The 57,671-nt window shown below is 44.8% G+C and carries 52 protein-coding genes, 1 tRNA gene and 2 pseudogenes (1 of these 55 running past the window's edge); 36 read left to right on the forward strand and 19 right to left on the reverse strand.

Translation table 11 applies throughout. From position 1 onward, the window contains the following. Positions 1-112: 112 nt before the first annotated feature. Entirely contained in the window at positions 113-1,435 is a 1,323-nt protein-coding gene (locus tag QUA56_RS23120; RefSeq protein WP_333362117.1) for an AAA-like domain-containing protein, read from the reverse strand. Between the two features lie 583 nt (positions 1,436-2,018). On the opposite strand from QUA56_RS23120, the gene QUA56_RS23125 reads away from it, so the two are divergent. From QUA56_RS23125 to QUA56_RS23135, 3 genes are all read left to right on the forward strand, one after another. Further along, positions 2,019-3,653 carry an ATP-binding protein gene (locus QUA56_RS23125; protein WP_333362120.1) on the forward strand — a complete coding sequence of 545 codons (1,635 nt, stop codon included), beginning with the start codon at positions 2,019-2,021 and terminating at the stop codon, positions 3,651-3,653. Between the two features lie 93 nt (positions 3,654-3,746). Continuing rightward, on the forward strand, positions 3,747-7,388 hold the full coding sequence (locus QUA56_RS23130) for a GAF domain-containing protein (RefSeq protein WP_333362123.1): 3,642 nt from the start codon (positions 3,747-3,749) through the stop codon (positions 7,386-7,388). A 196-nt stretch (positions 7,389-7,584) separates the two neighbouring features. Then, positions 7,585-8,724 carry an adenylate/guanylate cyclase domain-containing protein gene (locus tag QUA56_RS23135; RefSeq protein WP_333362261.1) on the forward strand — a complete coding sequence of 380 codons (1,140 nt, stop codon included), beginning with the start codon at positions 7,585-7,587 and terminating at the stop codon, positions 8,722-8,724. A 30-nt stretch (positions 8,725-8,754) separates the two neighbouring features. Here the strand turns inward: QUA56_RS23135 and QUA56_RS23140 are convergent, their stop codons facing one another. Together QUA56_RS23140 and QUA56_RS23145 are read right to left on the reverse strand one after the other, a co-directional pair. Continuing rightward, positions 8,755-10,035: a recombinase family protein gene (locus QUA56_RS23140; RefSeq protein WP_333362126.1), complete on the reverse strand. Its 1,281-nt coding sequence runs from the start codon at positions 10,033-10,035 to the stop codon at positions 8,755-8,757. 3 nt (positions 10,036-10,038) lie between these two features. Next, entirely contained in the window at positions 10,039-10,398 is a 360-nt protein-coding gene (locus QUA56_RS23145; RefSeq protein ID WP_333362129.1) for a VOC family protein, read from the reverse strand. A gap of 317 nt (positions 10,399-10,715) precedes the next feature. On the opposite strand from QUA56_RS23145, the gene QUA56_RS36920 reads away from it, so the two are divergent. From QUA56_RS36920 to QUA56_RS23185, 8 genes and pseudogenes are all read left to right on the forward strand, one after another. Then, entirely contained in the window at positions 10,716-10,910 is a 195-nt protein-coding gene (locus QUA56_RS36920) for a hypothetical protein (RefSeq protein ID WP_445242943.1), read from the forward strand. 628 nt (positions 10,911-11,538) lie between these two features. Further along, entirely contained in the window at positions 11,539-12,159 is a 621-nt protein-coding gene (locus QUA56_RS23155) for a GNAT family N-acetyltransferase (protein WP_333362132.1), read from the forward strand. A gap of 236 nt (positions 12,160-12,395) precedes the next feature. Next, complete coding sequence (locus QUA56_RS23160; RefSeq protein ID WP_333362264.1) at positions 12,396-12,533, forward strand: helix-turn-helix domain-containing protein; 138 nt, start codon at positions 12,396-12,398, stop codon at positions 12,531-12,533. A 446-nt stretch (positions 12,534-12,979) separates the two neighbouring features. Beyond that, positions 12,980-13,419, forward strand: a pseudogene (locus QUA56_RS23165) (IS1 family transposase); the annotation flags it as partial. Positions 13,420-13,677: 258 nt separating this feature from the next. Then, positions 13,678-14,010, forward strand: a complete 333-nt coding sequence (locus QUA56_RS23170) for a hypothetical protein (protein ID WP_333362135.1) — start codon at positions 13,678-13,680, stop codon at positions 14,008-14,010. A gap of 385 nt (positions 14,011-14,395) precedes the next feature. Beyond that, positions 14,396-14,761, forward strand: a complete 366-nt coding sequence (locus tag QUA56_RS23175) for a hypothetical protein (RefSeq protein WP_333362138.1) — start codon at positions 14,396-14,398, stop codon at positions 14,759-14,761. A 213-nt stretch (positions 14,762-14,974) separates the two neighbouring features. Continuing rightward, a complete protein-coding gene (gene cax, locus QUA56_RS23180; RefSeq protein ID WP_333362141.1) occupies positions 14,975-16,096 on the forward strand; it encodes a calcium/proton exchanger in 1,122 nt (373 codons plus the stop codon). A 766-nt stretch (positions 16,097-16,862) separates the two neighbouring features. Next, entirely contained in the window at positions 16,863-18,932 is a 2,070-nt protein-coding gene (locus QUA56_RS23185) for a serine/threonine-protein kinase (RefSeq protein ID WP_333362144.1), read from the forward strand. 225 nt (positions 18,933-19,157) lie between these two features. Here QUA56_RS23185 and QUA56_RS23190 read toward each other — a convergent pair whose 3' ends face one another. Beyond that, on the reverse strand, positions 19,158-19,799 hold the full coding sequence (locus QUA56_RS23190) for a transaldolase family protein (RefSeq protein WP_333362147.1): 642 nt from the start codon (positions 19,797-19,799) through the stop codon (positions 19,158-19,160). A gap of 394 nt (positions 19,800-20,193) precedes the next feature. Between QUA56_RS23190 and QUA56_RS23195 the strand changes: the two genes are divergently transcribed. Further along, the gene (locus QUA56_RS23195) at positions 20,194-20,421 is read left to right on the forward strand and encodes a hypothetical protein (RefSeq protein ID WP_333362150.1); all 228 of its coding nucleotides are present in this window, start codon (positions 20,194-20,196) and stop codon (positions 20,419-20,421) included. 292 nt (positions 20,422-20,713) lie between these two features. Here QUA56_RS23195 and QUA56_RS23200 read toward each other — a convergent pair whose 3' ends face one another. Next, positions 20,714-21,205 (reverse strand): ElyC/SanA/YdcF family protein, encoded by a 492-nt coding sequence (locus tag QUA56_RS23200; RefSeq protein ID WP_333362153.1) that lies wholly within the window; start codon positions 21,203-21,205, stop codon positions 20,714-20,716. Between the two features lie 157 nt (positions 21,206-21,362). On the opposite strand from QUA56_RS23200, the gene QUA56_RS23205 reads away from it, so the two are divergent. Beyond that, positions 21,363-22,034 carry an aminotransferase class IV gene (locus tag QUA56_RS23205; protein ID WP_333362156.1) on the forward strand — a complete coding sequence of 224 codons (672 nt, stop codon included), beginning with the start codon at positions 21,363-21,365 and terminating at the stop codon, positions 22,032-22,034. Between the two features lie 117 nt (positions 22,035-22,151). Next, the gene (locus QUA56_RS23210; protein ID WP_333362159.1) at positions 22,152-23,618 is read left to right on the forward strand and encodes an anthranilate synthase component I; all 1,467 of its coding nucleotides are present in this window, start codon (positions 22,152-22,154) and stop codon (positions 23,616-23,618) included. 278 nt (positions 23,619-23,896) lie between these two features. Here the strand turns inward: QUA56_RS23210 and QUA56_RS23215 are convergent, their stop codons facing one another. Continuing rightward, positions 23,897-25,057, reverse strand: a complete 1,161-nt coding sequence (locus QUA56_RS23215) for a quinone-dependent dihydroorotate dehydrogenase (protein WP_333362162.1) — start codon at positions 25,055-25,057, stop codon at positions 23,897-23,899. A 189-nt stretch (positions 25,058-25,246) separates the two neighbouring features. On the opposite strand from QUA56_RS23215, the gene QUA56_RS23220 reads away from it, so the two are divergent. Further along, positions 25,247-28,207, forward strand: coding sequence for a GAF domain-containing protein (locus tag QUA56_RS23220; protein ID WP_333362165.1), 2,961 nt, complete (start codon positions 25,247-25,249; stop codon positions 28,205-28,207). Between the two features lie 239 nt (positions 28,208-28,446). On the opposite strand, the gene QUA56_RS23225 is transcribed toward QUA56_RS23220, so the two are convergent. After that, on the reverse strand, positions 28,447-28,914 hold the full coding sequence (locus QUA56_RS23225; RefSeq protein WP_333362168.1) for an ABA4-like family protein: 468 nt from the start codon (positions 28,912-28,914) through the stop codon (positions 28,447-28,449). A 178-nt stretch (positions 28,915-29,092) separates the two neighbouring features. On the opposite strand from QUA56_RS23225, the gene QUA56_RS23230 reads away from it, so the two are divergent. Next, positions 29,093-30,103, forward strand: a complete 1,011-nt coding sequence (locus tag QUA56_RS23230) for a leucine-rich repeat domain-containing protein (protein ID WP_333362171.1) — start codon at positions 29,093-29,095, stop codon at positions 30,101-30,103. Positions 30,104-30,238: 135 nt separating this feature from the next. Here the strand turns inward: QUA56_RS23230 and QUA56_RS23235 are convergent, their stop codons facing one another. Together QUA56_RS23235 and QUA56_RS23240 are read right to left on the reverse strand one after the other, a co-directional pair. Continuing rightward, on the reverse strand, positions 30,239-30,559 hold the full coding sequence (locus QUA56_RS23235; RefSeq protein WP_333362174.1) for a hypothetical protein: 321 nt from the start codon (positions 30,557-30,559) through the stop codon (positions 30,239-30,241). Further along, positions 30,511-32,010, reverse strand: a complete 1,500-nt coding sequence (locus QUA56_RS23240) for an NAD(P)/FAD-dependent oxidoreductase (protein WP_333362177.1) — start codon at positions 32,008-32,010, stop codon at positions 30,511-30,513. Before QUA56_RS23240 ends, QUA56_RS23235 begins: the two co-directional genes overlap by 49 nt. Before the next feature lie 70 nt (positions 32,011-32,080). On the opposite strand from QUA56_RS23240, the gene QUA56_RS23245 reads away from it, so the two are divergent. The 4 genes from QUA56_RS23245 (at position 32,081) to QUA56_RS23260 (ending at position 36,213) form a co-directional block, all read left to right on the forward strand. Further along, positions 32,081-33,766 (forward strand): hypothetical protein, encoded by a 1,686-nt coding sequence (locus QUA56_RS23245; RefSeq protein WP_333362180.1) that lies wholly within the window; start codon positions 32,081-32,083, stop codon positions 33,764-33,766. 118 nt (positions 33,767-33,884) lie between these two features. After that, positions 33,885-34,877, forward strand: coding sequence for a pentapeptide repeat-containing protein (locus tag QUA56_RS23250; RefSeq protein WP_333362183.1), 993 nt, complete (start codon positions 33,885-33,887; stop codon positions 34,875-34,877). Positions 34,878-35,326: 449 nt separating this feature from the next. Beyond that, positions 35,327-35,752 carry a type II toxin-antitoxin system antitoxin SocA domain-containing protein gene (locus tag QUA56_RS23255; RefSeq protein WP_333204768.1) on the forward strand — a complete coding sequence of 142 codons (426 nt, stop codon included), beginning with the start codon at positions 35,327-35,329 and terminating at the stop codon, positions 35,750-35,752. Between the two features lie 11 nt (positions 35,753-35,763). Then, complete coding sequence (locus QUA56_RS23260) at positions 35,764-36,213, forward strand: hypothetical protein (RefSeq protein ID WP_333362187.1); 450 nt, start codon at positions 35,764-35,766, stop codon at positions 36,211-36,213. A gap of 209 nt (positions 36,214-36,422) precedes the next feature. On the opposite strand, the pseudogene QUA56_RS23265 reads toward QUA56_RS23260, so the two are convergent. The 6 genes and pseudogenes from QUA56_RS23265 to QUA56_RS23290 all read right to left on the reverse strand — a co-directional run. Further along, a pseudogene (locus tag QUA56_RS23265) lies at positions 36,423-36,759 on the reverse strand (CHAT domain-containing protein); the annotation flags it as partial. Between the two features lie 212 nt (positions 36,760-36,971). Then, a complete protein-coding gene (gene ureC / locus QUA56_RS23270; protein ID WP_333362190.1) occupies positions 36,972-38,729 on the reverse strand; it encodes an urease subunit alpha in 1,758 nt (585 codons plus the stop codon). Between the two features lie 5 nt (positions 38,730-38,734). Further along, positions 38,735-39,736, reverse strand: a complete 1,002-nt coding sequence (locus QUA56_RS23275) for a DUF91 domain-containing protein (protein ID WP_333362193.1) — start codon at positions 39,734-39,736, stop codon at positions 38,735-38,737. 67 nt (positions 39,737-39,803) lie between these two features. Next, positions 39,804-40,115 carry an urease subunit beta gene (locus tag QUA56_RS23280; RefSeq protein ID WP_333362196.1) on the reverse strand — a complete coding sequence of 104 codons (312 nt, stop codon included), beginning with the start codon at positions 40,113-40,115 and terminating at the stop codon, positions 39,804-39,806. Between the two features lie 33 nt (positions 40,116-40,148). Further along, positions 40,149-40,451: an urease subunit gamma gene (gene ureA / locus QUA56_RS23285; RefSeq protein WP_015179363.1), complete on the reverse strand. Its 303-nt coding sequence runs from the start codon at positions 40,449-40,451 to the stop codon at positions 40,149-40,151. Between the two features lie 162 nt (positions 40,452-40,613). Then, complete coding sequence (locus QUA56_RS23290) at positions 40,614-41,489, reverse strand: urease accessory protein UreD (protein WP_333362199.1); 876 nt, start codon at positions 41,487-41,489, stop codon at positions 40,614-40,616. Positions 41,490-41,692: 203 nt separating this feature from the next. Between QUA56_RS23290 and fmdA the strand changes: the two genes are divergently transcribed. Then, positions 41,693-42,868, forward strand: coding sequence for a formamidase (gene fmdA / locus QUA56_RS23295; protein WP_333362201.1), 1,176 nt, complete (start codon positions 41,693-41,695; stop codon positions 42,866-42,868). A 63-nt stretch (positions 42,869-42,931) separates the two neighbouring features. After that, positions 42,932-43,195 carry an FmdB family zinc ribbon protein gene (locus tag QUA56_RS23300; protein WP_333362203.1) on the forward strand — a complete coding sequence of 88 codons (264 nt, stop codon included), beginning with the start codon at positions 42,932-42,934 and terminating at the stop codon, positions 43,193-43,195. 147 nt (positions 43,196-43,342) lie between these two features. Here QUA56_RS23300 and QUA56_RS23305 read toward each other — a convergent pair whose 3' ends face one another. Continuing rightward, on the reverse strand, positions 43,343-44,656 hold the full coding sequence (locus QUA56_RS23305; protein WP_333362205.1) for a photosystem II assembly protein: 1,314 nt from the start codon (positions 44,654-44,656) through the stop codon (positions 43,343-43,345). Then, complete coding sequence (locus QUA56_RS23310) at positions 44,649-45,569, reverse strand: radical SAM protein (protein ID WP_333362208.1); 921 nt, start codon at positions 45,567-45,569, stop codon at positions 44,649-44,651. The genes QUA56_RS23305 and QUA56_RS23310 overlap by 8 nt, the downstream gene beginning before the upstream one ends. A gap of 142 nt (positions 45,570-45,711) precedes the next feature. On the opposite strand from QUA56_RS23310, the gene QUA56_RS23315 reads away from it, so the two are divergent. The 10 genes from QUA56_RS23315 (at position 45,712) to QUA56_RS23360 (ending at position 55,449) form a co-directional block, all read left to right on the forward strand. After that, positions 45,712-45,849 (forward strand): hypothetical protein, encoded by a 138-nt coding sequence (locus QUA56_RS23315; protein WP_333362211.1) that lies wholly within the window; start codon positions 45,712-45,714, stop codon positions 45,847-45,849. A 252-nt stretch (positions 45,850-46,101) separates the two neighbouring features. Next, entirely contained in the window at positions 46,102-47,877 is a 1,776-nt protein-coding gene (locus tag QUA56_RS23320; RefSeq protein WP_333362214.1) for an ATP-binding protein, read from the forward strand. Positions 47,878-48,130: 253 nt separating this feature from the next. Beyond that, a complete protein-coding gene (locus tag QUA56_RS23325; protein WP_333362217.1) occupies positions 48,131-49,567 on the forward strand; it encodes a hypothetical protein in 1,437 nt (478 codons plus the stop codon). A 161-nt stretch (positions 49,568-49,728) separates the two neighbouring features. Then, positions 49,729-50,061 (forward strand): hypothetical protein, encoded by a 333-nt coding sequence (locus tag QUA56_RS23330; protein ID WP_333362220.1) that lies wholly within the window; start codon positions 49,729-49,731, stop codon positions 50,059-50,061. Next, a complete protein-coding gene (locus QUA56_RS23335) occupies positions 50,054-50,539 on the forward strand; it encodes a hypothetical protein (protein ID WP_333362223.1) in 486 nt (161 codons plus the stop codon). Before QUA56_RS23330 ends, QUA56_RS23335 begins: the two co-directional genes overlap by 8 nt. Then, positions 50,536-51,048 carry a hypothetical protein gene (locus QUA56_RS23340; protein ID WP_333362226.1) on the forward strand — a complete coding sequence of 171 codons (513 nt, stop codon included), beginning with the start codon at positions 50,536-50,538 and terminating at the stop codon, positions 51,046-51,048. The genes QUA56_RS23335 and QUA56_RS23340 overlap by 4 nt, the downstream gene beginning before the upstream one ends. Continuing rightward, positions 51,048-51,311 carry a hypothetical protein gene (locus tag QUA56_RS23345; protein WP_333362229.1) on the forward strand — a complete coding sequence of 88 codons (264 nt, stop codon included), beginning with the start codon at positions 51,048-51,050 and terminating at the stop codon, positions 51,309-51,311. Before QUA56_RS23340 ends, QUA56_RS23345 begins: the two co-directional genes overlap by 1 nt. Next, positions 51,302-51,847, forward strand: a complete 546-nt coding sequence (locus QUA56_RS23350; protein ID WP_333362232.1) for a hypothetical protein — start codon at positions 51,302-51,304, stop codon at positions 51,845-51,847. Before QUA56_RS23345 ends, QUA56_RS23350 begins: the two co-directional genes overlap by 10 nt. After that, positions 51,840-52,118 carry a hypothetical protein gene (locus tag QUA56_RS23355; protein WP_333362235.1) on the forward strand — a complete coding sequence of 93 codons (279 nt, stop codon included), beginning with the start codon at positions 51,840-51,842 and terminating at the stop codon, positions 52,116-52,118. The genes QUA56_RS23350 and QUA56_RS23355 overlap by 8 nt, the downstream gene beginning before the upstream one ends. A 562-nt stretch (positions 52,119-52,680) precedes the next feature. Beyond that, the gene (locus tag QUA56_RS23360) at positions 52,681-55,449 is read left to right on the forward strand and encodes a DUF3854 domain-containing protein (RefSeq protein ID WP_333362237.1); all 2,769 of its coding nucleotides are present in this window, start codon (positions 52,681-52,683) and stop codon (positions 55,447-55,449) included. Positions 55,450-55,606: 157 nt separating this feature from the next. On the opposite strand, the gene QUA56_RS23365 is transcribed toward QUA56_RS23360, so the two are convergent. Further along, positions 55,607-55,957, reverse strand: coding sequence for a hypothetical protein (locus QUA56_RS23365; RefSeq protein ID WP_333362240.1), 351 nt, complete (start codon positions 55,955-55,957; stop codon positions 55,607-55,609). A gap of 341 nt (positions 55,958-56,298) precedes the next feature. Between QUA56_RS23365 and QUA56_RS23370 the strand changes: the two genes are divergently transcribed. Continuing rightward, a complete protein-coding gene (locus QUA56_RS23370) occupies positions 56,299-56,631 on the forward strand; it encodes a hypothetical protein (protein ID WP_333362243.1) in 333 nt (110 codons plus the stop codon). 32 nt (positions 56,632-56,663) lie between these two features. Beyond that, positions 56,664-56,948 carry a flagellar alpha dynein gene (locus QUA56_RS23375; protein ID WP_333362246.1) on the forward strand — a complete coding sequence of 95 codons (285 nt, stop codon included), beginning with the start codon at positions 56,664-56,666 and terminating at the stop codon, positions 56,946-56,948. A gap of 78 nt (positions 56,949-57,026) precedes the next feature. Here the strand turns inward: QUA56_RS23375 and QUA56_RS23380 are convergent. Continuing rightward, positions 57,027-57,111, reverse strand: a tRNA-Leu gene (locus tag QUA56_RS23380). A 198-nt stretch (positions 57,112-57,309) separates the two neighbouring features. On the opposite strand from QUA56_RS23380, the gene ndhL reads away from it, so the two are divergent. Further along, complete coding sequence (ndhL, locus tag QUA56_RS23385) at positions 57,310-57,525, forward strand: NAD(P)H-quinone oxidoreductase subunit L (protein WP_333362249.1); 216 nt, start codon at positions 57,310-57,312, stop codon at positions 57,523-57,525. Further along, on the forward strand, positions 57,526-57,671 hold the 5' end (the start) of the coding sequence (locus QUA56_RS23390) for a DUF3007 family protein (RefSeq protein ID WP_333362253.1). 160 nt of this gene lie beyond the right edge of the window; 146 of the gene's 306 nt are visible here — the first part of the coding sequence; its start codon is at positions 57,526-57,528; the stop codon falls past the right edge of the window. It abuts the gene before it with no gap.

A 57,671-nucleotide genomic window follows, 5' to 3' on the forward strand; every position in this document is an offset into this window, starting at 1 on the left:
ATCGTATGGTAAGGTGCGTCGCTCGATCGCTTTCTGGGCAGCAAGAATTGTTCGTGGCGACGCACCCTACTTTTACTTAAAGGCAGAACAGATTTTTCAGGTGGGGCAATAACTAAAAAAAGTTCTGCGAATAAAAATACAGGCGGTACAATTCGCAGCTCAATGTACAGCGGTTGTTATCGATATGAATCAGCCCCATACTCATTAATTTAGAAGCTACTATCGGATCTAATTCCACGCCGCCATCTGATTTTACCACTTGTTTAAATGCAACTGCGAGTTGGGGATACTCTTGGAAAGCCACCCAAAAATTCTGCAAGTAATCTTTATAAATTCCAGATATTGTGGAAGCTTCTTGTAGTAGCCGATCTAGCGTTACACTGTTTTGACAGAGGTGGTAAAGAGCTAGCCGCACCAGATAAGGATGTCCCCCCACCATTGCCATCAGTCGATCGGCATCGGGGCTATCTCTCCAATCCAGTCCGTGACGCTGCGCTAAAGCAAGTATCTGCTCTTTTGTAAAATAGGGTAATTGCAGCGGCAAACCGACATTAAAAGGCGATTCAGTCAGCTTTAAAGGAATATAAATTTCTGTGGAGTGAAGAACGATTAACCGCAGTTTTCCCAAAGTTTCTATCCGCTTTGCTTCTTCATGCCAGCTTCGCAGCAGTGGCAAAAATTCTCTGGCAATTTTTGGATACTCTAAAATTCTATTGACTTCATTTAAAGCTAAGACAAGAGGGCTACTTATTTCTGCTAATACATATTGTTGCAAATAGATGGTGCAGCTTACTTTGCTACCCATATCTTCATCCCAATAATCATTTAATAGAGGTGGCAATTTTAGGTGACGGCTGATGTTGGCACAAAACCAGCGTAAAAATTTATCCAAGTTGTTTAAAACAGCTTCGTCGGCTTGCTGAAAATCCAAACTTACGGTTTGGTAGCCAAGAGAATTAGCGCGCTCTAAAATCCGTAGCAGCAGGGAACTTTTTCCCATCTTCCTGGGAGCTTTAATCCGCAGAACACTTCCAGGTTTGTCAATCTGTCGGTACGCGAGTTCTTCAATTAGCGGGTGATGGATATAAAATGGCGAACCGAGGGGTACTGGAGAGCCTGGATAATCTAAAGGTGTTGTTAGGCATTGGCTGCGGGTAAATTCTTCTATTAATTTTCGTTCCTCTGCTGTCAGGAAACGCGATTCTAAAGAGGATCTAAAATTTGATTTACTAATAGGTATCTGCAAGATTTCAGAGAGAGATTGCCACAAGGACGAGGCGATGTTTCTCAGGTAATGCTCTCCGTAATGAGAGGCTGATGCTATACTTGTATAAGTCTTTCCTTCCCAAACTTGGCGGAGTATGATTTCTTGTACGGGATATAAATCTTTTTTAAATCGGGTACGAGTTAGCTGTATTACCTCATCTATTGTCATAATTTGCAATTATTTCGTAAGTCTATCGTTGATGTTATCACTTTTTATTGACTGTAAAGCCCTGAGCGATCGCCTATTGAATTGCGACGGGAGGCGGCAGTAAGATTTCTCTGGGGGTAACAGGTAAAATCCGTTAAATGTCACCGAACCCTTCTTTATTCTACTCCCTACGGCGTACTTCCTACGCTCGTCGGCAAAAATGTCATGCAGGTGTCACAGTGAGTAGTGAAGCCACAATTATAAATGTGACAGTTGACCTTGATAAAGTTTAGTTAATTGATGTAAATTTAATCAGATGTAGTTTCATATACTTTTCGTGACTATCCGGCGATCGATATGGCTTAAATTATTCATGGCAAGGGTTTCAGGGATTTCACTTAGAAAAATTTGTGTTTCTAAATACTGTTTAGCCACAAACTTTACGCTACAAATCCAAGAGAGCCTTTCATATCGCTGTATCTCTTCATCACAATTGTGACAATTGTTAAGTCCAAAAGCCTAATTCTTCTTTTTGTACCCGCAGGTTTTTGAATTTTCCTGTCATACCCTCTAAAAAATAGTAGCAGATAACCGAGTTGATTTGATGCAAATGGTTCATGAAATGTTTTCTAGTTATTTTATTCCTCACGGTCATTGCTATTTGTGGAAGCCTGGATTAGTGGGGCTGCACGTTTTGTCCGACGCTTTGATTGCCGTCGCTTATTTTTTGATACCCATTACGCTGATTTATATAGTTAAGAAGCGGCAAGATGTGCCTTTTGACTGGGTTTTTATGTTGTTTGGCTCTTTTATTGTCTGCTGCGGGATTACCCATATTATGGAAATATGGACGCTGTGGCATCCTAATTATTGGTTCTCTGGTTTTCTTAAAGGGATTACGGCCCTGATTTCGCTATCTACAGCAGCAGTGCTGGTGGAACTGATCCCAAAAATCTTGGCTATCCCCAGTCCCGATCAATTGGCGGTGGCAAATTTGTCTTTACAAAATGAAATTGTCGATCGCAAGCAAGCTCAGGAAGCACTCTCCGAATTAATGCTGGAATTGGAAAAACGGGTGGTGGAGAGGACGATCGCTTTAGAAGTTGCTAATGAACTTTTGCAACAGGAAAATCGCGATCGATCTTTGGCTGAAAATTCACTGCGGCACTCTGAAGCTAAACTGCTCGAACAAACTCAGCAGCTAGAGAACACTCTACAACAACTCAAAGGCGCTCAAACTCAACTCGTGCAAACAGAAAAAATGTCCTCTTTGGGGCAAATGGTAGCTGGCGTTGCTCACGAAATCAACAACCCTGTTAACTTCATTTATGGCAATCTGATTCCGGCTGAGGAATACATTAAAGAGCTTTTGGAATTGATTAAGGTTTATCAAGTTTATTATCCCGCTCCGGCGCCGGAAATTGCAGAGAAGATTCACAGCATAGAGCTCGATTTTATTTTAGAAGATTTGCAAAAAATTTTTGCTTCGATCAAAATAGGAGCAGAGCGAATTAGGGAGATTGTTAAATCTTTACGCACCTTCTCCCGCTTAGACGAAGCCGATATGAAAGAGGTCAACATCCATGAAGGTATAGACAGCACTTTAATGATTTTGCAGCACCGCTTGAAAGAACAACCAAACCGCCAGCCTATCCAAGTGATTAAAGAGTATGGAGATTTGCCACTATTGGAATGCTATGCTGGCAAGCTTAACCAAGTATTTATGAACATTATTTCTAATGCTATTGATGCTTTAGAACAGATGGCGGAGCAGGGACATTCGACCAAAGGCTATTGGGAAAATAATTTCGATGAACACTTACACACCACCCATTGCCAACTGCTAAAAATTCGCATCCGCACGCTCTTAGTTGATGGTAAGTGGGTGCAGATTCGCATTGCTGATAATGGCACTGGCATAAATTCTGACGCGATCGCTAAAATTTACGATCCGTTTTATACGACGAAACCTATCGGTTACGGTACGGGTCTGGGTTTGGCGATTTCTTATCAGATTATTAAAAGCCATGAAGGTTATTTGGGTTGTGTTTCCGAGGTTGAGAGGGGTACTGAGTTTATTATTGAAATTCCTCTGAAATCACAACCTCAACAACAAGCAACTTGCTCTCAAAAAAGTTTTGGTAAACCTGTAAATTTGGGGGAGCATCCCGTTTTTCTCAATCAACTTGTGGGGTGTACCGAAGCACCCCACCAACCCAAAGATAGAGGAGGTTCTTAGACCTACTTCATAATAGAGATAGGGGGGGCTATTCAGCCCACTCTACAAGAACAAGAAGAGTGTTTCATTTGATAGGATATACAAGCAAATATTATGTGGCAAATAGTCAAGAATATCTTTTCTCCAACTCAGTATATGCCGCACGGTCACTGCTATCTGTGGCAAACGCCTTTGGTGTGGCTGCACGTCACCGGCGACTTTTTAATCGCGATCGCCTACTATTCAATTCCGGCGATGCTGATTTATTTTATCCTCAAGCGCCGCGATATCCCTTTTTTAGGAATATTTGCTTTATTTGGTGCATTTATTATTCTCTGCGGCACGGGTCACTTGTTAGACATTTGGACGCTGTGGCATTCCGCTTATTGGCTGTCGGGGATTGAGAAAGGAATTACTGCACTGGTTTCCTGCTTCACGGCCGGACAGATGGTAACACTATTACCACAGTTTTTATCTTTAAAAACCCCCCAAGAATTAGAGGTAATAAATCGCAAGTTGCAGAGCGAGATTGCTGTCCGTGAAGATGCAGAATTAGCGCTGCGACACGCTTATGATGACTTAGAAACTAAAGTCCAAGAGCGCACCGCACAGTTGAGAGAAACCAACGATTATTTAGAAGCAGAAATTAGAGTAAGAATAGCCGCTGAATCGGCTTTGCGCGAACGAGAGCTTAGGTTGACAGAACAACAAATTGCCTTGCTAGAATTAGCACAAAATTCTAGTATCTACGAGGGAAATATCGGCGAGGCGTTGAGAGAGATTACACAAATGGCAACCCGTACTCTGAATGTTGAGCGGGGAAGCGTTTGGTTTTATCGGGAAGATAAATCAGCATTGGGCTGTGCGGATATTTACGAACAGACGCCCAATCAACACAGTGAGGGTGCAGAACTAAAAGTTGCTGACTATCCTAGCTATTTCCAAGCTTTGAAGACTGAACAGACGATCGCAGCGGTTGATGCCAAAACCGATCCGCGCACCCAAGAATTTAGAGAATCTTATTTGATTCCTTTAAACATCTCGTCAATGCTAGATGTTCCTATTACCCATCAAGGACGAATTGCGGGTGTAATTTGTTTGGAACATCAGGGCACGCCGAGGAAGTGGACGCTCGACGAACAAAGCTTCGCTAGCTATTTGGCACAGATGACAGCTTTAGCAATGGAAGCTCGCGATCGCAAGCAAGCCGAGTTAAATTTGCGCTCTGTCACCGAACGCTTGCAATATTTGCTGGCGACTACTCCGGCGGTGATTTTTAGCTGCCAATTAGGAGGAAATTATGACGTAACATTTGTCAGCGAGAACGTTTTTTCAATGATCGGCCACGAAGCGCGAGAATTTGTTGATGGTTCTCTTGATTGGCATAGCATCGTTCACCCAGAAGATCGAGAGGTTGTTAATAGTTCATTCGCTCAGATATTGGAAAAAGGAACGATTTCCTATGAATACCGCGAACTGCACAAAGACGGTAGTTATCGCTGGATATACGATGAGGTTAAGTTGGTCAAAGATGCTGCTGGCATACCTGTGGAGTGCGTTGGTTATGGAGTAGATATTACTGCACGCAAACAGGCGGAAGCGGCTTTGCATCAACAAGTAAAAAGGGAGCGGCTCGTGAATTCCATTCAAGAGCGGATTCGTTCTTCTCTTAACCTAGAAGAAGTGATGACAATGGCTGTTGAAGAAGTCCGCCAGTTTTTGTCAACTGACAGGACACTTATTTACCGTTTTAATCCAGATTACAGTGGATTTATAGCCGTCGAGTCGGTAGCAGCCAATAGGATGTCGATTTTGGGAATTGATATTAACGATCCTTGCTTTCAGGAACACTACGTCTCTGTTTACGAGCAGGGACACCTTCGCGCGATCGACGATATTTACACGGCAGGTATTTCAGAGTGCCATATTAATTTACTGAGCGAGTTTGAAATTAAAGCTAACCTCGTGATTCCCATTTTGCAAGGTAAAAAATTATGGGGGCTACTCATTGCTCATCACTGCCGCAGTCAAAGACATTGGAACTCTTCTGAGATAGAATCTCTCAAGCAAATTTCCGTGCAGCTAGCAATTGCCATCCAGCAATCCACCCTTTTTGAACAAGCAAAAACTGAAATTTCCGAACGCAAATTAGCAGAGACAGCATTACAAAAAGCTGTCGTCGCTGCTGATAAAGCTAACCGCGCCAAGAGCGAATTTCTTTCTTCTATGAGCCACGAACTGCGGACTCCCCTGAATGCCATTCTGGGATTTAGTCAGGTGATGGTGCGCGATTCATCTTTAAACAATCAACACCAGCAGCACCTAGAAATTATTAATCGCGCCGGCGAACACTTGCTTTCGCTAATTAATGACATTTTGGAAATGTCCAAAATTGAAGCGGGCAGAACTCAGCTTAATGAAAGCAGTTTTAATTTAATGCGCCTGCTAGAAACATTAAAAGAAATGTTTCGATTAAAAGCTAAATCTAAAGGGTTGCAGCTCAATTTTGAAGTTGTTGACGGCGTACCGCCATTTCTGAATGGAGATGAAGGTAAATTGCGCCAAATTTTGATTAATCTTGTAGGAAATGCGATCAAGTTTACAGAGACGGGTAGCGTTACGTTGCAAGTGAAAAAGAAGGTAGAAGAAAGTTTTGTGGCTGAAAGCGCAGAGTTTTCGGACACACAAGAAAGCTTGGCGGTTGAAACCGCAGCTATACAAACAAAACCCGCCTGGGTGGGTTCAGAACAGTCCTCGCAGGCGGATTTTGATGGTGTAGACGCGAATGACCTTCACCGGGTATTTTTACGCCTTCAGTTTGAAATTGAAGATACCGGCCCTGGCATTGCCGCAGAAGAGATGAATAAGGTATTTGAACCGTTCGAGCAAACAAAAACAGGTCAAGAATCTCAACAGGGTACTGGATTAGGTTTACCAATTAGCCGCAAATTTGTACAAATGATGGGAGGGGATATTGCTGTCAGCAGTACGCCTGGTGTGGGAAGTAAGTTTGCATTTGATATTGAAATCAAGCTTGCCGAGCCCAGCGAGATTAAAATGCTTAAACCGCAGAAAAAAGTAATTGGTTTAGCACCGAATCAATCAGAATACCGGATTTTGGTAGTTGACGATCGCGCCGATAACTGCCTAGTCATAGACAGATTATTGTCACCGCTAGGCATTCTCGTGCGAGAAGCTAGAGATGGTAAAGAAGCTATTGCTGTATGGGAGGATTGGCAACCGCACCTGATCTGGATGGATATGCAGATGCCTGTCATGAATGGCTATGAAGCCACCAGAAAAATTAAAGCTGATCCTCTCGGAAAACAAACAGTAATTGTTGCTCTCACTGCTAGCGCTTTTGAAGAGGAACGCCAAACTATTTTAGGAGCAGGCTGCGATGATTTCATGCGTAAACCATTTGAGGCAAAGATATTATTTGCAAAAATGGAAGAACTTTTAGGAATGCGCTACATTTACGAGGAATCTGTTGATGCACAACTAGAAAATGAAAGCGGAATTATGGGAGTGACCAGCAGTGAATCTGTAGAATCACAAATCGCTAAAATGCCTGTAGAGTGGGTGGAAAAGATTTATCATGCTGCTCATGAATGTTGCGACAATAAAATTATCAACTTGATTGAGCAAATGCCTAGAGAATTTGCTTTAAGCGCACAAACTTTAACTGTTTTAGTGCAGGATTTCCTGTTTGACGATATTATAGAGCTAGCGAGGTCGGCAGTTACGGCGCGGTGAGGATACCAGTTCCCAACTAATCTCGACTTAGGAGGCTCTCCTATTTGAAAAAATACCTAAGATTAACCCCCGACGACCTCTCCATGCCCTATCCTTTTAGGAGAGATAATCGGAAGTTATACTGTTTCATTCTTTTTTACAGGTAATTATTAAGTGTTAATAAATTGTATCCCAAAAAAATACCGTGAGCGATCGCATGGACAGCAATCAAATTCCGACAATTCAAGCCAACATTTTAGTAGTTGATGATAAGCCCGATAATGTGCGGCTTTTATCTACAATCTTGACAGAACAAGGGTATGAGGTTCGTAAAGCGCTGAACGGACAAAGGGCGATCGCTACAGTGCTGGAGTTTCCGCCGACTCTAATTCTGCTGGACGTGATGATGCCTCAGATGAATGGATATGAGGTGTGTGCACAGTTGAAAGCTTCACCAAAAACCAGCTCCATTCCAGTGATTTTCTTAAGCGCTTTAGATGACGCTGCAGATAAGGTGAAAGCCTTTGATGTGGGAGCAGTTGACTATATTACTAAACCTTTTCAAGCTAAAGAAGTATTGGCACGAGTGGCAAATCAGTTAACAATTCAAAGTCAACAAAAGCTACTTCAAGAGCAAACGAAGCAATTAGAAGAACTTGTCGGACGTTTGCAAAACGAAATTAAAGAGCGGCAGGGGGCTGAGCTAGCTTTACGGCTTGCTAAAAAAAAGTCGGATCATTTATTGCTGAATATCTTACCAGCAGCGATTGTTGAAAATTTGAAAAAGGGCGAGGGTTCTCCAGCCCAGAGGTTTGAGTCAGCAACAGTTCTATTTGCCGATATTGTCGATTTTACGTCTATTGCTGCTAGAATTTTACCTCTAGAATTGGTAAAGGTACTGAACCAGATTTTTTCAAGGTTTGACCAACTAACTGAAAAACACGGTTTGGAGAAAATTAAAACAATTGGAGATGCTTATCTGGTAGTGGGAGGGTTGCCGGTGCCGAGGGCAGATCATGCAGAAGCGATCGCAGATATGGCGTTGGATATGCAGGAAGCGATCGCCCATTTTCAAACTGACACGGGCGAACCCTTCCAAATTCGGATTGGGATGAATACAGGGCCAGTAGTTGCTGGCGTAATTGGCATGAAAAAATTTACATATGACTTGTGGGGAGATACTGTTAATGTTGCTTATCGGATGGAATCTCAAGGATTACCGGGGTATATTCAAGTTACTACTGCTATTTACGAGCTGTTAAAAGATCGGTATGTATTTGAAGAAAGAGGCGCGATCGCGCTTAAAGGTAAAGGAGAGACGATCGCCTATTGGCTAAAGGCAAAAAAGGTTAGTTAAAGCTAATTGGTAAGTTATCGATCGCGATCGTTAAAAAATGAAAATAATTTGCAGTTTCACTTTTGAACTTTCGCGTACAATCTCTATTTGGCTGATGAATTCTCGAAAGTAAAACCTGCGTTCCGATTCTGACAAATCGAGCCAAAATTGGGGAAGGGAAACTATTTGGGCTGTTTCTCGCAAATTTACTGGGGGCAGTTGTGCGAGTTTGGTTTGCATTTCGGCAATTTCCGTGCGGATTTTGTATGCTCTCAATTCGGCAGTTTCTGTGTCTAAAATGCCGCTTTCAATCAGGGCTGGCAGTTGCTCTAGGATTTCTTGTTTGGAGCCGATCGCCCCGCCAATTCCTGCTTTAATTCGATTCATGTCGGGCATTTGCAGCCCAGCGACAGCCTGCGGTAAATCCTCACAGATTCTTTCGATGGTTAATTGCAATATTTCTTCGTAAGAAAGACCGCTGCATTTAGGCTGTTTTGGACAGTTAATCGGTCGCAAATAAAGGTATTCTTTGTCTTTGCGGTAGGATGTAACTTTTGCTACTGTCATGGGCGATCGGCATTCCGAACAAATTGCTAAACCTGCAAGGGAACGGGGGGCGCTGGCGGTGCGGGGAGGAAGGCGGCGGTTGCGGCGCAGCAACCTGTCTATTTGGGCCGCTTCTTCTCTGGAAATAATCGGGACGTGGGTATTAGAAATTACTTGACCGTTTTGATATTCCAAATCGCCTCGGTAAGCGGGATTTGTCAGCCAGCGCCGGCCGGTACTGACCGAGATTTTTTTGTTGTATTTCTTTGCTAAATAGCGCACGGAACCTCGCAAGGAACCGTAGAGGAGAAAGTGTTCAAAAAAGTCTTTGACGGCGGGAGAAGCGGATTTATCGACGGTGTAGCGGTCTTTGCCGCGACGGTAGCCGTAGGGGGCTTTTCCGGGTGGGGGAAGGGCTTTGATGCGGTTGCGTGCCTGTGCTTTGCGGATGCTGCGGCTGTGTTGGCTGCGCTGGATTTCTGCTAGGAGTTTGAGCAAGTTTGCTCTGCTTTCTGTTGCTTTTTCGTCTGTTACAATTAGTTGGATGCCGAGGGTTTCGAGTTGTTCTAGGTGCGAACATATTTGCTGCACTGTGTCGCCGAGTTCTTCGAGGCGCTGAATTAATAAGTATTTGACTGGTTCTGTTTGGCAGTCTTTGAGGAGTTGTTGGAGTTGTTGTCGCCCTCCTAAGTCTTGATAGGTGCGATCGACTTCTTGGCCCCAAATTTCCGGTGCTGGTGCAGCTTCGAGTAGGGGTTCGCTGTAGCTGTAGGCGATGATTTTCATCTCTTACTCGCTGAGTTCGATTATGTTGCCGTCGGGATCTTGAGTAAATAAAGCCGATCGACCTGACGCGCTCATTTGTATCGGGCAATTATGGGCAATTAATTGTTGTTTGGCTGCTTCTAAGTTGGCAACGGAAAATGCTAGATGTCTGTTGCGTCCCAATTTTTCACAGTCTACGGCATCTGGTATAATTGTTGCAGCTAAAATTAGGTGAATTTGGAAGTTGCCGACTTGATACCAAATACCGGGAAATTTTAATTTTCTGTCTATTTTTGACAGCCCTAATACGGTGCTGTAAAAGTGTTGGGATTTTTCGATGTTGGAGATGAGTATGGCGCTGTGGAGGGGTTGGGTTATTTGCATTTTTGTTTGGTATTTATTTTTTTAGTTTAACCGCTGATGCAGGCAGATGAGCGCTGATGAACGCAGATTTGTTGATGTTTGTTTAGTTTTTGATATGATAACATTGTCACTCGCTCTTAACATATAGCAATCCTCGCATCAGTCGCCTCTCTCGAACGAGACCAGAATCCTTGCAGTGCGAGCCAGAAAGCTCGCGTATAATGCAAGCAAATCATTTAGGATTGCTATAGTACAGGATAACGGTCCGATACATCGATGTCGGCAAAGTCCAACAATTATGGTCGAAATGGGAAAGCCAGGGCTTATACATCTTCTTTTTGCCTAAATATTGTTCAGAAATGAATCCGATTGAATTGGAGTGGCAACATCTCAAAAAAAATGAATTAGCCGGAAAAATGTTCGATGATGAATTAGAGCTTGCTTATGCTGTAATTCATGGGATAGAAGTTAGAGCAGAAACAGGAAACCATACTGCACAACGTGTTAAATTTAACTCCAATCACAGTCCTTAATCTTTTGTTACATACCGATCAATTTTTCCACCGACTTACTTACTTGATACGATCCGACTTTTGTTCTATACTTAGGTAATCTCGGTTTCTGATTGAACCCACCTGTTTTTACTAACTTTTCCAAGGCTCGGAATGAACTAAATGCTTCAGCTACCGATTTAAGGGATTGTTGAGCAACTTGGGAATAGAGTAGACCCTAGTTTTCATTGGACTTGACCAACTTGTACAAATCCGTATATTTGACAACGCTCTTGTCTTTGAAGTATTGTTGCCTACTTTCGTAAGTGCCAACGTTGAAGAGGTTGTTTGACCGCTTCAGTAGTTGTTCTACGATCGTCTGATTAACTCGTGTTAAATGCCAGATGTCTTGCTCAACAGCATACATAGAGCAAAATCGCTTCGGTTTTTGAGATTTTACCAGATTTGTCGATCGCCAGTAACACAAAGACAATACTGGATGGTAGACTCAAGTCTACAGTCGCCTTTCATCCCTGGTCTAAAGACACAGGATTTTTAGGCTAATTTATTATAAGTTTCGTTGTAACATCAGTATAACATCAGTGAAGTTTCTAAGATGGGCAACTTAGAAACCCGCGTAAAAAAAATAATAATATAGTGGTCTGGTATTGTGAACCCTTCCTTTTTTTCCTCACCGTCTCACGAACAACAAACTCCCGGACTTTCTGGCATTTCGATCCGGCTGGCTGCGTCGAACGACTTGGCGCAGCTAGCGGATATTTTGGCCATGAGCTTTCACTCGCGCCAGGGGTTTGTAGAATGGGTGTATCCGGTGTTGCGTTTGGGCATTTACGAAGATTTAAAAAATCGACTGCGTTCTAAGGCAGAACATTACATTTGTCTGGTTGCTGAGCTAGTCTCGCGCGAGGAGGGAACGCAGAATTACCGATCGCACCGAACTCAGTGCATGGCAGGAACAGTAGAAATGGCTCTGCGTTATCGCTTCCCTTGGCAAATCCCGAGTTCTGACTATCCTTATTTGTCTAATTTAGCCGTTCACCCGGAGTACCGACGGCAGGGAGTTGCTCAACAATTGCTCAGCAACTGCGAGCACACAGCCAGAGAATGGGGATTTTCTGAGATTTACCTCCACGTTCTGGAAAATAATCACGCCGCGCGACAGTTGTACTATCAGTCCGGCTATCGCTTGCAACAGGTCGATTGGAATTGGACTTGTTGGCTGTTCGGCCAGCCGCGCCGGTTGTTTTTACGCAAGCAGATTTCGCTCTGATACATTTACGCGACACTTACCCGGCTATTACCGGACAAAGTAACGATAGCACTAAGTAGGTCGGCGAGAAAAAACAAAACTATGTTAACATACATAAATAAAACCCTAGCTCTAGTGGGGTAACTAATATATGGGCGATCGATTAAGAGTATTTCTGACTCAAAAGCAAGACAAAACTCAATCAAATTTGAGAACAGCGCTCATTACCACAAAAAGTCAAATATCGAGCTCTTGTAATCAGGTTAAATGCACATGGCTGGTATGTTGAGAAAATAGCTGCTCACTTTAACTGGGCTTCACAAACAGTGAGAGTATTTTTACATAAATGGGAAAAGTTTGGGGTAGTCCTGCATAGCAATGAAAATGTGTTATAATTTTATTCTTTATAAGATCCCACCTTGAATTTTAGCTTATGAACTGTCCCAAGTGTAACTCTGAATACCAGATTGAAAAATGGTCGCACTCGCTAGCGATTAGCAAAATTTTAAATGTCGTCGAGATTGTGGAAGACAATGAGTCAATCGATTTGAGATTTGAGATTTGAGATTTGAGATTAAAGAATTGAAGCATTCACCCCACGAATAAATTCGGGGGTTCCTTTATCGGATACAGGTTTTTTATTTCTGGACGGATGAATCCGGGGGCTTGTATCCTGGATGCTTGATTGTCAATCGATTTGAGATTTGAGATTTGAGATTTGAGATTAAAGAATTGAAGCATTCACCCCACGAATAAATTCGGGGGTTCATTTATCGGATACAGGTTTTTTATTTCTGGACGGATGAATCCGGGGGCTTGTATTCTGGATGCTTGATTGTCAAAAAAGAAAGGGAAGCTCACAATTCAATGTGATGAACTGCGGTCATTCATTTGTAGGCAATAAGCATAACAAGCAGTGGAAAAAGCTGGCAATTGATGTATCAACTTTCATAAATTGTAGGAGTGTATATTGGCAAAAGAGATCGAGCTGGCGATCGAGGATTATGGGATTCTTGTGCCACCTGTTCCAGAGTCAATGTGCCGTAAGTTATACAGACTTTTGTCCTTTCCTAGGTCACAGTTTTTCCTCAAAAAAGACACAAGGCAGTAGCAAAGGAGACTGGTCTGACAAACTCCATAGAAAGATTTAATAATACGATGAGACAAAGCATATCTAGTAGGGCAAGAAAAACTCTTTCATTTTCCAAAAAACTCTCCAATCATATTGGGGCTATTTGGTATTTTATTCATGAGTATAACGCCAGTCGATCTATCAATTAAAACCCTGGATTTTCCTTGCTATGCAGGACTACCAAATCTGAACCCAAAACAAACAGAAAAAAAGGCACTCTTTTCGTTCGGTTAAGCTATAAAAACACACAAGCTCTTCAGATTGCCTTATGAATATTATTGAATCCATCTTACAACAAATGCCGGGGATTAGTCAACCCCAAAAGAAGTTTTTAGTCATTTTATTTTCCACTATTTTGCTAGTAAGAAGGCAAGGTCAACTTCACGAATCTCAGTCGTTACAGTTATTTGAGCAAAAAAACCTACCGCCGTCACTTTCTCAAAAGCTTTAAATTTCCACTATTCAATCAATATTTCCTAGAAAAAGCCTTAAATCCTGAACACACAGTCATTGCTGTTATTGATTGTTCTTTTTTAAGAAAAAGCGGCCAAAAAACTGACTGCAAAGCTTATTTTTATAATGGTGTAGCTGGTAAATCGTCACAGGGGTTGGAAATTTCTGTGATTTATATTGTCGAAATTGAGACTCGTTTATCTTATAGCTTAAGCGTACAACAAACTCCGTCACGTCCTCCAATAAAGCCGGTGAAAAAACTGCCACAAAATCCGAAGAATTGCTAGTCTGAGAAATCTCGCAAAAACCGGACTCTCAAAGCTCAAAGCCTGACATCACAAGAGTTAATAACTGTGCACAACATTTGAAGAATACTCGTTATTCCTGACCCACTTCTGTACGTTATTTGGTGGCTGATGGCTATTATTATCGCTTTCAATTCTGGGAGGCTGTGCGGGAGTTAAATTTAGACTTTATTGGCGAGCGAGTTGATGCTAATCTACGCTATCTTTATACAGGTCAACAAAAGAAACTGGGAGCACCTCGTCCATATGATGGTAAAGTTGACTGCAACGATCTGAGTCGTCTTAACGAGAGTCAAATACATAAAACCGGGAGTTTCACTTTATACACTGGTGGAAGGCGAGTTGTTGTTTAAATTGCCAAATTAGTGTGGCTTGTATCTCTGAGGTTCAAGCCAATGGCAAAATCAAAAATGCTTTATTATTTAGCACTGATATTCACCTACTGCCTGAGCAAATTGTTGAATACGATCGGGCTCGTTTCCAGATTGAATTTATTTTTCGTGATGCCAATCAATTTACTGGCTTATCTGATTGTCAAGCTCGTCATTTGCCACGGCTTGATTTTCATTTTAATGCCACTCTTATTGCCTTAAATTTAGCCAAACATGAACTCTCTAGTTGTCATTCCTCTGCCAAGTCGTTTGTGTTTTCGATCTGTTATTATAAACGCCTGGAATTCAATAAACACCTACTTTCTACCTTTATTGACAAGTTAGATTTAGACCCGGATTAGACTTTAAATCACCCTCACCTCCCTTCAGTCTTGTCTTATGATACTCTGGCTGCTTAAAAACTGTCCGGAGTATTGATTCGTCTACCTGTGTTAAAATCCGTGTCCTTCCGGACTTCTGCTATGGCTTGTTGTTCAGCAGCTAACCTTTCCCCTCCCCTTTTTTTTATTTGCCCGCAGGCTATCATTGTCATTTGGCAGCTTTTGAGAATCTAAATGCTAAACACAAATACAATAATTTCCAGCCTGCTGTTATTTATCCCAGTTTCCATCGCCGGACACTTTCTCGGCTGGGAATCCTCCACAATCTTCATCACCTCGGCTTTAGCCATCGTCCCCCTAGCCGCCTGGATGGGGACAGCCACCGAAGAAATCGCCGTCGTCCTCGGTGCCAACTTGGGGGGTTTGCTGAACGCTACCTTCGGAAATGCCACGGAACTGATTATCGGCATCGTCGCCCTCAACGCCGGGCTCATAGATGTTGTCAAGGCCAGCATCACCGGTTCAATTATGAGCAACCTGCTGCTGGTGATGGGATTTGCGATGCTGCTGGGCGGCTTGCGCTACAAAGAACAAGAATTTCAGCCGACAGTCGCCCGGTTGAACGCTTCAGCGATGAACTTAGCCGTGATTGCCATTTTGGTGCCGACGGCAGTTAATGCCACCTCTATTGGCATCCCTCCCGAAACTATGCAGAACCTCTCTAGCGCTGTTGCTGTAGTCCTGATTATCGTCTACGTGCTGACGCTGCTGTTTTCGATGAAAACCCACAGTTATCTGTACGATGCAGGGGTGGCAGAAATAGGAATGCTTGAAGAATTAGCCGAAAGTAACTTAGCACCAGACAGTCCAGACCACAAAGTCAATCTGCCGCTGTGGGTTGGGGTGCTGTTGGCCTGTACCCTGATGGTAGCTGTCGAGTCGGAACTGCTGGTGGGTAGTCTGGAAGAAGCGACGGCGCGTTTGGGGCTGACATCACTGTTTACCGGGGTAATTTTAGTGCCGATTATTGGCAATGCGGCTGAACACACGACGGCGGTGACGGTGGCGATGAAAAATAAAATGGATTTGTCGGTTTCTGTGGCAATGGGTTCGAGTTTGCAAATTGCTTTGTTTGTTGCCCCGGTGTTGGTTTTGGCAGGTTTTGTCTTGGGCAAACCGATGGACTTGAACTTCAACCCGTTTGAACTTGTAGCGGTTACGGTGTCGGTGCTGATCGCCAATTCTATCAGTTCTGACGGCAACTCTAACTGGCTAGAAGGTACTTTGCTGTTGGCAGCTTATACGGTTTTGGGGCTGGCTTTCTACTTCCATCCGGTAATTGAGGGAATTGTTTAACAGGCTTTCTTCTGCTGAAGGAAGTTCGGCAACGAAACAGTTTACGAGATTTAACCGATTTAAGGGATGGATGTTGAGGGAAGAAGGCAGAAGGCAGATTTTCTCAACTTTGCCACACTCCCAGACTCCCAGACTCCCCATCCCCCACACTCCCGCTCTTCCTCTGTTGCTTCGAGAGTTGTCGTTGCGATCGTACAATTGAAATCTGGCAGCTCTAAGTTATTAGTTCTGATTTTTTTGTGAACGATCTGCTGTCATGAAGGCTTTTTGACCTCGATCGGCTGGGACAAACAACAGAACCTCGATCCTTAACCCGATCGCGTTACATTGGAGAGCCCCAGGTTATAGAAACAGACGGGATGGGGAAAACCAGGGAGACTTTAGTCCGCTTGACTTCAGGGAAACTGCAAGATTTCAATCAAGAGTGCTGATGAGTCTTGTACTAGGTGTGCTACGATCGTCATAAGTTGAAAATTGAGTATAACTAGACAATGTAAAAACTTAACTGGATAGTTGAGTAAGTAGTCACACCTAACGGTGTTGTCGTCTAGGAAAACTCGCATTTGAACCAAAACCGAACTAGATCAAGAGGACTAATCAAGTACGGTAGGGCATACCGGAATTCACGCTTGAGGAGAAGACACCTCTACTTTGGCTGGAGTAATCCTGTCAAGGCAAGTGACTTCGCTGAACCAAGAATCTCAGTCACCAAGAGTGCTGAGAGTGTCAAAGTAAAACTTGATAGAGCAACCTCAATCAGGGTTATGTGGCTTCTGTGAGTTATTGCCTCAATCCCAAATGCCCGAATCCCTCCGATCCAGCCAACTCTGGCAAATCCGCGTGTATCCACTGCGGGTCTGAACTTTTGCTGCAAGGTCGATATCGGCTAGTCGCGCCTCTCGGAGGCGGTGGCTTTGGTAGAACATTTGAAGTGGACGACAACGGCGCCCGAAAAGTGCTCAAAGTCCTGCTCAAAGAGCATCCCAAAGCTGTAGAACTTTTTAAGCAAGAAGCCGACGTATTAGTCAGGCTGAGACATCCAGGTATTCCAAAAGTCGATCGCGACGGTTATTTTATATTTTCGCCAGCTCACACCACAGAGTCTTTTCACTGTCTGGTGATGGAGAAAATTGCTGGCGCCAATTTGCAAGACTGGCTAAAACATCGCGGCCGCCCGATCAGTCAAGAACAAGCTGTGAACTGGCTCAAACAACTGTCGGAAATTTTAGACCAAGTTCACCGACTCAACTATTTTCATCGGGATATCAAGCCGCACAATATTATGTGCAAGCCGAACGGGCAGTTAGTGCTGATAGACTTCGGGACTGCTAGAGAAGTATCGGGGACTTATTTTGCAAAGGTGGGCCAGGGGCAAAATGTGACTGGTATTGTTTCCCCCGGCTACACGCCACCAGAACAAACTAATGGCAAGGCTGTTCCGCAGTCGGATTTTTTTGCTTTGGGGCGCACTTTTGTTTATTTGCTGACTGGGAAGCCGCCGACTGCGTTTCCAGAGAACCCGCGCACGGGAAGATTAATGTGGCGCAAAGGAGCTCCTCAAGTTTCCGACCAGGTGGCTAATGTGATCGATTACCTGATGGCGCCTTTTCCGGGAAATCGACCTCAAAGTCCGCAGATGGTTTTGCAGTGCTTGGAGGAAATTAATCTCGACGGTGCAGAAACTCAGTTGCCGACTCAGTTGCCGACGACGGGGCAAACTAAAATTCGCGGAACTTCCGGGGGGGGTGGGGCGACGAAGCAGAGTTCCATGAACCGCCTCAAACCTCTGAATTCGGGATTGAAGAAGAGCGGGAAAGGTGTTTTTGATTGGAAAAAGAAGTTGCTCGCGGGCACTGCTGTTTTGATGCTGGGTATTGGCGGGTCTCAAATTTACGGTTCGCTGCGTTACGGGGTGTTTCCGGCAAACCCGGTGTGGCTGCTTTCTAGTTTGCCTAGCAGTCAGTTTTTGCAAAGAAGTTTGGATAATGTCGGGAGTGTAAATGCGCTCGCCCTGTCGCCGAACGGTCAAACTTTGGTGAGTGCCAGCTTTGGGACGATTAGAATTTGGAATGTGACGACGGGACGCCTGGTGCGGACTCTCAATTCGGTGCATTCTAAAAAATCGGTCAAGACGCTGGCGGTGAGCCCGGACAACTCGATTTTGGCCAGCGGCGGCGGCGACAATAATGTGATTCTCTGGGATTTGAAGACGGGACGGCGGATGCGGACGATTCCCGCTCACAAAGCCGTCGTCAACGCGATCGCTTTTAGCAGCGACGGTCAAACTCTGGCTAGTGGTAGCGATGACAAAACTGTTCGCTTGTGGAATGTCAAAACCGGCAGCAGGTTGCGGACTTTGAGCGGCCACGCCGGAGGAGTCAACGCGATCGCTTTGAGCCGGGACGGTCAAACTCTGGCTAGCGGCAGCGATGACAAGACTGTGCGTTTGTGGAATCTCGGCACCGGAGAAGTCAGAAGAATTATCACAGGTCACGGGGGCGCAGTTAATGCTGTGGCTTTTAGCCCGAACGGCAAAAGTGTGGCTAGTGCTAGCACCGACAATACGATCCGTTTGTCGAACGTGCAAGACGGGAAGGGCACCCGCACTTTTAAAGGGCATTCGAGCTGGGTGAGGACGATCGCCTTTAGCCCGGACAGCCGCAGTTTGATCGGCGGGGGCGGAGATATTATAGTTTGGGATTTGAAGACGGGAAAAGAAAGAAGCACTCTTTCTGGTCACACTCAGTTTGTGACTTCTGTTGCTATTGCTAGAGATAGCAAGACTTTTGTGAGCGGCAGTCCCGATTGCACTATTAAGATTTGGCGAATGCCTTAGTTATTGGTTATTGGTTATTGGTTATTGGTTATATCGTTTCTGGTTGCACCGGAATGATAAGCTTTCGACACGGAAGTGCCGTTTCCCTACCCGGATTAATTCTAGGGACTTAGGCACTCGCGGTCTCGAAAGCTATGGGTAATATTAATTCCGATGCTACCGGATTTGATTTTATTGGTTATTTGTTAGTTCTAATAACCAATGCTATAAGGCCCTATTCCAAAATTATCTATACAAAATTCCCCGCCCGTTTTTGGCAAATTCCTCCACAGTTTGCTGGGACAACTCGTGAAGTGTCATTGCCTGCAACACATCCAAAGGCAATGTCAAATGATGTGCTCCAGCTAATAAAGTCTTTACCGCTTCCTCCGGCGATTTAATGCTAGCTGCCAAAATCTCAGTATTGCTTTTCTTCAAGACATTTGCCATATCTTGCACTAAGGAAAAACCGTCTCCCAACAACCGGGTGGCTCGATTCACGTAGGCGATCGCATATTTAGCCCCCGCTTCTGCTGAAACAACTGCTTGTGATGCGCTGTATATCGCCGTCACCGCGCAAGGAATTTCCGGTGACAAATGCGCTACTGCTTGAAAACCCGCCGCCGTTGCCGGAACTTTCAACACTGTTTGCTGTCCAATTATTTCAAAAGCTGCCTTTCCTTCTGCTACCATGCCATCGAAATCAGATGCGGTTAGCTGATAATACAGTTCCCCAGGAATCAGTTTGGCCAGTTGTTTGAGCGTCACATCGGGAGATAACTCGCTTTTTGCCAAAAGTGTCGGATTAGTAGTAATTCCCGCTATCCATCCGAACTTGCTAGCCCGTGCGGCTTCCGCTACAATTGCAGTATCTACATAAATTGCCATCGGCTCTACACCTTCAGTTTCTTAATAATTTCCAGACGCTTGCTTTCAGATTTAGATAAATCCGAGCAAAATTAATTGTTTAGCTTTAACAATATCAGAATCTCGGAAATATTACTGTTAAGTAAATATAACAATTCTGTGATTTGCATCACCGACATTAGTGCGTGAGTGTAGAGTTTTGAATTCAACAGGACTTACGTAAAGAAATCGGGTTTCTGAGGGAAAGTGCGTAAGTGCTATTCAAGATAGCTCACAACTGAACCAAAATTTTTAAGTCATTTGGTAACTGCGATTGTCGGGTAGGGAAAAGTTGACTCGCTAAATCCCGGATACAAATAGTTTACATTTGTAGTAGGGGTTATGTATGCAATAACTCAAGGAGGTGACTCAGAAAATGACCGAAGAAGAAAATCAGCAGCCACAAGTCAGCCTTGAGACATCTTCTGAACAAGCCCTGTTGGAAAAACCAGCAGAAACCGCTGAAGAGTCGTCGATAAATGTTAAGTCTGAAACTCTGTCTCAAGCGGTTCAAAATAACGGCGAAGACCGTTTGAATGCTCTAGCCCGCTTAATGATGGTGAGTCTAACTTGGTCGCTGGCGGGGCTTTCCAAACGCGAGTAAGTTATGGAACACTACCGCAACGAGCGAGTTATGATTTGTGAGTTGTGTCGGGACTTTTGTTTAACTCAAAACTTACAACTCCCGGACTTACATGATGTCCGGTTAGTTGTAAGAAAACCCGTTTTTAGTGAAAACTTTAGTCCTTAAAGCAAGGACTAAAGTCTTCAACAGAGCACTCATAATTTTTCTTTAATTCCTTCAAACGGCCCCAAAAAAGTCGGTTCTGGACGGGTAACGCGCACTTCCCAAAGCGCTTTAAGGACTGCCAAAAATTCGCGGAAACTGTACCGAATTATGCTATTTTTGGGAAATTTGCCCAATCCGGCGTTCCTAAGCCGATCGCCATTACGCCTCCTAACTGGCGGCCGGTATCAACAGCGCGGGCTAAGTGAAAGTTTTGGGTAACTAAAACAGCCTGCGTTATGCCAAAAATCTCTTTTGCCCGGTAGCAACTTTCATAGGTGCTAAATCCGGCATAATCGAGAATGATATTATTAATTGGTACGCCCTGTGCTTCGGCGTAGTCCTGCATTGCTTTGACTTCGTTGTAATCGGCGCTGCTATTGTCTCCTGTCATCAAAAGTTTGCCCGTTCGCCCTGCTTTGTACAAATCGAGGGCTGCTTGCACTCGATCGGCTAACATTGGGCTTGGAGTGCCGTCTTTCCAAACTCCGGTACCAAAAACAAGGGCAATTGGTTCGGCGGGAACCTTAGCTACATCGGTGTGCAGGTAGTTGCTTGTAACTAGCCTGACGTAGTAGTTGAGGGCTAGGGGTGTGAACACTGAGGTTAATATTAATAGCCGGATGGCAAGGCGCCATTGAAATATAAAGGATTTAGGCAACATAAATTCAAGTTAACTTCCTATATAATTACACAAACAGACCGCTTCGCGGGTCTAAAAATTGTCAAGTTACCTAAGTTACATTATATTGACAAATATGATTCAACAACAGCCAAAGTTTGAATTGCTGGAATCACTTTTATGGGAACCCAAAAACGGCTATTTTTTGCTAGACAGACATCTGGAAAGATTAGAGCGATCGGCTGATTATTTTAATTTCCCCCTATCGCTAACAGAAGCAAGCAAAGCTTTACAAGCATTAAGTATGACTTGCGGGTCAGTCAAACAAAAAATACGGTTAACAATATCTTGTGAGGGAAACATAACATTACAAGCTCAGACACTAGATAGCGGTATCTTAAAAATCGGTGCATCTGTGGGAATTGCCCGCAAACCGATCGCTTCTCAAAGCCCATTTCTTTACCACAAGACAACTTACCGATTGCCTTATACAATGGCTTTGGAGTCGCAGCCCGAATATCAGGATGTCTTTCTGTGGAATCAAGATGGAGTTATCACCGAATCCACGATCGCCAATATCGCGATCGATACACCCGCAGGTCTAATCACACCTCCCGTCAACTGCGGTTTATTACCGGGGACGTTTCGTTCTCAACTTTTAGAGGAGGGAAAAATCAGAGAACAATTAATTACCTTAGATGATTTGCACAGTACCAAAACTCTATTTCTCATTAACTCCGTTAGGGGTTGGATGCGCCTCAAAAAAGAGGCAAACCGAGATGTTTGGAAAGTTGTAAGTAATGGCTGAGATAACGCTTTCAATCGATTTGAGTAGGGTGCGAACTGTGCACCTTACTACTACAGATAGTGTCAAATTTGACTCGTTGCGTAAGTCCTGAAAGTGTTAACCATAGTGCAATATATTGTGAAACCCATACAACCTTGGCATTGGCGAAAGCTTCCCCTAAATCAGCGCAGCGGATCTGAGATTTTTAAAATTTTATTTCTCGGTCAAACCGCCGACAGTGGAAGTTCAATATCGGATTGTTTCCCCGGCGATATGGCTGTTCTGCTAGAAAGTCCAGTTACATCTTCTACTAAATTGGCACGATATTCTATTTGTGCAGGTTCTCCCCGGATAATTGACGGTCAATCTCAGCTATGGACACCGCCTGTCGGTGAAATTTTACCTTTTTTGCGCGCTCTTTTGGAGTCTCAAAAGCAAAACTTAGCAGTGAATGTACCGCCGGAAATTCCTTTTACTGGGGGTTGGTTGGGATGGCTAGGTTATGATTTAGCATGGGAAATCGAACACCTGCCCCAACTCAATACCGATCCGCTTCCTTTCCCGGTTAGCTGTTGGTACGAACCAGAATCTTTTGCGGTTTTAGACCGTCAAACGCAAATTCTCTGGTTGGCTGCGAGTCAACCTTCTCGCCTCGATATTATGCAGCATCAATTAGAGCAAACCGAGCGAGAAAGAATCCAGAATAATTTACCGGAAAATAATCGACAAGATTCCGCTACTCCTATTTTCCAATTATCTCAGAGTGAGTATAAAGAAATAGTGCGAAAAGCTCAGAAGTATATTCATGCAGGCGATATTTTTCAGGCTAATTTATCTTTGCGGTTTGAAGCCCGTACAGATTGCAGTAGTTGGTCAATTTACCGCGCTTTGCAACGGATCAATCCTTCGCCTTTTGCAAGTTATTGGCAAACTCCGTGGGGGGCGATAGTTAGTTGTTCCCCCGAAAGACTGGTTCAATTATTAGGCAAAAAAGTCGATACTAGACCGATCGCGGGAACGAGACCGCGAGGTTTAACCTGCATTCAAGATCAGCAGTTAGCACAGGAATTAATAGAGAATATCAAAGAAAGAGCCGAACATATTATGTTAGTTGACTTAGAGCGCAACGATATCGGAAGGGTGTGTGAATGGGGCTCGGTAAAAGTTAACGAATTTCTGACCGTTGAACGCTACAGCCACGTGATGCACCTCGTCAGTAATGTTATCGGTACATTAAGAGGAGATTGCGACGCGATCGACTTAATTCGAGGCGTATTTCCGGGCGGTACGATTACAGGTTGTCCGAAAGTGCGCTGTCTGGAAATCATCGAAGAATTGGAACCCGTGAAGCGCAATTTATTTTACGGTTCCTGCGGTTATTTGGACTGGCGCGGCAACCTAGATTTAAATATTTTGATTCGCACCCTTTTATATGCACCAAAAAGTGACGGTACGACCGGGGGAGTTGTGTGGGGACAAGTGGGTGCGGGGATTGTTGCTGATAGCGATCCGGAAAGGGAATGGCAGGAGTCGCTTCATAAAGCACAAGCTCAACTTAATGCTTTGAAATTAGCGGAAATATTTGATTATAGCCTTTCTCAGTAACATGAGGTGTTCTTGGCCAAACAGGGCATTGGCCAAACAGGGCATTGGCCAAACAGGGCATTGGCCAAACAGGGCAAACAGGGCATTGGAAGAGTACCTTACTTTCCTGAGAACCGCTATAGTTTTTTTAGCGATCGCACTGTGAGTCAGATTCTGGGTGAACTCATGGATATTAGAGTCGGTGCGTAAATCCTGCTGCAAGAATTTATTAGACTTCTGCAACAATTCTTGTGGGGCAGGCATCCTGCCTGCCCAAGACTTGCTTTTCACTTCTATGTCTATTGATTGTCCGAACCTACTGCCTCAGAAATAGAACTAAATCCGCGTTTTTCTAACTTTTGCAACAACCCTTGTAGAATCCGGCGCACCATCCAAGGCCCTTCGTAAACCCAACCGGTGTAAACTTGAATTAAACTCGCACCGGCGGCTATTTTTTCCCAAGCATCTTCGGCGGTGAAAATGCCGCCAACTCCAATTATGGGCAATTCGCCTTTTGTATATTGCCAGATAAATCGGATTACTTCTGTCGATCGCTCCCGCACTGGAAGCCCGCTAATTCCCCCGGCTTCTTCGCCGACAGGTTTTCCGGTTTCTCGCAATATTTGTGTTTTCAGTCCGTCGCGGCGGATGGTGGTATTTGTGGCGATAATTCCTGCTAGTTGGTAGGTTTTTGCTAAATCGAGGATTGATGCGATCGCCTCTGGTTCCAAATCCGGCGCAATCTTGACTAAAATTGGCTTGGTTCCCTGATTTTCTTGTTGCAAAATTTCCAAAATTGTGCTAAGCCCAGCAGCATCTTGGAGCGATCGCAACCCAGGCGTATTCGGAGACGAAACGTTGACTGTAAAATAGTCGCCCCAATCTTTCAGCAACTTAAAACTCTCCAAATAGTCGGCTGCTGCCTGCTCTAACGGTGTTACCTTAGATTTACCGAGATTGATGCCCAAGGGGAACGGAGACTGAGGCATGGGGCGCGAGGCATCGAATTTTGACTGTTTCTGTGCAGCCTCAAACCGGGCTGCCATTGCCGCGGCTCCTTGATTGTTAAATCCCATGCGGTTGAGGGCTGCACTGTCGTCCGTCAAGCGGAACAAGCGAGGTTGGGGGTTTCCCGGCTGCGGTTGACAAGTGACAGTGCCGAGTTCGGCAAAGCCAAAGCCAAAATTTGCCCAAATGTCGGCAGCTACGCCGTTTTTATCAAATCCCGCGGCCAAGCCGACAGGATTTTTAAAGCTCAGTCCCCACAAAGATTGTTCGAGGCGAGAATCTTGGACTCCCAAAGATTTCTGCAATCGGGAGAGCATTTGGCTGGTTGCTGGGTTTGACTGAGTTCGGGCTGCGAGTTCGAGGACTTGAAGAGTGCGGTTGTGCAGCCACTCGGCATCGGTTTTCAATACGGAAAACAACAGCGGCCTTACACCTGATTGATAAATATCCAATGATTTGTACTGGGGCAGTTTACAAATAAGAAATGAGAAGGGAAATAAAAGTATTCACGAGCCGACAGCAAAAACGAGGTTGTTACTTCAACTTCGATCGACTTTATTCAATGTTTGAGATTCAAGGATAAGTGAGACGATTATATTATAAGTTGATTCTTTTCCATTTTAATTTTTTAAAGTTTTAAGTTGGTAATTTTAAATTGGACAAAGGTGCGGGGAAGCTTGGAAATGGGGCAGCAGCAAAGACCGAAGGATTTAGACGAACAAATCGCGGCCCTGGAGCGCGTTCTCCAGACTCTGCGAGAAGATGAGAATGTTGAAGTGCTGCTTTCAACCACACTGGGTTACTTGCAAGCGGAATTTGACTGGCAGTTGATTTGGATCGGGTTGTACGATCGACAGGCGCACCGACTGTTGGGGAAAGGCGGCATGACTCCTAACGGCGACCAGTCTTTTCTCAAACAGCGGTTTGCCCTCAGCCCGGGGGATTTGCTGGAACAAGTGGTGATTCAGCTCCGGCCGGTGGGAGTCCCGGATTTGCGATCGGAAAACAGAGCTGGAGAATGGCGCAAAGCAGCTCAAACTTTCAACATTCAAGGCTCGACTCTGTTTCCGCTCCGCTACAAAGACCGCTGCTACGGGGTGATTTTGCTCGGCACTGACGTGTGGGGAGCGTCGCCAAAGTCGGGAGAAAAAACGCAGTTGGCGATCGTATTTGGAGCGCTGGCAACTGCTCTTTACCAAATAGAAAAAGACTGGCAGCGACAACAAGTCAAACACCCAGACGAGTCTCTTTTAGCGCTGATTTCGCAGTTGGGGGAACTGCGATCGCTCGACCAATACTTGCAAGCGGTTGTCGAACAAGCTCATGAATTTATCGAGCCGACGCGCACCAATGTTTATTGGTTCGAGCGAGAGCGGCGCTATTTTTGGCGCCGAGTCAGCAACCGCCAAGTTGCTCCGGGTTTGGGCGGGCCGGAGCGACCGGCTTCGGGCATCACCGTCCAAGACTTGGGCGAATTTTATCAGGCTTTGGGCAGGGAAGAAATGGTTTGGATCGGTGAATCTCACAGTTCTCTGAAAACTGAGCTGACGGGGCGGTTGATGCAGCAAATCCGCGCTCGCTCTCTGTTGGCTGCGCCGATTGTTTCAGAAGGGGAATTGTTGGGATTTTTGGCAGTCGAAGCGAGCGAGCCCCGGATTTGGCAAGACAATGAAAAGCTTTACCTGCGGGGAGTGGCGCAGTTAGTGGCTTTGACGGCTCCTGTGTCGGAGATGGAGGAGAGGATTCAGCAAACAGAGATCGATCGAGATTTAACTGCCGGAATAGCTCGCGCCATCTACAGCGATGCTGACTGGGAGGCGACTTTGAAAAATACCGCCGAACAGTTGTGCGGGCGGCTCAAATGCGAATACTTTTTGCTGCTGCTGTACGGCGAAGAACAAAATCGCTTTGAAATTGTCTGCCAAAATTTGCCCCGCAACCGCAGGCCAGTGCCGTCGCCGCTCAACGCCCTCGATGTGGCTGACGTGGGGCTGTTGCTGATGCGCGAACCTCTGGCTATTGAAAATTGGGAGGAAGACGGGCGGTTGGGCGCTTGGCGGGAAGTGCTGGCGGAGGCGGGGGTGCGATCGCTCTTGGCATCCAGCACTCGGGGGAAAAAGGAAGAGGGAGAAAACCCCAATCTAAAATCAAAAATCGCCAATCGAAAATCGATCGAGGGTTTGCTGGTTGTCGGGCACAATGCAACTCGCACTTGGAGGCGATCGGAGCGAGAATTAGTTCGGGTAGTGAGCCAACAGCTTGGATTGATCCTGCACTCGTGGCAGCAGAGTTCGGAAATCGACAAATATCAGCAATTTGAGCGATCGCTCAAATCGGGTTTGGCGGTTTTGCACCATTCTGAGGAGGAGCAATCAGAGCAACCGATATCTGCTGCTTCACCGACGATGTTCCCAGAGTTGCCGCTGCAAAAGCTCGATCGTAACTTTGCTCAACAGCTTTCCCAGACACTTTCGTGTCCTTTAGTAGCCGTAATTACTTGGAATCGCGGTGAGGAGGAAGGTTCAATCGCGGTGGCGGTAGCTGCCAATCCCGTATTTGCCCTCAATCCCGAGGCGGTGATTCCTGTCCAAACAGATGCTTTGATCCAACAAACCCTGGTTGCTAGCGGCGTGCTGCAGCACAGCACGAGCCAACTGCCGCTGGCGACGAAGCGGTGGCTCCGCAGTCCGGGAATTGGCGAGATTCTGACGGTCGCGTTGCGGACGGCCCCAGAACACGGCCCGGCGGGCATTGTGGTGGCTGCGGACGCTCCGGGCCGCCAGTGGTCGGAGTTGTCGGTGAATTTACTCAGCTCGATGGCGTCTCAGTTGGCTTGGTGGCGCAGGTATTTGACGGTGCAATCAGCCGAGGAGTCGCAGCGATTAGATATGGAGCTGCTCAACTGGTACAAACAGCGCCGTTTTGAGGATTTTTACCGCACTGTGGGAGCGGGGGTGAAGGAGTTGGGGGATTTGAGTCAGTCGATTTTGCAGTCGGCGAAGGAGCAAAAGGATGCTTTGAAAACTTTGCGCTACCAACAGGTTTTGCGGCACATTGGCAATGCTTTGGGGTCAACTCATTTGCTGCTGAAACAGGAACAGTGGCGGCTGCAATTCGGACAAGATGCGGTGCCTGTGAACGCTTGGCTGAGGCGATCGCTCGATCGAACGGCCCCCCTGATCAAACAGTCGCAAGTCTTGCTGGAAGTGCACAGAGAAACTGCTGTGTCGATGCCTGCAGGCCAGACTTTGAGCGTTCGCGGGGACAGCATGAAGCTGGATTTGATACTGTGCGAATTGCTGACGGCGGCTTGCAGGCGCTCTGGAGTTGGTGACAAGATTGAGATTCGCTCTGAGTTGTTGGGGGAAGGTTTGCTAGAATTGTCTGTGATCGATAGCGGCGCGTGCGATCGACAGTTAATTGCTGCCTTTAAACGCGGTTCCGGGCCCGATATATTAGCCGTTTCTGCAAATAGGTCGATCGTGCAAAATCTCTTAATTTGTCAGCGAGCGGTACGCTTAATGGGGGGAAACTTGTCTTTAGAAATGTTAGAAAACAATTTAATTGTCGCCCGCTTAGTCCTGCCACTAGCCAATTCTTAATATTGTAAAATTTTGTAAAAGTTCCAAGCTGCGATCGAGGATTGTAGGGGCTAGTTTCACAAACAATAATTGCCTAAAACCCATAATTTCATAAACCCGCCCCCACCCAACGCTAAACCGCCATCTACCTCTTTCAAAATACAAGGGGCTGGTTTAGCTACGATCTATATTGTTACTGATATCTTGCGCCATTCTTAGGCACGAACGGGCCAGAGAACCCGTTCTACAATATATCAATTTTATTGTGGATGGGCCGGAGAACCCGCGCCTGAAAGACTTTCAGAACTCGGGAAAAACCTTTGAGTAATCCAAGCAGTTACAATATGAGAAAGCAATCCCATCGGCCCAGCAAACAAACACAAAGCCAGAGAATGAACCGTCCAAATTCCTGTCCGCTGTCCTTCCAAATAAATCCAGCGCCCGACAAACAAATCCATCACTAAAAAATGTATCCATCCCGTAGCTGCCGCTGTTTCCTCCCCCAGAAACTTAGCAATATCTGCTAGCTTGGGATTGGACAAAGCTGCCGCATTTTCCGCAGTCAGACTGCTACCAAACAAATATACGTACAAAACGGCGAGCATCGCAAACGGAATGAAGGAATTCATCACTTTTCTGGTAATTCCCCAGTTGGGTAATAAAATCATAATTGCCCAGAAAGGCAAAACGAACAGATTAGCTGCGTTAAAAATTAGTTCCGGTGTCATAGTTGGCTCTTGGCTCCTGCTGATGCAATGCAATTAAGGATATTAAGATTACTTTACACAATTTTTGCTAAAATTTATCAAAACCCGAAAAAAAGCTCATTCACAAATGAAATAGAATTGCTATACTTATCTAAAAATTCAAATCTCCCATTTAAAATCGATTGACGCAGCACAGCCTATGACAACTTATCATAACTTTCCTGATTGGTGCAAACACAAAGAAAATCTCTCGTCTGATGCTAAACATACCGTAGAAATACTGTTGCAAATATCAGATACTTCTGAGTGCGATCGAGCCAACCAACTGCTTTCTAATACAACAGAACTTAACCTCAAAAATCTTCAAATTACCGATATCAGTCCCCTCTCATCTTTCACTAAACTTACTAATCTCATCCTCGGCAGCAATCAAATATCTGACCTCGCTCCCCTGCAATCTTTAACCAATCTGAAAACTCTGATTGTGGATGTCAATCAAATATCAGATATCAGTCCGCTTTCATCTCTAATAAATCTGACTAGACTCGTTCTGGATACCAATCAAATTTCAGACATCAGTCCCCTAGCAGCTCTAACTAATCTTACCGCACTTGTCTTGTTTGACAACAAAATTTCTGACATCACTCCGGTGAAAAATTTAACGAACTTAAATGCGCTGATTCTCTACAACAATCAAATTTCCGATCTCGCTCCTCTGGCAAATTTAACTGAACTCCAGACACTCTACCTTTACAATAATAAAATATCGGATATCACCCCGCTAGCTTCCTTGAAAAATCTCAATACGCTGTTTCTATTCGGAAATGAAATATCTGACCTTACTCCGCTGGAATCCCTAACTAAATTAAATAAATTGGTTTTATTCCAAAATCAAATCTCAGATATTAGTCCTTTGACATCCCTAACTAATTTAATTGAACTCAACCTCGGTAACAATCAAATATCTGACATCAGTCCGCTGAAATCTTTAACTAATTTGACTGAACTTTATCTGTTCAACAATCCGATTTCCGATAGCAGCGCGCTGCAAGCTTTAAATAACTTATTTTTGCTCGATTTGTACAACAATCAAATCTCTGATATCAGTTCCCTGCAATCTTTGCAAAAGTTAACTACGCTGGACTTGCGCGGGAATCCGATTGTTAATAAAATTTGCCCTGTCAATCCTGAATCTATATGTCGGTTTTAATTGTTAAGATGGAGGCAAGATGGCGGTTTATATAGTATAATGTTGAACGTCAATATCAGGAGAAAGTGATGAGCGGACACGATGCTTTGATGTTAGGATTGCTGCTGTTGCCAGGTTTGGCTTTGTCGATCGCAATTATGGGCGCTTTTGCCGCTGGTGGATAATCAGTTTTGGGAGCAGGCAGATTTTGTAAAAAGTAGTTTTTTCCTCGTTTTCCTCGTTCCCTGGCTCTGGCTGGGAACGCATTTCACGATTGCTCTGCCTCCTGTTTTTTTGCAAGCGAGGCAGAGCCTCTGGATCTCGGTTCCCTGCCAGAGGCTGGGAACCAGTTAATTTTCCTTCTTCCTTCTTCCTTCTTCCTTCTTCCTTCTTCCTTCTTCCTTCTTCCTTCTTCCTTCTTCCATAACTTACAAAAATTGTGCTGTCACATCCGAATTTACCAAAGTATTCGCGCACAAAATACCCGATGCTGCGACGGCGGGGACGCCAATTCCCGGCATGGTGCTGTCTCCCACCCGATACAACCCTTTGACGGGTGTGTGCGGCCCGGGAAATGTGCCTTTTCCGGCGGCGATTGCAGGCCCGTAAGTTCCTTGATAGCGGCGCAAAAATCGGGCGTGGGTTAGCGGTGTGCCGATCGACTCTAAGACTATCCGCGATCGCAAATCCGGTATAATTTTTTCTAAAGCTTGAAACAGAAATTGCGATCGCTCTCGTTTTCTTTCCTGATAACCATCGCCGTACTCCCAACCTTCGTAAGGTTCCAATGTATAAGCGTGAACGGCGTGATGTCCGGGCGGCGCCAGAGTTGCATCCCACACTGTAGGAATCGAAATCATGCAAGTATTTCCGGGTACTGTAATGTCGATCTTGCTGTTGTGAACGACGACGTGGTGGCCGGTCAAACCTTCGAGTCCTGCGGCTTTAATTCCTAAATGCAGGTGCATGAAACTGTCTACTGCTGGCATCGACAAGGAGGTTTTTCGGTAGCTTTCCGGCAAATCTTCAGGCCGCAGTAACTTTGTATAAGTATCCCAGACGGTCGCATTTGAAATGACAATTGGGGCGCGGATAATTTCGCCATTTTGCAAGCGAATGCCTGTGGTTTTGCCGGATTCAACTAATATTTGCTCGACCGGAGCTCCCAGGCGCAACTTTCCTCCCCAGCGCTGCAAGCCTCTGACTAAAGCATCGACGATCGCACCGCTGCCTCCAACAGGATATTCGATCGCACAGCGCGATCGTTCGCCAATCATAAAAGCTATTTCCGGCGCGACAGTTCCGTGCGCTTTTAAACCCGACAGCAAAAAGCATTCCAAATCGATCAAACGCCGCACCCAAGGGTCGCGCACGTGGCGATCCATCAAGGAACCGGCAGAACCCGCGATCGCACCTACCAACGGCAGCAACTTCAGCAACGCAGGCGAGTACCGAGACAGCAAAACAGGTATCAATTGCCAGTCGGATCTCAGCGCTAAAGCCGGAATTCCACGCAAAGCTTCATACAAAACTAATAAATTTTGTTGAAATTGCTGCAATTCTACAGCACCTTGCGGTGCGAACTTAGCTACAGCATCTAAATAACTTCTCGCATCAGCATAAACCGGCAAACTTCCTTCGGGAAAATGGTAATGCCCCAGGGGATCGTAGGAAATTGCTGCGATCGATTCCTCTAAAACATCAAAAACTTGCCGCAAAGGATTAAACGACTGCGGGTCAGTCAAACCGCAATAAAAAGAAGGCCCCGAATCAAAGTGAAATCCCCGGCGCGAAAAGCTGTGAGCTGCCCCGCCCGCTATGGTGTGGCTCTCGCAGACGAGAACCCGCTTGCCGTAGCGAGCGAGCATCGAGCCGGCGACTAAGCCGCCAATACCGCTGCCAATTACGATCGCCTCAAAGTCTTGCATTTATCAAATGTGGTATAATTGTATTATTTCTTGCTGACTGTTGACAGGGTATTTTTTGGAGAGGAAAACTATGAAACCTTTATCTATTTTAGATGAAGTTGTTCGCGAATTAGAACAAGATGTCCATCTCTCGCGCATTAAAAAAATAATATTTTTTGCTTGTAAAGAGTTTTGGGAAAACGATCCGGCCAAACTCGCCAGCGCAGATGTAAGGAGTTTAATCGAAGAACTCTGCGCCAAATATAGCAGGTTAGAAGATATTGAAGCTGTTTTAAATAATATAGTTTCTAAGGTTAATAAAAAAAACGAGTATGCTTTAGTATCCGACCTCATAATCTGTCAGCTTAGCAGGCTGTATGAATTTGAAGACTTCACCAAATTAGAAACAAACTTATCTAGTTTTGGGGGTCAGGAAGCTCCTGCATTTGAAGATCACTTTAGTTCGGAAGTATCAACCAGCGAAGAAAGGGCAAGAAACCCCGGGAATTTATTTGATGTCAGACAAAAGATTTTGCAGCAAACAAATCCGCTGAGGGCTAAAATCCTAATTTTTTCTAGTATTTATCACCAGTTTACTTTTAGCGATCGCGACTGGCTGCTGCTTAAAACTCAAGAACTTGACAATCTGCTGCGACAACTGTTTAATGTCTGCGGCAGCCTAGCCGAACTCGAATCTCTGTTGTACACCACTGCTAGCAATCTCGACAACAGAGATGAAAACGACCAAGCTGCGAGCGTAATCATCAAAGCGATGAATTCTTGTTACGCAAAAATGCAACAGGAAGAACGCGATAAAGCCGAATATTCGGCTAACGAAGATTGCGATCAGACACATTTAAACAACAGTGTGTATGAAGAAAGCGAACTCGTTGACAGGCGCAGCGATTATTTTGAACCAGGCGATATTACTCACATCATTCAAGCTGCTGCGGCTCACTATCATTATGACCCCAAGAAGAGTTACTTAGTGCCAGACACGGCAGAAAATGTACAGTTTAAAGAACCCGAAACCAGCAGCAATAATTCTGCTGCCGATTTCAAACAGGAACTGGTAGAAACATTCTCAGTTGCAGAAACACCTACAATCATCGAAATTTTGGAGCCGGCAGATCCTGTTATTAGAAATATTAGCGATTCCATCAAACGCAAGTTGGGATTGGAAGAAGAAATGAAAGGATTAGTCAGTCAAAGTGCTAACTCTGCAACGGCGCAAATAGAAAATATATTCACCGAGTTAGAAGCTGCTTTGAACGAAAAAATTTCTACAAGAAGTGCAGAGGAGCGTTTGTACTGGAAATATAAAAATCTCAGAGAGTATGTAGGAAAAATTCAGGAATTTACAAATAAATTCATGGAAATATTGAGCGAATTGGAGTCAAAAGAAAGCGGCAAATATCCTTCTGAAACCCAGGAAAATATTCCAGAAAATATTTCTGAAACACCGCAGGAAAACTCTAGCCAGAAAGCAAATCAGTATCAGCTTGTGGAAATGGCAAAACAAGGCAAACCAAAGGCGATCGCCCAATTGATCGATCGATTGCTACAGCCCAAGGGAATTGCTGCTACAGCCGGATTTAAAGACGGTTGGCTCCACGTCATTCTGGAGTCTGCCGAAGTACCAAACCAACAGGCTACAGCTATATACATTCACAAAAAACTGTGTACTTTAAAATCAAAATATCTTACTCATGTGAAAATTCACGGACGACAGTTAGGCAGCAAAACGGTCGCTTGGACTCAAGAATTTGTGAATTAAGCTCATTAAATGCCCAGAATCAAGTCTGGGGCTACACAAACTAAGTCCGCAAGGCAAGGACTGAAATTCCAGAAGTGTAGAAGTAGCAGATTTTACCTAATTAACAACAAAAAAAAATATGAATGCCAGCGAAATCTTAAGGCGATATATATCAGGAGAACTAGATTTTCAAGGTATGAATCTGAGAGGCGTATACCTGAGCGGTGCCGATTTAATTGGCGTAAATTTAAGCAGTGCTGACCTCTTGGGTGCAAACTTAGCGATGTCGTACCTTACCAGAATTAACCTTCAGCGCGCAAATTTAACTAATGCAAAGTTGTGCGGTGCTAACTTAAATCAGGCAAACTTGAGCGGAGCAAATTTGTCCGATGCAGACTTCCACGGAGCTACTTTGCAAGGTGCAGACTTTCGCAAAGCCAACATCTCTTTGGCAGTTTTTATCGATGCAAATTTGAGCGATGCAGATATGCGAGGTGTGAATTTGCAAGGTGCCGATTTGCGCGGTGCGTGCTTGCGGGGTGCAAATTTACGCAAGGAGCAGCGGATTTTTGAGGGTGCAAAATTGCGGGGTGCAAATTTGCAAGGTGCAGATTTGCGGGGCGTCAATTTGCAAGGTGCAGATTTGACTAAAGCTAATCTCAGTCAAGCGAATTTGACTGAAGCATCTCTGGGCGAAGCAAATCTGACTCAGGCGAATTTGAGCGAAGCTATTTTAGATGGCATATTTTTGACTGAAGCAACTTTGGTAGAAACAAATTTTTCCTGGGCTGTAATGACAAATGCTAAGTTGGAAAGAGCTGTGTTAATTGATGCTGAATTGGCTGGCGCTAACTTGCGGGGTGCATTTCTTCCTGATGTTAAGTTGAGCAATGCTAATTTAGTTATGGCTGATTTGAGTCGAGCTAATTTGGTGAGGGCTGATTTAAGTCGAGCTAATTTGAATCAGGCAAATTTGAGTGAAGCCGATCTGACTGATGCCTACCTGGCTAGAACAGATTTGCGCGAGGCAATTTTGCACGGCACAATTTTGATTAGGGCAGATTTGAGCACTGCTAATTTAGGGGGAGCTCAATTGCGCGGTACAATCATGCCAAATGGAGCATCGGAATGATACCGAGGACACGGCAGTGCCGTGTCCCTACTATTAATCCGAGTAGGCAAACGGCACTGCCGTGTCCTCTAAATCATGTCTCTGGTGCAACCGGAATTGATATAAGTCCTGAAGGATTTACCTTACCGCCTACTCTATGTGCCACTCCCAGAAATCCTAAAACCCACATTCCGCACTTCAAAATGTAATATGTAATTATTACACCTGTTTGGTAGTTTGGCAAACACCAAAACAGAAAAAACTAAATATTTATACGCAAACAAAACAAATAAAACGTCAAATAACTCAGAATTTTCGTATTACTTGCTCAGAATTTTCGTATGACTGGCCATACTACAAATTGACGTGCGGAATGTGGGTTCCAAGATTAGCGCCAATTATCGATATTTATGGACTATAATAGAATTAAGAAAAGTTTCAGTGCAACAATGAAAACGGAGGTAATTAGCATGACAACTGTACAAGACGTTGCAGCTTATATTCTCGCCAAAAAAGGCGAACTCCCCGCGATGAAACTTCAGAAACTTTTGTACTACGCTCAGGCATGGTCATTAGTCTGGGATGATGCCCCCCTGTTTCCTGAAAGCGTAGAAGCATGGGCAAACGGGCCTGTTATTCCAGACCTCTACCAGCACCACAAAGGGCAATTTATCGTCTCAGCGATCGCAGGTAATCCCGAAAATCTCACCCCGATCCAAAAAGAAACTATTGATAAAGTCCTGGAATTCTACGGCGATCGGACTTCCCAGTGGCTGAGTGACTTGACCCATCAAGAAGAACCCTGGATCGGTGCCAGAAAAGGACTCGCAGCCACACAGCGCGGAAATCAGGAAATTACACTCGCTGCAATGGCAGAATACTACAGCAGCCTGTAATCCTGTCCCTCATGTCCAAGCAGAAAAAACAGCCAAAAGTCAAAGCCCAGCCAGCTCCTCAAAAACAACCAAAAATCGCCGAAAATCCTCAAGATTACTACAATCGTAATCCAGCATGGCGAATTTCAAAAATGGAACTCGCCTCTTACTATGGTTGGCAAAACATTGATGGAGAAAAACTCAAAGAGATTCAAACGAAACTCAGTAACTTTGAGTCTATGACATGGCGGGAGATATTGGTTGACAGTAAAAAACAAAATCATACCGTGCCAATTAATAAGCTCTCTAAACTAGCCCGCGATCGACTAACCGAAATGAATCTAGATGATTTGGATGAACTCACTTCTTTACGCTTATCTGCGACCGAAAGAATCTGGGGCATACTCAATCAAGGCGTGATGGAGCTACTTTGGTGGGACCCGAAGCATGAAGTGTATCCCACCCAGAAAAAGAACACTTAAAACCCACATTCCGCACTTCAAAATGTAGTATGTAATTATTACACCTGTTTGGTAGTTTGGCAAACACCAAAACAGAAAAAACTAAGTATTTATACCCAAACAAAACAAATAAAACGTCAAATAACTCAGAATTTTCGTATTACTTGCTCAGAATTTTCGTATGACTGGCCATACTACAAATTGACGTGCGGAATGTGGGCTAAAAACTCTTACTCTGCTTCACCAATCAGAGTAAATCCGGCCCAATCTCTGGGTTCGGGATGCTTTTTCATCGTGATTAGCATTGCTTGTCGCAACGCTTGAGCTTTATTAGGATTTTGCTGCAACTGGCGATAGAATTCTGCCATTAATTCAGCGGTGGGAGCGTCGGGAACGTACCATAAAGAGGCAAGGATGCTGGAACTCCGGCAGTAATTAATGAGCAAGATAAGCCAATAACACCATCACCCGTTAGTTTTCCTCTGCCAGTATTGCAAGCACTTAAAACGACTAATTCGGCATTTAATTTTAAATCTAATATTTCGCGGAAGTGAGCCAGCCGTCATCATTGGTACCCAAAGCATCGCGAGTGCCGCGAATCATGTCTGCAAAGACTGTATCTACATGATTGTATAATCGGTTAAAACTGAGATATTGCACCATTGTCAATAAACCTTTCACGGGAGGGATCTCCTGCCCAATTCCTACTCCCCACAAGAAAATTTATATGTTGTGGAACAGGCATCTTGCCTGTTGCTGACAATGGTGCAAGATATCAGTTAAAACAAAAAGTACCGCTGCGCCATTGGCAAAACTGTTGCCGGTTCGCAAGTTAACAATTCCCCATCCGCCCTGACTTCATAAGTTTCTGGATCGACTTCCATCTGTGGCAAATAATCGTTGAGTTTCATATCTCTTTTACTAATTTGCCGCGTACCCGAAACTGCTACAGTGGGCTTTTGCAAACCGAGCTGTGCGGCAATATCTCGATCGCGCGCCGCCTGAGAAACAAACGTCAAACAAGTCGCCCCAATCGCACCGCCAAAACTCCCAAACATCGGCCTCATATGCACCGGTTGCGGCGTAGGAATGCTGGCGTTAGCATCTCCCATCTGCCCGTAGGCGATCGCCCCTCCCTTAATTACCAGTTCCGGTTTCACCCCAAAAAACGCCGGCCGCCACAAACACAAATCCGCCAATTTCCCCTCTTCCACCGAACCGACATACTGACTAATTCCGTGAGTAATCGCCGGATTAATTGTATATTTTGCAATGTACCGCTTCGCCCGAAAATTGTCATTTTCTCCGCCTGTGGAACGGGCATCTTGCCCGTCAAAACCCCCAGTGGAACGGGCATCTTGCCCGTTCAAAATCCCCCTTTGAACCTTCATTTTATGAGCCGTTTGCCAAGTCCGAATAATCACTTCCCCAACCCTTCCCATCGCCTGAGAATCAGAAGAAATCATGCTAAACGCACCTAAATCGTGCAAAATATCCTCAGCAGCAATAGTTTCCCTTCTAATTCTCGATTCAGCAAAAGCCACATCTTCAGGAATGCCCCGATCTAAATGGTGGCAAACCATCAACATATCTAAATGTTCTTCTAAAGTATTGACAGTGTAAGGGCGAGTCGGGTTAGTGGACGAAGGCAAAACATTAGCTTGGCCGCAGACTTTAATAATATCCGGTGCGTGTCCGCCGCCTGCACCTTCGGTGTGGTAAGTGTGGATTGCCCGATTTTTGAAAGCGGCAATTGTAGCTTCCACAAATCCCGCTTCGTTGAGAGTGTCGGTGTGAATTGCAACTTGTACGTCGTACTCGTCAGCGACACTCAAACAAGTGTCAATTGTTGCTGGCGTAGTTCCCCAATCTTCGTGGAGTTTCAAACCCATTGCACCGGCAAAAATTTGTTCGACTAATCCTTGAGGTTGGCTGCTATTTCCTTTACCTAAAAATCCTAGATTTACCGGGAAAGCGTCGGCTGCTTGCAGCATTCTGTACATATGCCAAGGCCCGGGAGTGCAAGTAGTGGCGTTTGTACCCGTTGCAGGGCCTGTGCCGCCGCCGATCATTGTAGTGATGCCGGAGGCGATCGCCACTTCTATTTGCTGCGGGCAAATAAAGTGAATGTGACTGTCAATTCCCCCAGCAGTAAGAATCATTCCTTCGCCGGCAATTACTTCTGTACCGGGCCCGATAATAATATCTACCCTATCTTGAATGTAAGGATTTCCAGCCTTACCAATTTTGTAAATTTTCCCGTCTTTAAGCCCGACATCTGCTTTAACAATGCCCCACCAATCCAATATTAAAGCATTAGTAATTACCGTGTCAACTGCACCGTCAGCATTAGAAATAGGGGATTGCCCCATGCCGTCGCGAATGACTTTGCCGCCGCCAAATTTAACTTCATCTCCGTAGGTGGTGAAGTCTTGTTCAACTTCAATGAATAATTCTGTATCGGCTAACCGGACGCGATCGCCCGTTGTCGGCCCGAAAGTTTCCGCATAAGCGCGGCGATCCATTCTATAACTCATATTAATTAGCTCCTTACTTGATTTAATTTTGCCACAAACTGGTTAACCTGTTCTTCTGTTTTAAAGAATCCTTCAGCAATTAAACCAAAGGAATCATTTTGTTCTATTTCTTGATAGTTAGGTAACAAATTAGCAAACTCTTCTGCATCAATGTTTAAATAGTTTGAAATTCTATCTATGTATACCTTAACTTTTAGACCATTCCTAGGCGTGCTTTCAGTTAGCAAAAGATTTAAGATAAGTTTGCCATTTTGACTTCTTTCTCTCAATGCCAGACCTTTTGTTGTTGTATTTATCCAAAATATATCTGGTACAACTTCGTCATAAAGTAGTCTATACACTTTTCCGAATTCATTGCTATCTGCCATTTCAGATAATTGTTCTAGGGTCAAGTTGGGATTTTTTTTTGATGTATTTACAGGTTTTATTTCAGCCTCAATCAACAATTTTCTTGCTAGTAACTCTCTACCGCTTGAGTCACGGAAATACTGGAATGTTGCGACATTGATTCTCACACCATAAGTTTCTGACAAGTATTTAATAATCCTTTCAGAAATACTATCTATCTGTGCAGCTACAATTATAATGTTGTGCTGATAATTCAAAATATCAGGGAATTCTGAGCTAAATTTATCACAGAAAGCATCTTCTAAGTTACTGCCATTTTTAGTCAGTAAATAAGCATTGGCAATTTCTGTAACTCTCTCCTTTGACAAATCCTTAACCCATGAGGCGTAATCCAAGGCTTGTGCTGTTACTTCTCTTGATGTTTTGTCCTTCTTTAACTCAACAATGACTAAATCTCCGTTCCTATCTATACATAAAAGGTCAAGTTTTCCACCATAATCAGTAATCACTTGCCGACCAATTACTAAGAGATCATTTGCTAGGATTGAAATATCATTATCTAGCCAGGTTTCCAAACGAGATTCTAAGTCTAACTTAGATTCGGTAATTTCATTCAATTTATCCTTTGATATTTCCCACAATCTAATTTGATCTGACATATCGAATTATACTCCTACTAATTATTCTTTTTAAGTTCGGCAAACAAGTCTCATCCATCTAAAAATCTCATTCATCTAACATACCATTCACTTTCCCATTAAAGCCGTAGACTTCACGACTGCCGACAAACGGTACTAATTGCACTTCCCTTTCATCTCCGGGTTCAAATCGGACTGCTGTACCTGCGGGGATATCCAGCCGCATTCCTTTTGCTTCTTCTCGATTAAATGCCAAGGCTTCGTTCGCTTCATAAAAGTGATAGTGGGAACCGACTTGTATCGGGCGATCGCCTTTATTTCCTACCAGCAACCGTACTGTTTCACGCCCTGCATTTAATTCTATTTCACCTGCTAAAACAATCATTTCCCCTGGAATCATTTTTTCCTCCTGTGAGTCTCTGTGGTTGATTTTTTAACGGATCGGATCGTGTACTGTCACCAACTTAGTTCCATCGGGAAAAGTCGCCTCAACTTGCACTTCATGCACCATTTCCGGTATCCCTTCCATCACATCTTCCCGCGTCAGGAGAGTTGTGCCATAACTCATTAAATCGGCGACGGTGAGGCCATCTCTGGCTCCTTCTAAAATGGCTGCGGAAATGTAGGCTAGTGCTTCTGGATAGTTTAATTTTAAACCTCTTTGTTTCCGGCGCTCTGCTACCAGGGCGGCGGTGAAAATCAGCAGTTTGTCTTTTTCTTGGGGGGTGAGTTGCATTTTTATTCTTGTAAGTGCGATCGCATTATTTGGTTATGATATCGTTTACGGTTGTTTGTGAATGATTTAACCGCAGAGGGCGCAGAGGGCGCAGAGGAAGAGAAGAGAGAGATGAATAATACAGTTAGGAGGGCAACTATACATTGAAACTCAAAGATAATCCTATTTTATCCAAACTCTGGGCAAACAGCAAGGGCGTTCTGAAAAAGATAGGCGCAGCAAGTGCCAAATGCTGACAAACCAGTCTCTAGCTGCGGTGGTGGATGTACCGCGATATCGGCACAGCAAGCCGTGAGGAATACGAGTCACGCCGACGGTGGAATTACCAGGATAAATTGTTGCCTCGGATGGCAAATTTCGCACTTTTTCCACGAGTTTGGCTGTAACAGATTCGCCTACCCAAGCGAGGGTAGCAACTACGGGTTTTCCTGCTAAACCGTGAGGACTTTCGATCATTGTTTCTCCACCTTTGAGCAATTGTCTGTCAATCCATAAGGGGCTGTTTTGTTGCCAGACTTCGGTGTGCGATCGCCATTCTCCAGACAAGAACTTTTCGCCCCTAGCACTTCGTCCAAATCGGGTAATTTCCCACAGTAAAATCCTCGCTGTTGGTGCTAATTCTACCCGCAAATGTTGCCGATATATTGCGCCGTCAAAAACTATTGTTTCCTGTGGCAGCCATTCTAAATTAGCACCGATATCTAGCTGAATGTCAATATTTTGTTGTGATTTTAGTCCGCTGCTGCGATAGATTTTACCAGCGGCGGCCGTGGTAATCAAGGCTTTGGCGTTGGGTTGGAGGTGAAAATGGCTGGAAAGTCGATCGCCCCCGACAACTCCCCCAGCCGTGTGCAAAATTACGCTGTGACAAACGTCTTTCCCTTCAGGATAAAACGGGCGCTGCACCTTCAGCGGTGCTTGCATTTCATTGCGAATAATTTGAGTTTTGCCGTTGCGGTTGGCGTAGGTTAAATTCAGGTAGCCGTGCCATCCATTTTTAACGTTATCTGTATCTTGTGCGATCGAAGTTTCAGTCACAGATTTTTGAAATTCAAAACATTCACTATCAAAAACATACCACAACTGCCGCGCAGCCCGGTTATTTTATAAATAATGATAATCGTTATCTGAAAAATTTTTCGGATCTGCACTGAATTAGTATAACAATTTACATTTCTCAAGCATCCGATCGGGGAAGATGCCCATACCATGTAAAATTAGTAACTAAAGGAGTGCAGACTATGCCTCAAGTTCTCTTCAAAGTTGATTTGACCAAACCGATGTCAGAACAGGAATTAGTCGGTCACAATCGCTGGCATCCAGATATTCCAGCAGTAGTTTCCGTCAATCCCGGCGATGTATTTCGCATCGAGTGCAAAGACTGGACAGACGGACAAATTAAAAATGACGACAGCCCCGACGACATTCGCGATGTAGACTTAACAGTAGTTCACGTTTTGAGCGGGCCAATTTACGTTAACGGCGCGCAACCCGGGGATATTTTAGTAGTCGATATCCTCGATATCGGGGCTTTGCAAGGGGACGAATGGGGTTTTACGGGAATTTTTGCTAAAGAAAACGGCGGCGGTTTTTTGACCGAACATTTTCCGACTGCTGCTAAAGCAATTTGGGATTTCCAGGGAATTTATACCGCTTCCAGACACATACCAAAAGTGCGGTTTGCCGGGATTACTCATCCGGGTTTAATCGGCTGCGCGCCTTCTCACGAATTGTTGAATAAATGGAACAAACGGGAAGCGGAATTAGTAGCCACAAATCCCGATCGAGTGCCGCCTTTAGCAGAACTGCCGAACCCCAAAAATGCAATTTTGGGGTCGCTGAAAGCATCTGAATTCGAGCGAGTTGCGGCGGAAGCGGCGCGCACTGTTCCTCCCCGCGAACACGGCGGCAATTGCGATATTAAAAATTTGTCGCGGGGTTCGAGAATTTACTTTCCGGTTTATGTCGAAGGTGCGAAACTTTCGATGGGAGATATTCACTTTTCTCAAGGAGATGGGGAGATTTCATTCTGCGGCGCAATTGAAATGTCGGGGTTTATCGACCTCCACGTTGATATTATCAAAGGCGGTATGGATAAATACGCAATGGTCAACCCAATTTTCAAACCGGGGCCGGTGGAACCGCGCTATTCAGAATACCTGGTTTTTGAAGGGATTTCTGTTGATGAATTTACGGGCAAACAGTATTATATGGATGCCCACGTTGCTTATCGGCGAGCTTGTTTGAATGCGATCGAATATTTGAAAAAGTTTGGTTTTACCGGAGAACAAGCGTATTTGCTGTTAAGCTGTGCACCAGTTGAAGGTAGGATCAGCGGCATTGTGGATATTCCCAATGCTTGCTGCACAATTGCTTTACCGACAGAAATTTTTGAGATGGATATTCTGCCGTCTTAATTATTAAGGCGGGCGCTGCCCGCCGCCTACTCATTGCATCCAAATCTACAATCCAAAATTGCTATGCCTCTTTACGATTTTAGGTGTGAAACTTGCGGCATTTTTGATAAGTGGCGCCCTCTTGCCGAATCAGATACACCTGTGCTTTGCCCGAGTTGCGAAACTGTTGCTAAACGCATCTTTTCCCCGCCGATGATTCTAACTGGAAAGCTGCGTTTGAAGGGTCAGGAAAATCAGGAACCGCAGCTAGTTAAGCGTTGTGAGGAACCTAAACCGCAGCGGAATCGCGAACACCGAGGCGGACGACCTTGGATGATCGGTCACTGATGCAATCCGGCAGGGGTTGAAACCCCTGCATCAAAGCTGAAGTCCTCTAAAAGAGGACTGTCAAGTTAGTATTTCAGTCGGTTTAAACCGACTTTGGCTATTAGACAGGGACTTAATTCCCTGGCGGGCCAAGGAAGTATTTTGTACTTATTTATTTGCCAATATCACATAGTCATCAACTGCATAACTTAAGTCATAAGGTAACTTAAAGTGCTGGCGGAAAAGCGGACTGATAAATTTCTGTAAAGGTAGATTTTCTTTAGCAAATTTTGCAAAGTTAGGATGGGATGTCCTGCTATCGGTTGAGCGTAAATATTTATACCAAACCAAGTTTAAGCCCAGCTCATCAACAAATTGTTTTACTACACTTAGCTCCTGTTGGCAATCATTAACTCGACGAACATTGTACGCCTTAAGCAACTTTCTTTCTTGAATAATTAGCAAAACGTAACCCGAATCTGTCAGGGTATTTATAAATATATCCTTATAAATTTGATGGGATTTTTCTCTTCTCTCATCATCGTAAAAAAAACAGTGAGAAATCACAATAAAGTCAAAGAATTTTCTGGGCAGCCTTTTAGATTGATTGGCGCTATCAAAGATACTAGAAGTGTCAAACCGAAAGTAAGCATTGATCGCCTGGGGTTCCATATATTGCCGCCAAAACTGGAGTCCGCGATATTGAAAAGCTTTTTGCTGTTCCAGAGAGTAGTAGGATATGTGCATTGGCGGCATTGAAAAAAAGTCGCTACTGCTTTGCAGCAACAAACCGAGTCCGTAAGCAACAGTACCCGGCCCCGCCGCTATATCAAGGATATTGACTGTAGTTGGTAATAACCCTGCCTTGTAAATCAAGAACCAAGCTAGATATGTACAATAAACGTTATCTAGGAAATACCTCATTAAATAGATGTGAGGACTAAGCTCAAAATTGTATTGAGGATCTTGTCCTTCTTTCAGCTTTTGAATATCGTCAATAGCTTGCTGAAGTAAATAATCAACATTATTTTTTTCACGGCTGAAGTTATTAAGTTCGTTCTTGATGAAGCCAGCCAGATGTTGTTCAAAATTATTAAATACCTTCTCATCAATGCCAGTGCATTGCATCATACTTTCATCGCAGTCTATCAAGTTGAAAGATTTTGAAATATATTCAATAAATTTTTTGTCTGGAAACAACGTTAATTCATCAATCCGCGCCAGCGAATCGTCAAGTTGCCCGAAGCTTAGTTGCAGTTCTAATTCTGCTAAATGCCGATCGCCTTCTTTGATGCGGTCATTTTTTTTCTGCAATAATTTCTCAAGCTGTAGGCGCTCTTTAAATAGCTTCTGCTGCCATGAGAGTTTTGCACCGGAATTTTGTATTTGTTTTAACAGTTGTTTGGCAAGTCGATTATTTTGACTCTTAACGGCTTCGTTAAACTTATGGGAACGCCACCAATTTACTAGCGGATTACTCATAGCCGAATCCCTCTTTACCTTCCATAATCTCAACCCCCGGAAGCATCGCAATTAATTTATTTTTAAATGTTTGATAACTTTCTTGTTCGCTATTGTACCACCAAGCGTACTTTTGTTTAAGAGCTAATGCTTCTGAGCGCGTTGACGCAATTAGCGATCGCCCGTTGCTGGCATGAAAATCCTGAATCACCACCCGATCCACCACTGCCAGCTTGTTAATAAAATCAGCTTCATCTTCCGGTAAGGTAGGGAGTAGTGGCGTCACAGTTATAGAAAATCTGACTTCGCAATTTTCTCGGTAAGGAAAGCTGTATCTCAGTTTTTCAATAGCTTTGAGTCTAGCAGGAATACTCGGCGATTTTGGTTCAAAATCTTTCCTCACTTTTTCGCTACCAGTGGGAATGCTCATGTTAATTCGCAACCGCTGAAATTGCTGTAAAATATCGACATCTCTAGTTATCATAGGACTGCGAGTTTGGATAACCAGCGTCGGTTGATAGGAAACCATCACTTGTAACAAGTACCTAGTTAATAGCTGTTTAGATTCAATTGGCTGATACGGATCTGTGACACTACTCATGTAAATGCTAGGTGGTCGCTCGGGGTTTTTATTGTACCAACTATGCAACTCTTTCTTTAAAATTTCCGCTGCATTTTGCTTGATAATTACCCAATTTCCCCAATCCTGCCGCATCTGTGAATTAGGGCTAAAAGCAGCAGCATAACAATAACTGCATCCGTACTGACACCCGCGATAAGGATTCAGCGTGAAATCGTAAGCATTGATAAATCCAGTCGCTTTGTTAAGCACTGACTGTGCATTTTGTGCATACACTTTGGCAGTTCCAAAGTTTTCTCTGAGTAAGACGGTGTGTTTTCCGGCGGAATATCCTTCATAGTGATACTTTACCATGATTGAACCTACTACAGTATGAGAATGAAAAATGTTTAGGAATGAGAAAGGCGATGGCGCTTCGATCTTACTACTTCACTGTACCGCACTCAACAAATGTTCGTCAAACACTGGGGAATTACTCAACTTTACAAGAAGTTTTTTGAATAACCAACAAGTCAGCTCTTTAAACTCACTGACAGCGATGATATTAGCAAAAGTGCTGGAATTAAACCTAGAACTGGCAGAAAAAGAAAAACGGGGAGAACCCGTAGTTGGGCCTTCTGCCCCAACTAACTAAAAATACTAATCGCAGCGATCGTAAATTTGGTCACTCTGCGTATAATCACATAAATTGTTGATATAGATCACAAACACTCTAGTCTAAAAACAGAGATACTAGGGGAAGCGTTGAGTTGCGATCTGTGAGTTTTGAGTTAAAAAATTGCAAAATTCTAAATTAAACACTCAAAACTGCTTTCTGCCTTTACTATAAGTGCATAAGTGCCTTTATTCGCTCAATTACTCCTGATTGGTTTGGGAGGAAGTTCCAATGTTATTATTTACCCACACTCAGTCCCCAAATAGCAATGTAGAGCAATATCGCTCTGCTCAAAAAAACTTGTTACAGACTTCAACTATTAATCTAAGTGGGCTAAAGGGAGGATGCAAGCATTTGCGGATCGGCCAAAAAATTAGCTACGGTTATGCTTTAGCTATCGGCATAGCGATTTTGGGAACTGGTGCGGGACTGAAATTGGGAGACTACTTTCGCAAGCAAGCTTTAGTTCAGGTAAATGTTGCCCAACAGCAGCAGCAACTGCTGCAAAATTTGCAAAATACCGTATTTGAAGCCCGATCGCACGCGACGAGATTGCCAGTCGTTTTGGGAAACACGGTGGGGCTGAAATACGAACAAGATAGGTTTTTCGGGCAAATCAATCAGGCGAAAAATTTGATTTCTGAAATTGCATCTTTCGCACGAGAAAATCCCGAGGAACTAGCAACAGAAGAGGCAGCATTCCAGGCTATATTGAAAAAATCTGCCCTCGTCATTGATTACTACAGTCAGCTAATTAAATTGCAGTTAAAAGATGCGGAAGTTTGGAATTTGCCTCCCAACAGCATCGAGTCCGCACAGCTACAAATGTTGAGGACTAGCAGCGGCCAAGAGGCGATCGTACTAGATAACCTTGCTCAGAGTTTAACCGAGCTAATTTCTACAGTACAAATTCACAAGCAGCAAGGAATCAAAGCATTAGAAGAAGCTGAAGGTTTGCGAAACCGCATTATTCTGGCGAGTATGCTAATTTCAGCCCTCATCGCCGTCGCGCTGGCGGAGAAAACCAGCCGCGCGATCGCCCAACCCCTCGAAACCGTCACTAATTTTGCTCAGCAAGTCACTCGCGAATCGAATTTTAACCTGCAAGTACCAGTCACAACCGAAGACGAAATCGGAGTTTTAGCGACCTCTTTCAATCACTTGATTCAGCGAGTTAGCGAGTATACAGAAGAACTCAAACAAACTCAATCCCAATTAATTCAGACCGAAAAAATGTCGTCTCTCGGTCAAATGGTTGCAGGGATAGCCCACGAAATCAACAATCCCGTCAACTTCATCGGCGGCAACATTGACCATGCCAACCAGTACATCCAAGATTTGGCAGACCTGGTAACTCTCTATCAAGAATACTATCCAAACCCACCAGATGCAATTCTAGAGCGCATCGAAGACATTGAACTCGAATTTCTCAGAGAAGATTTGCCAAAAACCCTCTCTTCGATGAAAATGGGAGCCGATCGCATTCGCGAAATTGTCGTATCCATGCGGAATTTTTCGCGATCGGACGACGGAAAAATGAAATCAGCCGACATTCACGAAGGAATAGACAGCACCCTCGTAATTCTCAATCACCGGCTCAAACAAGGTATTCAAGTTATTAAACAATACGGCAAGTTGCCTGCGCTTGAGTGCTATCCAGCGCAACTAAATCAAGTATTTATGAACGTGATCGGCAATGCCATAGATGCGTTGGAGGAGGTAAAAAAGGAAGACAAAGGGTATTCGCCAACCATTTGGATTAGCACGGAATTTGCGGCAGACAATACTGTCACCGTCAAGATTCGGGATAACGGGCCGGGAATTGCATCCGCAAGTGCCCAACAGATATTTGACCCATTTTTTACTACAAAGTCGATCGGCAAAGGCACTGGATTGGGATTGGCTATTTCCGATCAAATCCTTGCCAAGCATCACGGCAAAATTGAGGTAAATTCTCAAATAGGACAGGGCACGGAATTTGTAATTACTTTGCCCCTTGCTGCGTAAAACACGATACACACAGATTCACGATTTTTTTCAGAAGTCGAGAATCGGCGTGTATCGCACTTTCAACCTAAATTTTATGGGGGCGGAGGGACTTGAATTAGCGCCTTGCTTTGAATCTACGATTTTGCGTCGTTCCAGCTCTTCTTTTGACTCACACTGAAAGTTCTGTTTTGCATTTGAGCGAAAACTAAGTAGCTTGCTGTACGCTGAATACAGCAAGCAAACTCAACACTGTTAGAGGATTGAGCGAAAAATGAGCGAGAAATCTAATTCCGTCACAGTAAGCACCAGTGCTGATTACCTGATCGGCTACGAGCGGATTCTCGACTACTTCAAGCAAGCACAGAAAGAATGCCCCAAAGGGGTAGGACTAAAGAAGGATAGCAAGGCTAAGGGGTCTTACATTACCCTCCAATTCAAACTAGGTGACAAGCGGGTCAATAAAACCTGTGGCTGCTACCTAACGATGCAAGGTATTACTGATGCTCTGAGAAAAACTCACCTAGTTGCTAGCGCACTACAATCTTTCTCTAGTGAGAGTCAGTTTTTAAGCTGGTACGATGATGTAATCCTAGAAAAGAACGTCGTCAAGAATGATTTAATGACGTTCAGTGAAGCTATCGCAAAAGTAGAAAAAGAATACTGGGATGGACGTACTAAACGCCGTCAGCAGCGCGACAGAAATAGCATTAGTCAGCAGTATTCTTGGAGATGTGTCTATGGGGACTATTTCAAGCTATTGCCAAAAGATAGGATTGTAAATTTAATAGACATTTTGTCAGTAGTTAACAGCAAAAAACCAGGGACTAAATGTTTTAAAAACTGCCTGTGCGCTATGCGGAAGCTAGCTGAGGCTATTGGTAATACCGATTTGCTCATTCGCCTTAAAGAGATTGACGGTACGCAAACAGAATTTCGTGAAGACCTTCAAACCTTATCGGTCAATGAATTCTTGAAGCTTCACGATGATGTATTGAGTATCCCTGATGATGATAAACGCTATAATTTGGAATCGCGTAAGCGATGGTTGTGGGTGTTTTCGATGCAAGTAGTGTACGGCTTCCGAGTTCACGAGGTCTTTGCCGTTCAGAATATAGACAAACCATTTAAGACAAAGGATGGTGTTATCATCCCTGCCTTGACTGAGCCAAACAATAAAAAAATGATTGCTGTAGTTGGTGACAAAACACTATTAGATACCACCACCAAAACAGGCTGCCGATTGTGTGTTCCCATGCTTCCGCCTACTCATCATGACTTGATAGAGCGTCTAGACATTAGAACAGGCAAGTTGCCTGAAATTCATTCAAACTCAAGCAATCCCAAGGTGATTGTTGGTGTCTACAACGACCGCGCTAGGAGAGCTTTGAAAAGATGGAACAAAGGTTTTACTCAGTCTCATGCGTTACGTCATTTGGCGAATCTTAATGGTCAAATGGCGGGAATGTCTCAAGAAACGAGAGCTAAGAGTTTGGGGCATTCAACACAGATGAATGAAGGTACTTATAAAAAACGAGCCAATACTAAGACGACAATTGACTTGCTAACTCATTCAACAAAAGAAGCTATTCCTCTGGGTAGTGCAATTGGGGTGCTTAAACAATTGGGTGGCGATGCAAAAAATATCCAGTTATTAGCCGCTATTTACGGCATTACGCCCGACGAAGTGATGGAGTTACTCACTGAATAACTTGAAACAAAACTTTACAGTCCCTGTGTTGACAAGGAACTGTGAGTCTGCAATCGTGAGTAACTAAGGAAGATTGATGCGCGACTGACTAGCGATTGGACCCGCTAACCAAGTCACGACTTCCCCAACCGTTCTATTCCAACGCTTGGAGCTTAATAATTATGCCACTTTCAGCCGATTGTCCTTGCGGGCGATCGCAACTCTTTACGTTTGAGTCAAACGACAAAATTGTTGTTGACCGCAAAACGTTTGACCGAGTTTTTTTATTGGTTCGTCGTAGCGTGGACGAACTTGCCAATACTCGCCACCGAGAAATTTTTCTTGAATGTCTTGATACTTGCCTGACTGAATCTAAATTTTTGGATGATGCAAGGTGTTTTCAAGCTTCCTTACTACTCGATGCTTATTACGAATACGTTCCAGCAAGTCTTGCACTTCTTAACGATAAGTTGGAGGAAGCTTTTAAGTTAATGCAGGCGGTTGAACATGACTAAACCCATTGTCAGCTACCGTCGCATCGACCAACTCAAGGCGATCGCTTTTTCCTGTGGCTTCACCAATGAAGACGCCCGACAGTTTGGCAAGCTTTCAAAAACTTCTACGTGGGAAGCGCTGCTTGAAGTGTACCTTGTTGACCGCGAAACGCTAGACACGCTGCTAGACAAAACCCTAGATAATGTAGACTTTGTAGACAATGCTGTAGACACGACACCTGACTTGCTTCGTGTAGACGGTTCTGTAGACAGTGTAGACACTCTTGACTGGACTAACGACGGTTCATTTCCTGTCTGCGGTTTTACCCGCCAGAATTCCACCTTTTTGGACTGGGTTGATTTTGGGCAACTCATCGCACTCGTACTCGCATCGGCGGGAGTCTTTGTGCTGGCAATGTCCATGTGGCGACAAATCAATCCCTTGAATTTATTTCCCTCCCCAGTTCGCATCAACATTCAAATAGGGACAAAATTATGAGCTTACAACTGCGACTATTTGGCAGCGGTCAGTCCGACGCTGGTAAACTTTCGGCTGCCAACGACGGCGGACACGCCATAGACAAATCAAAAGTTTTGGCGGCTACTGACGCCGGAGTTATAACTCCTACAAATCCTGGTAACTTCGGCTCAGTCCGCAGTGTACCCGTTGTGCCAGCTCCCCGATATTTCACAAAGGATGAGGCAGACGGGCTGAAGGAACTGGCAAAGGAAAAAGTTGATGGTGCCCGACAATCCAAACGAGGCTATAAAGCTTTGACCAAAATTGAAGCGGCCGACAAAACTGTACACAAAGAACACCGCAAATATGAGGGAGCGGTTGCCGAAAATGAGCTCGGCAAGGTACGGGCTAACGCTGGTCTGGCGAAAAAACTCCACGGTCTGCGCCCTGGTTATGCTCGGCTAGGTTTGGGGATAGATAAAGCAGACTCCGACGCCAGGACTCGGATTGATGCGATTAAAGCCAAACTCACGGGATGGGCGAACTAATGAAAGCGATGTATCTGGCTAACTATTTTGTTGCCGGATGCATCGCTTCCTCCCTTCTGGGGTGGATAGCGAGTTTGCATCCGATGGCAACAAGAGCGATCGCTTTTTTACTAGCAGCAGTCGCAATCGCTTGGGTAATGTGCTGGCTGTTGGACTACTCCCTCAGCCAACTACTGAAAATCTCAGTCACCCAATTGCAGGCACTTTTGGTCAGCGGTTTGGCTGTGTTGCTGATAGGTTTGGGGGTGTTTGTATGCACCTAAAAATGTTTGTTTTGAGCGCGTCAGCAGTGGCGCTGTGGCTAGCTCCTTTGAGCGCACTTGACAAAAAAGTAAGCTGGCACAAAGCAGTCCAGGGTATGAGTTTGTGTGCGGGGATTGCCTGTGCTGTGAAGGCTGGTAGTATTGCTTACAAACTGTCTGAGTCAGCCGAAATCGAGGTAATTAAGGAGCGGGCTATTACCGCTGATGTAATTGATGAAATCTCAACATCAGCTTACGTTTCACAGCAACAAAGGCAGCAGGAAGCGGAACTTATGCTGGCTTCCCCTGGGCTTGACGTGGAAGCTGAACGTAAATCGCTGGAAGCTATGTATGAAAACGACTTACAGAATAGCGCTTCCACTTCCGATAACCCAGATTACCTAGTTTACTTGGAAGTTTGTAAGTCAATGTCAGCGGGCAAGTCGGTGACTTGGATTGTTGAGAATGTCCTCAAAATGGGAGGGCGAAAATTTGCAGATGGCAAGGTAAAATTAGAGTCAATTTTGAAACAGTTTGAGGGGAAACTCAATGAGTGAATCACTACAACTAGGAAGCTTCCGAGTGATAGGAACTAAAACAGAAATTACCAACACCTTGGCATTTTTAAGAACGAAGGGTTGCGTGTGGAATAGCAAGGAAAAATATCATGCTCAGCGGGGTGACGCAAATAAGTTTGCCTACTACCTAAATAACGTAAGAACACCGCTTGTAATAACATCTGCACCCACAGCACCCAATCCCAACGAACCACAGCCGAAGCCCTATGACGCGGTACTCGGTGGCAAGAGGCGATCGAACCAAACTTGAGGTAAAATTCAAGACAAGTAAAACAGTCCTAGCCCCGCAAGGGTGGCCCTAGAAACAAGGGTGCTTTAGGTTATCTGTTAAGACCAAATAGGCAATTGGTGGAGTCCCAGGCTGTGGCGACACAGCTTAATCTATAGGCGACTCTCGGCCGTTTAGACCGAGAAAAAGCTTTGGAATCAGAAAGAGTAGGCGCAAGATGTTCGGCTTGAGTGGGTTTTTGAAATATCCTTAAGCAAATTTCTGCGGGAATCTTTCCAAAGTAGAGTCATGCGGGAGGGCGGATCTAAGCAGAGTCCGGGAAACTGGCAGCTACGCGGGCTGCGCGTACCAAGGATGCAACACACCAATTTACAAACCCTAAGCTGAAGAACCCATTGGTACGGGGAAACTGGCTTTTTTCACCATGCTTTTTTGGTGAACAAGAGCTAGGTTCCAAATTTTAGCTATATCTCAAAACCCACAAACACCAAAAAACCGCTGCCTTCATCAATTGGAACCTGATATTGCAACGGCTTTTTGGAACCTATAAACGTTCAACCTGTCCAGAGGACGGGCTAAATCCATGTATTCAAATGATACATCAAATTCTGCATTTCTAAAATTTAATGCTTTCATCCGCAAGCACCTGACTGAGTGGGTTGAAGGCTCAGCGGTATCAGAAGCGATCGCCTCTCTCAACATCGAATCGCTTACCGCCAAAGAACTCAACGAGCGCATCCGTCCAAAGGAACCCATCAAAACGGAGGGCTGGTGGTGTCGCGGCGTCCTTTGGAAAACTGGTGAACGGGCCGGCAACTGGTGCGGACAAGGCAAACCCGACAAACCGCATCAGCCAGAAGGTTCTAAACCGCGCAAATACCTCACAGGTAGCGGCATGGAACCCGACGCAATCTTCCTAGCAATGCCTGATAAAGATTATTGGGCAAAAGTTCACGCTGACAAGTCCATCGTTCGCCATTGGACTGAGGGAACTAAGAAAGCAGGGGCTGGGTTGAGTATTGGGCTTGCAACCATTGCCCTAACAGGTGTGTGGAACTGGGGTAAAGACGGGGAACTGGCACACTTTGTAAAGGAGTGGGCAGAACCCGGAACCGTTCACTATATAGACTTTGACTCCGACTATGCGGCCAACCCATCTTGCCGTGCAGCCATTTTGAAGTTTGGCCGCTTGTTGGTTGAGTGTGGGTGTGAGGTACACATCACGGTCTGGGATACCAAGTTTAAAGGGATGGATGATTTCATCAAAGCTAACGGTGGTGAGGCGTTCAAGGAGGCTGTAGCAAGCGCGCCAACTCTAGATAAGTGGGAGAAACAGGTTAAGAAAGGCGATCGCAAAATAGACGCTTCTAACCCTAATATTTCTTTAACTCCTCACCCGCGCACGCGAGAATTAGTAGTATGCCAGAAGTATGACAGTAATGCAAATGATTACATCCCAGACACTGCACCAAATCCAGAGCAAAACTACGTGCATAAAGCCATTGAGGCACTGTATTCTGACAAGCCTTGGGTATCGATAGCGGGGCAGCTTTTTGAGTTCACTGGAACTCATTACGAACTGCGATCGGAAGCTGCCGAGAAGCGACGTATTCTTGACTGGTTGAGCACTTACTCTGAATTCGTAAAAGGGAAATATCGCTGCAATCGTTTTAACTCTGCCAGTGCTAACGAGGTCTACAACTGTATGGTCTTAGCTGTGGCCGTAGACCCTAATACCATCAATCCTGATGGGTTGAACTCTTCTAAGGGGATAGTGAAAATCAATCCTGATGGCTCTCACTCGCTTGTGCCACATGACCCTAACCAAGTCTATACCTATGTTGGCTGCACATATGACCCCGACATTGACTCAACGGATTGCGATCGCCTTCTGGAATGCTTGGAGCCGTCGCAGCGTGAGATATTTTTGCGGACTGCTGCTGCTGCGTTGAATTTAAAGCTTGTCCGCTCCAAGTTGACGGGGCGGGGCGTTAAAGGTTTGCTGTGCTACGGCGAGGGGTCTAACGGCAAGGATACGCTGAGGGCTGTTTTGGCCGCTGTTTTTGGGCGGGGGATGACTGGGAAATCGCTGTCTGATTTCAGGTCTTACGACAATGGCCGCAAGTTCTCTCTGGCAGGAATTGAAGGAAGCACCTGTAACTGGGCTTCTGAAAATACTGCAAAAGTAGACTTGGATACCATTCAGAGTCTTAAGCAGTTCATCACCGGCGACCCTCTTGACATTGAGCGCAAGGGTAAGGACAGCTACGAGTACAAGCCTGCCGCTATCTTTTTGGCCAACTGCAATAAACTACCGTCCATCACTGGGGGGACAGCGGCCATTGATGACCGCTATGGCATCCTGAGTTTTAAGAAAACCTACAAGCGTGATGCTGACTTGTCTCAGGGCGAATTGGAAGCTGACCCGCGTTTTAAGGATGATGAGAATTTTATCCTTGAGCGGATTGCGCCGACGATGCTTAACAAGATGTTGGAGCGGTTGCCACTGCTGTTGACTGAGGGTATTGACTACAAGGCAACTCGTGAGGCGATGCGGGAAGCTCAAGAAGAAAGCCGGCACCTTTGGCAGTTTGCGCGCGAGGTTGGTTTGGAGGTTCAGGCTAGTGGACGTGTTTGGGTTACAGATTTGTGGCAGCAGTTGCAAGACTGGTATGTGGAATCTGGGATTTTAGAGATTGAGGTCAGCGACAAGGGCAAGCAAAAGCTGGTTTGGAACGAACTTTCTAACAAGTACGACACCCCGGTGAAAGCTGTAAACCAGTTGTATGCAAGGTTGTGCGAGATTTTCCCTAAATTAACAAAGCATCGTTGTGAAGACCGCGACAACCCAGAACGGAGAGGGCAAAAATTCTTAATGGGAATCAACTTCGTGCAAAGTTCCACGAGAACTCACAAAACTGGGTTGGCAGAGTTGGCAATAGATACAGCAAGCGTTACAGGGTTGGCAACTGAGTTGGCAAGTGAATTGGCAAAAAATACTGCCAACCCAGTTGCCAACCCACAAACCCTTACACACAGCGCTGCCAACCCTGCCAACCCAGTTTCCTCACCTTTTGCGGAACTTTGCAATTTACTCTCTCAACTTACCGATGACGAGCGACAAAAAATGGCAGATTTACTAACTGGCATTCCTTGCTCTGACCCCATCAAAGCTTTCAGAGTCGGAGACAAAGTGGCTGGCAATAAGCCAGAGGACTCTAGCTACAACTGGCACGGTCGCATCGTTGAGATTCACACGAGCATCAGTTGCAAGGTTGACTGGCAAGAGCGGGAAGGAATGAAAGGTGGCCGCATAATCTCCATGCTGTTCTGCAATCTGCGGAAAATCTAAGCGATCGTTTCCACAACAACCACCAGTGAAAGTTACCCAAAAGTTTATGTAACCCCACTGGTGGCGGCTATTTTTCCGAAGTTCCGGCGGAGTCTATGCACTTTGGCGGAGGTTACTAGCGGAACTTCAGAAAAATCCCGCTAGAGAAGAAAAGAAATCAAATCAATCTCAACCTTCGTTTTTTAGCAGATTTTAATTCTGCTTTTAAGCTTTCAATCTCAATGCGTAACTGATTATTTTGGTGAGTCAAAGCCCCAGCACAACTATGCAAGTAATTTAACTGCATGGCTTTGAGAGCATCAAAATCTTTGGAATCTTCATCCTCAAAAGAATAAAACGGGCGGGGGAAACATTCTTGCCCATCAAGGTATCGAGCAATCTCTAGCAGTTGGTCAACCAATAAACATGGCACTCTTATCGCCTTAATATCGTTTGTAGACCATGTAGAGGGACGACCCGCACCCGATCGCTTTCCGCCGCGTCTGGTAGCCTTAACTGATTTAATCATGAAATCAAAGGAAATATTGATTAATTATATCGTTTCAAAAATGGCTGTATCCCAAACAGATTGAGCCTTCTAATATATTAATTTATTATTATTTTTCTTAGTTATACCGGGTATTACTAAGACCCGGTTGCCTGCGGCGCCTTAAATCTGACTGTCGCGGCCGGGGGGGGGCGGGCCACAAGAGCTGTCCCCCCCGGCCCACGTTTTGATCGTATCAAACTCTAAAGCTATAAGTATGTCACTAGGAGCGATTTTCATGTCAACAAAGTTTGTAGACAATTTGTTGACAGTGTAGACAGAAATCAGTTATTGTAGACAAATGCTGTATACAGGTGTCTACAATGAGTCAAAGTCAAGTCGTATCGTTCAGAGCTTCCGGTCACTTCCTCAACTGGATAGAAGCTCAGAGACTAGAGGATGAGTCGGTAAGTCAAGCTGCACAACGCATTCTCAGGAAAGTGTCAGGCACGTCTAAAGCACTGTCTACACTGTCTACGCCAGACAACACTAACGCGCTGTCTACACTGTCTACAAATTTGTCTACACGAAGCAATGATAGCGTCGCGTCTACAAATATTGTAGACGTTGTAGACAAAGCTGTAAGTTCAAGTCTTGACCCCGTGATGGAGCGGATGGCCGCCATTGAGGAACGGCTGGGAAAATTGAGTGCCTGAGCGATGGCAACGATGAATCACTCAGGCAGGAATTGAAAGCGGCCAACAAGCAACTTGCAGAATGGGATGCAGAACTGAATCAGTTACACGAGCGCAACGGCGATTTAGGACTGAAGGTTCAGATGCTGGAGCAAGAACTCAAGGAAGTGCAGGGCGATCGGGATGAAAGTAAAAAGTCAGCTCCGATCGTCGCAGAATTTCCAGAGCCAGCCGACTTGCTCAACCAATTGAAAACCAGGCGCAAAAAGTCCGGGGCAAACTTGGCGGATATAGAGGTGGTTTTGGAAATACTCGACCACTATCAAGAGCGGAACTGAGCGAAAGATGAGCGGAAAACAGAACTCTGGTTCGGACAATAAATCTGAAACCATTGACTGAGAAAGGATGGAAATTCATGGGGGCGGAGGGACTTGAACCCACACGACCGTTTCGGGTCAACGGATTTTAAGTCCGTAGCGTCTACCATTCCGCCACGCCCCCCTTTCGTGAAGCTGCTGTGGATTTGAGCCAATCACAACAACAGCCTTTTATTCTACAGCCAAAACCCCAATTTACGCAACCCCTAATCAAAAAATTCTCAAAAGTCGCGCTGGATCTCCCCAAGCGGTACAATAGTTAACCAGCTAGCGGAGCGTGCCATCCCACTTACCCGTGTTATTATTCCCCTAAAGCAAATCTATGTATATTACCTTACTGCTTTACGCCGTCTTGGCAGGAGCCTACCTCCTGGTAGTACCCGCGGCTACCTACGCTTACCTGAACACCCGCTGGTACGTGGCTACCTCTGTTGAGCGCGGCTTCATGTACTTCTTGATGTTCTTCTTCTTCCCAGGTATGTTTCTCCTAGCTCCATTTTTGAATTTTCGGCCCAAACGGCGGCAGATTGAAGCCTAAATGCGACGTATTGACGTAATTGGAATCACGATCGGCTTTTTTGTAGCAGGTGGGTTTGTCTACTTGCTGCTGCAATTCGCCGGACTCGACAGCATGAATGCAGGGATTTGGAGTCAGTTATTTTTGGTCGCCGGCTTGATTGGCTG

The sequence above is a fragment of the Microcoleus sp. N3A4 genome (genome assembly GCF_036701805.1).
GTDB lineage: Bacteria > Cyanobacteriota > Cyanobacteriia > Cyanobacteriales > Microcoleaceae > Microcoleus.

Bases quoted from the DNA above. Each gene is read 5' to 3' on its own strand.
- ndhL (WP_333362249.1), top strand. From the start codon at position 57,310: ATGTATATTACCTTACTGCTTTACGCCGTCTTGGCAGGAGCCTACCTC.
- QUA56_RS23330 (WP_333362220.1), top strand. From the start codon at position 49,729: ATGCCACTTTCAGCCGATTGTCCTTGCGGGCGATCGCAACTCTTTACG.
- QUA56_RS23340 (WP_333362226.1), top strand. From the start codon at position 50,536: ATGAGCTTACAACTGCGACTATTTGGCAGCGGTCAGTCCGACGCTGGT.
- QUA56_RS23245 (WP_333362180.1), top strand. From the start codon at position 32,081: ATGAAACCTTTATCTATTTTAGATGAAGTTGTTCGCGAATTAGAACAA.
- QUA56_RS23275 (WP_333362193.1), bottom strand. From the start codon at position 39,736: ATGTCAGATCAAATTAGATTGTGGGAAATATCAAAGGATAAATTGAAT.
- QUA56_RS23195 (WP_333362150.1), top strand. From the start codon at position 20,194: ATGACCGAAGAAGAAAATCAGCAGCCACAAGTCAGCCTTGAGACATCT.
- QUA56_RS23355 (WP_333362235.1), top strand. From the start codon at position 51,840: ATGAGTGAATCACTACAACTAGGAAGCTTCCGAGTGATAGGAACTAAA.
- QUA56_RS23320 (WP_333362214.1), top strand. From the start codon at position 46,102: ATGTTATTATTTACCCACACTCAGTCCCCAAATAGCAATGTAGAGCAA.
- QUA56_RS23250 (WP_333362183.1), top strand. From the start codon at position 33,885: ATGAATGCCAGCGAAATCTTAAGGCGATATATATCAGGAGAACTAGAT.
- QUA56_RS23325 (WP_333362217.1), top strand. From the start codon at position 48,131: ATGAGCGAGAAATCTAATTCCGTCACAGTAAGCACCAGTGCTGATTAC.
- QUA56_RS23120 (WP_333362117.1), bottom strand. From the start codon at position 1,435: ATGACAATAGATGAGGTAATACAGCTAACTCGTACCCGATTTAAAAAA.
- ureA (WP_015179363.1), bottom strand. From the start codon at position 40,451: ATGCAACTCACCCCCCAAGAAAAAGACAAACTGCTGATTTTCACCGCC.
- cax (WP_333362141.1), top strand. From the start codon at position 14,975: ATGCTAAACACAAATACAATAATTTCCAGCCTGCTGTTATTTATCCCA.
- QUA56_RS23240 (WP_333362177.1), bottom strand. From the start codon at position 32,010: ATGCAAGACTTTGAGGCGATCGTAATTGGCAGCGGTATTGGCGGCTTA.
- QUA56_RS23310 (WP_333362208.1), bottom strand. From the start codon at position 45,569: ATGGTAAAGTATCACTATGAAGGATATTCCGCCGGAAAACACACCGTC.
- fmdA (WP_333362201.1), top strand. From the start codon at position 41,693: ATGCCTCAAGTTCTCTTCAAAGTTGATTTGACCAAACCGATGTCAGAA.
- QUA56_RS23140 (WP_333362126.1), bottom strand. From the start codon at position 10,035: ATGAAAATCATCGCCTACAGCTACAGCGAACCCCTACTCGAAGCTGCA.
- QUA56_RS23360 (WP_333362237.1), top strand. From the start codon at position 52,681: ATGTATTCAAATGATACATCAAATTCTGCATTTCTAAAATTTAATGCT.
- QUA56_RS23305 (WP_333362205.1), bottom strand. From the start codon at position 44,656: ATGAGTAATCCGCTAGTAAATTGGTGGCGTTCCCATAAGTTTAACGAA.
- QUA56_RS23130 (WP_333362123.1), top strand. From the start codon at position 3,747: ATGTGGCAAATAGTCAAGAATATCTTTTCTCCAACTCAGTATATGCCG.
- QUA56_RS23255 (WP_333204768.1), top strand. From the start codon at position 35,327: ATGACAACTGTACAAGACGTTGCAGCTTATATTCTCGCCAAAAAAGGC.
- QUA56_RS23335 (WP_333362223.1), top strand. From the start codon at position 50,054: ATGACTAAACCCATTGTCAGCTACCGTCGCATCGACCAACTCAAGGCG.
- QUA56_RS23225 (WP_333362168.1), bottom strand. From the start codon at position 28,914: ATGACACCGGAACTAATTTTTAACGCAGCTAATCTGTTCGTTTTGCCT.
- QUA56_RS23125 (WP_333362120.1), top strand. From the start codon at position 2,019: ATGCAAATGGTTCATGAAATGTTTTCTAGTTATTTTATTCCTCACGGT.
- QUA56_RS23145 (WP_333362129.1), bottom strand. From the start codon at position 10,398: ATGCAAATAACCCAACCCCTCCACAGCGCCATACTCATCTCCAACATC.
- QUA56_RS23190 (WP_333362147.1), bottom strand. From the start codon at position 19,799: ATGGCAATTTATGTAGATACTGCAATTGTAGCGGAAGCCGCACGGGCT.
- QUA56_RS23280 (WP_333362196.1), bottom strand. From the start codon at position 40,115: ATGATTCCAGGGGAAATGATTGTTTTAGCAGGTGAAATAGAATTAAAT.
- QUA56_RS23365 (WP_333362240.1), bottom strand. From the start codon at position 55,957: ATGATTAAATCAGTTAAGGCTACCAGACGCGGCGGAAAGCGATCGGGT.
- ureC (WP_333362190.1), bottom strand. From the start codon at position 38,729: ATGAGTTATAGAATGGATCGCCGCGCTTATGCGGAAACTTTCGGGCCG.
- QUA56_RS23345 (WP_333362229.1), top strand. From the start codon at position 51,048: ATGAAAGCGATGTATCTGGCTAACTATTTTGTTGCCGGATGCATCGCT.
- QUA56_RS23230 (WP_333362171.1), top strand. From the start codon at position 29,093: ATGACAACTTATCATAACTTTCCTGATTGGTGCAAACACAAAGAAAAT.
- QUA56_RS23205 (WP_333362156.1), top strand. From the start codon at position 21,363: ATGATTCAACAACAGCCAAAGTTTGAATTGCTGGAATCACTTTTATGG.
- QUA56_RS23260 (WP_333362187.1), top strand. From the start codon at position 35,764: ATGTCCAAGCAGAAAAAACAGCCAAAAGTCAAAGCCCAGCCAGCTCCT.
- QUA56_RS23370 (WP_333362243.1), top strand. From the start codon at position 56,299: ATGAGTCAAAGTCAAGTCGTATCGTTCAGAGCTTCCGGTCACTTCCTC.
- QUA56_RS23135 (WP_333362261.1), top strand. From the start codon at position 7,585: ATGGACAGCAATCAAATTCCGACAATTCAAGCCAACATTTTAGTAGTT.
- QUA56_RS23300 (WP_333362203.1), top strand. From the start codon at position 42,932: ATGCCTCTTTACGATTTTAGGTGTGAAACTTGCGGCATTTTTGATAAG.
- QUA56_RS23350 (WP_333362232.1), top strand. From the start codon at position 51,302: ATGCACCTAAAAATGTTTGTTTTGAGCGCGTCAGCAGTGGCGCTGTGG.